Origin of the sequence: Campylobacter sp. IFREMER_LSEM_CL1890 (genome assembly GCF_025772045.1) — a bacterium.
GTDB lineage: Bacteria > Campylobacterota > Campylobacteria > Campylobacterales > Campylobacteraceae > Campylobacter_D > Campylobacter_D lari_D.
On the sequence record NZ_JAKMRK010000009.1, the window covers coordinates 1 to 57,671 of the forward strand.

Genomic DNA, 57,671 nt, shown 5'->3' on the forward strand with positions numbered 1-57,671 from the left:
AAATATTTTAAGATAAAAAATATCTTAAATACTGCAAATACAACAATATTAATACTTTTAATAAAAAAATTACTGTAAAAATTTAATCTTATTTTCTAAAACACTTTTTGGAGTAAGTCCGATGAATTTTTCATTTATCTTGCCTTTTTCATCATAAAAAACTATCACAGGCACACCATAAATTCCACCCGCAGCCTTAGACAAAAATGAGCTTGCTTTAGCTTCATATAAAAGTGGCAAATCTAACTTTTTTTCCAAAAGAATTTTTTGAGCTTCTTCTTTTGACTTAGCTCCATTTAACACTGCTAAAATAGGAAAATTTCTTTCTCTATAAAGTTCATTTAGCATCGGAATTTGTGCATTACACGCACCACAATCTTGCGTGAAAAAAAATAAAGCATAAGCTTGATTTGCATTTTGTGTTTTTAAGGTTTTTTCAAAACCATCGTATTTAAAAGTATAGTTTTGACTTGAATTTAAGGTTTGAAATTCATTATTTGAGCATGCACTAAAGAAAAAAACACTTATTAAAGCCAAGAAGCAATAGAAGCTTTTAGTTGTGACCATGGTTTTTCTCCTATAATTTTATCTTGCACAACTCCATCTTTAATGACAAAAGTTGTTGGTACTGCAAAAATGTTAAATCTTTGCCATGATATATCTAAATCATCTTGCAAAAATATAATATTTTTATAATCATATTTTGTAGCAAATTCTTCAAAATCTTTCCCCTTATCCACAGAATCAAGTGCTAAAATAGTGATTTTTTTAGGGTATTCGTTAGCTAGTTTTTCCAAGAGTGGTAAGTCTTTTAAACAAGATGCACAACCTTGCTCTACAAAGGTTAAAACAATGAGATTATCAAAATCAGCTAGTTTGATTTTCTCACCTTCTAAATTTTTAGCTGCGATTTCTGGTGCTTTTAAGCCTACTTTGCCGCCATTTTTATTGTTGTTTTCAAAACACGCACTTAAAAAAACTAAACATAAACAAGCTAAAATTATACTTTTAATTTTCACTTTTCATCACTCCATGGCTTAAAATGATAGTTCTATCAGCAAAGGTGGCTAAGTCTGGATTGTGAGTGATTAAAACTATGGTTTTGCCATCTTGTTTTAATTTACAAAAAAGTTCTAAAATGTTTTTTTCATTTGCCTCATCTAAATTTCCAGTTGGCTCATCTGCTAATAAAATTTCAGGATCATTCACTAAAGCTCTTGCTATACATAGCCTTTGTTGCTCCCCGCCACTTAATTGGCTAGGTAAATGCGTAAGTCTGTGTGAAAGCCCTACTTTTTCTAGTGCCATTATAGCGTCTTTTTGTTCTATACTTGAGTGATAAAACTGAGCTAGCATAACATTTTCCAAGGCGTTTAAATAAGGTATTAAATGAAATTGTTGAAAAATCAAACCTATTTTTTCTCTTCTAATTACGCTTTTTTCTTCTTCACTTAAATTTCCAACTTCTTTATCATCTAAAAAATACTCCCCACTACTTTGAGTATCCATTAAAGAAAGTATATTTAAAAGTGTTGATTTACCTGAACCTGATGGGCCCATAATGGCTAGCCATTCGCCTTGCTTTACTTCTAGGTTGATATTTTGCAAAGCTTTAACTTCATTAAAATTACGATTTAAATTTGAAATTTTTATAATATTTTTCATCACTCACCCTTTAAATTTTCACAAACATTGATTTTTAAAGCTTTTTTTAGCGGTAAGATACTTGCAAAAAATGCAAATACTAAAGAAACAAGCACTGCAAAAAACACCGAAAGCAATCTAAAATCTATACTTGCATTAAAAATCAAATACCCAAAAATATTTGCTAAAAAATATCCGCAAAAAGCGCCGAGCAAACTCGCACTCAAGCTTAAAATAAACACTTCAGCTCCAAAAAGTTTAATAACTTCTTTATACTTAGCTCCTAGTGCAAGGTGCAAGGCTATTTCTTTTTTTCTTGAAAAAATCACTGCACTAAGAGTGGTATTTACGCTCAAAGAACTAATGAGCAAAATAGTTAAACTAATCAAAGCCATCAAAGCCTTGATCTTTTCTAAAATCACACCTTCACTAATGGATACTGAAGCTATGACTTTGGCTTCTACATTAGCCTTGCTAAGTTCTTTTGCTTTTTGATCTAAGCTTTCATAATCACCTAGTAAAATAGCTTGAGCATAATTTATCACTTCTTTAGCTGCTAACTCTTGAGCTTTTTTTAAAGAAATGATTAAAACCCCATCTTGCTCATCATTGCTTCTTAAAATAGCTTTGATTTTTACTTTGACTATTTTAGATATACTTGGGTTATAAATTTGCAATTCTTGTCCTATTTTAAGCTCTAATTGTTTAGCTAAATCAGCCCCCACAAAGGCACTATCTTCACTAAAATCACTCAAAGAAAAGCTTCCTTTTAAAACCTCCATAAAAGGCTTGGTAAGCTTTAAATTTGCAAAATCAACCCCAACAACTACCGCACTTGAACTTTCAAGATTATAAAAACCATATAAAAATGGGGTTAAAGCTTTTGCTTTCAAGTTTTCTTTGGCTTGATTAAATTCATCCATGCTTAAAAACTCATCATCTTTTGGCGTGATGATAAAATTAGCTCCATAAGCTTTTAATTCTTTGGACAATTTTGTGTCAATATCAAAATAAATATTAAAAAACGAAGCACTTACCATAGCACCCATAAACACAGCTATAAAAATAATACAAACTCTTTTATAAGAAAAAATAAGAGATTTAAAAACCTCTTGCATAAAAAAATTATTTCCCATATAAAACCTCTGAAGTAGAAAGTTTAGAAATTCCTTTGATAGAAAACAAGCATCCTAAAAATACTATAAGCACTGCAAAAAATAAACAAATTGGTAGGATAATCCAGGAAATTTCAATGGTATGTTCAAATATACTCAAGGCGATAATCTCTGACATACCTATACCAAAAGCAAAGCCCAAAACAGCCCCAACTAAAGCTACCACAACCCCTTCTAACGCAAAAATCATATAAATTTGCAAAGTGCTAGCACCTAAAGCTTTTAAAAGCCCTATTTCACTTTTTCTTCTAAAAATATCCGCACTCATTAAAGATGATATGGCTATGGAAGCTACGATTAAGCATATAATGCTAACTACTGCCATTAAAGATTGAATTTTAGATACTATCAAACTTTCTGCATCTGAAATCGCACTCACTACTTTTGTGCTTGCACCTTTAAAATCTTCTGCAATTTGATAGGCAATAGAACTTACATAAGCAGTGCAATACCACTGATCATACTCAAGCTGATCAAGACTATCTACATCGCGTCTTGCTTTTTGCGCTAAATCATTTTCAGGTATAGTCAAAGCTGAAACTTCTGCTTTTGAGAATAAACCTTCTTTTTTAGAAAGCTTTTGTGCCAAAAGCAAAGAAGTGATGATTTTATTTGAAAAAGCTTGAGTTAAATCCATAATACCAACAATTTTTACTTTAAAAATTTGATCATTTTGCACAAGGGTGATTTCATCATCTATTTTTAAATCGTACTTTTGTGCTAAATCTATTCCTAGCATTATCTCATCTAAACTATCATCTTTTGGGTAATTTCCTTTGATTTGACTATATTTGTACAATTCTTTAATACCTGCATAAAAATCATCATCATCTTGAATCTTTATAGCCTTATCAAAATAAGTTCCCACTAAAGAGATATTTTCATAATTTGCATTTGGAGTTTGAATTTTTACCTGAGTATCTAAAAATGGCGCAAAGGCATTGATATTATTTCTCCAAAAAATTTCTTTTATAGTATGGAGCTTGTTTTCTTCTAAAAAATTTTGATTTTTCAAAGGCTCATAAATTTTATTACCCACTTCTACACTCAAACTTGCACCTTTAGGTAAAACTAAAATGTTTGATCCATAACTTCTTAATTCTTTTGTAATTTCATTACCTATACCCAAAGTAAGATTTAACATAGTAGCCATAAGTAAAGTAGCTAAAAAAATCGTTAGTAAGGCTAGAGATTTTTGGATTTTATTTTGAAAAATAGAGTTTTTTACAATCTTAACTTGCATAGTCATTTCCTAATAAATTATGAATTCTATATTTTGAAGATTTATTCATATCGATGTATTTTAAAGGATCGTTTTTAAACTCTTCATAATTTTTTTCATTAGCAAAAAAATATGTTCTTCCTTTATAAACATAAGATCTTGGTGCTTTTAAGTTAATAAGCTCGGTATGATCAATAGGATCATAAACTTTCTTTTCTACTACTTGAGTGAAAAAATTTACCCCATCTAAAATTTCTGAAAAAGGTATGATAACTTTACCATTTTCAAATTTATATTTCATAGGGATAGGATTACACCCACCTGCCTTACCTACACTTGGTAAGAAAATTCTAACATTACATGAAATACAAATTAACTCTCCACCTTTTTTAACATACCCCATATCTCCACATATACTACAAGCATCAAAAACTGCTACTGGAGAGTCTTTATCTTCTCTTTTGTTAATCAAGAAAAATCTTACCACTTTACCCTCATCGCTAATATAAGCAAAGCGATGTAAGTTATTATCTCTTAATATTGCCACATCAAAAACAAATTCATTATTTTCATTTGGCTCTACATAGGTTGGCTCGTCTATGGTGATTGGTCTTGAAGCATGCAAGTCATAAAAGAGAAAAATACAAAGACTTAAAATCATAGCACTAAAAATACTTGCACTAAAATTAGTTATAGTTGAATTTTTTGCTTGATTTTTTCTAAATTCTATATCAAAATCTTTTTTCTTGCTGTTTTCACTCACTCTTTGCTTTAGAACTAAAACTATACAAATTCCTAGCAATAAAAACCATATATATGTATAAAATTTAGCATAATATACACTTTTTGCCACATAGCTTAAATATAAACTTTCTGTTTCTATCACACCTTCTCTCATAAGGTGCAATAAAATTTGTGCTAAAGCTTCATTTAGATAAAAAATCACGATAATGAGTAAAAATAAATTTAAAAATTTAAATTTAAATTCCCTTAGCCATCTTGTAAAAAGATAAACCCCAAAACACATCACAAAAGCAAACAAAATAAGTCCAAAAGAACTAATCGCTAAAGAATCTAAAAAATTAGTGCTTAATATAGGAAAGTCGATAGAAATATGTAAATATTTTATACCAAAAGCAAAAGATAATAAAAAAAGCAATATTACTTGAATTTTTTCTTTTAAAAAATTATTTTTTATAAAAGAAAAAATGATAACACTTAAAAGCAATAAAACAAATAAAACATCATTAGAAAAATACAACAAATCATAACTTAGTGTTTTAGCGCTAATAAAAAAAGCAAAATAAGAAAAAACAAAACCCACAAAAGCAAGTTTAAACACTAAAGAATTTTTTAGATTATAAAAAAATAAAGCACTTAAAAGTGTGTAAGAAAAAAATACTCCAAAAAAATGTACAAAATAAATCGACATAGGCTCTTCTTTGATAGAATTTATTTATAAAATCAATAATTTTATAAATAAACCCTAGCAAAAAGCTAGGGAAAAAATCACTTAGGTTTTCCTGTGTATTTAAAGTTGTATTTAACTGAAAATGGCTCAAACCATTTACCAACACCCGTTTCTTTATCAACATGGCGTCCAAAACCTTGTTTTTCTGGGCTTTCTATTAAAAATACTAACTCGTAATTTCCAATACCTGTATCCATTTTTAAATTTGCACCATAGTGAGGGCCATCATCTGCTACCATAGGCATAAGAGTTCCTGTTTTTACTTTACCATTGTCAAGATTAGTTAGCTTATAAGCTATAGTTAAATAAGGAATCCAAAAACCTTCTGGAAAGCCGTTTTTATTGCCCTTTAATGCATGAATATCTGCTTCAAGGTGAATATCTGCTAAACTTGCTGCAAGATCAATCCCTCTTGGCTCCATTTCGATTGGCTGTAAATAAACTGCTGCTATTTCCATACCATTTAATTCATAAGGATCGCCAATTGGCACCTCTGCTGCAAAAACTGAACTAGCTAAAATACTAGCTGCTGCACCTAAACTTAATAAAGTTTTTTTCATATTTTTTCCCTTTTATTTGAAATTTGCTTTGTTATAAAAATACCCATAATGAGTAAGATTAAAACCATAAACTGAGGTATAATGCTCTCATAGTAAGGATAAATTCCAAGCCATAAAATTCCTTCAAAATCAAAAGGAAGTAAGCTTGGTGTAATAACCTTGGCTTCTATGAGCTCACCAATGCCTTTGCCTGTAAAGACAAAGACCATATAAAAAATAATGTATGAAGTTATATAGAAAAATTGTTTTACTGGTATTTTTAAAGCACCAGCTTTTAATAAATAATAAAGTATTATAAGTATAATTAATCCACTAGCTAATCCTATAAATATAAAACTATAATCTGTGCTTGTTTTTGCATCAAATAATAAAGCTTGATAAAAAAGAATAGTTTCAGCACCTTCTCTGTATACAGCTAAAAACACACTAAACCATAAAGTTTTTGCTGAATTATTTGAGATAGCTTCAACTGCTTGAGTTTTTACATAATTTGCCCATTTTTTATTTTGCGCATTTGATAAAAGCCAAAAACCGACATAAAATAGTAATGCAACAGCCACAAGCATAGTAATGCCCTCTAAAAATTCTCTACTTTGCCCTGCTTGTTCTTTAAAAATCCATGAAATAAAAAATGCAGTTACAAAACTTAAAAATACTCCACTCCAAAGTGCTGAATATACTATACTTAAACGCTTTTTATTGCCACTTTGAACTAAATATGAAACTATGGCTACAACAATGATTAAAGCCTCTAAACCTTCTCTTAAGATAATACCCAAAGCCCATATAAATAAAGACATAGGTGAAGATTCTTGAATTTTATCCAAAGAATTTTCAATTAATGCACCAAGCTCATCAAAATTCTGTTTTAATTCTTCTTTAGAAGCACTTGCTTTAATAAGTGCAACACCTTTTGAAAAATAACTTTCTATTTTTAATTTTAAAGCACTATCAATAGCACCAATTTTACTTTCCATACCACTTGCTTCAAAAATATCCAAATAAACATTTTGTAAAGCATCTATGCTATTTAAATTAAAACCATCATAATTTTGTAAAATATTATTAAGTGCAATTTTTATATCATCATATACTTTAGTATAGTTTTTAGTACTCATAACACTTTCATCAAAGCCTTTAACCTGAAGTAAAGCTAATTCTTCTTTAGGTAAAGCTAGGAATGCTTCATATAATAAATCTGATATGTCTGAAATTTCATCTCTTATAGCTTTTTCATCCAAAGTGTTATTGTTGATTTTTCTTATTATAGTTCTAAGTTTTGTTTGAATTTTTTTATCCATACCCGCTTTTGTGTATCTTGCTACTAAAACTTCTACCTTTGAATTTCTATAATCTTCGAATAATGCTGATTGGATTAAATCTTTAGCTTTTTGGTAATCTTTATTTACAAAAGCCAATGCTGCTTGATCAAGTTTTGAAATCATTGAATCCATTAAAAATTGCAATCTTGCATCCATAGCTGAAGCTTCTTGTAAGGCTAATAATGTTTCGTCTTTTTGGATATTTTGCTCTTGAGTAGTTGAATTTTGAGTCAAATTTGATGATGTTTGTCCTTTAACATCCTCTCCAAGTAAAGATGCAAACATAGCTTCAGCTTGCGCTTGACGCTCTTTTTCTGCTTTTAAAGATGAGCTTTCAGCTGCTTTTTTATCATAATTTATATCACTAGCCTCAGCTTTTAATTGAAATCCTTTTTCTAATATAGGAACGACTTCATCTAAATCAAAATACAAGCTACTAATTAAAGCTTCTATCTTAGAAATATCTTCTTTATCTTTATACATTTTTCTTAAATTAATAAATTTACGCTCCATCACAATGACTTTTCTACCGACATTACGACCAATAGAGCCTTCCATGGTTTCAAAATGCTGAAAATATGCATCTTCAGCTTTTTTCTTAGCTTCTAAATTTTTATTATCTTTATATAACACCATGCTTTCATTCAAAATTTGCTTAATATTTTGACTTTCTTTTTGATAATCAATATCCCTAGCAAGTGTTAAAGAACAAAATAAAAAAATCATTAATAAACTTATTTTTTTAAACACTATTTTACTCCGAAATGATATTCATTTTTAAAATCATAGTCACAAGTATAGTACTAGCTTTCTTAAATTTAGATAAACATTATCATTATTTATTTCATAATAAATCATACAAAAATACTACAAAATGCTACTTTTATCTACAAAATAAGATAAAAAATTATTATTTTTAGCTTTTATATTTATTTTTTATTTATTTTAACAATAAAAATAAGTTTTTCTTTGCTAATATGTATCGTTTTTTAAAATTACAAGGAGTTTTTTATGCTAGTTATTACTCATGAAAAACCAAGCAAGCTCAAAAAAATGTTAAAAAATTTAGGTTTTTGGGTGATTATAGGAATTATAGCTGGCATTTGCCTTGGCTTATTAGATAAGGAATTTGCATTAGCTAGTAAAATCGGTGTAGATTATTTTATACAAGCTTTAAAAATTCTCATAGGTCCTATTATATTTTTAACTATTGTTTTAGGTGTTATTAGTCTTGAAAGCTTAAAACAAGTTGGAAGCATAGGAGCTAAAGCTTTGCTTTATTTTGAAATAGTAAGTACTTTTGCTTTAGCTATTGGCATTTTTATGGCAAACATTATGGGACCTGGTAAAGGAATGAACCTTGATCCAAGCACTCTAGATCAAGAAAGTGTAGCTCAATTTGTTAATAAAAATATAGAAATAAGTGCGCAAAATGAAATTTTGCATATTTTAAAAGACGCTATACCTACTGATATCATAGCTGCTTTTAGCGAGGGAAAAACTTTGCAAATCTTAGTTATAGCCCTAGCTTGTGCTTTTATTATTTCACTTATGAGAATTGATGAGAGAAAAGCTATACAAAAAACCTTAGAAATTATGCAAAGTTTTGTTTTTAAAATCTTAGAAATCATTATGTATTTTTCTCCCATCGCTGCTTTTTCTGCAATGGCTTTTTTAGTGGCAAAATATGGACTTGATTCTTTATTAAATTTGGGTTATTTGCTTATTGTTATGTTGCTTGCTTCTTTGCTTTTTATCTTTGGAGTTTTAGGGCTTATTTGTTTTATTGCTAAAGTCAATATTTTTAAATTTATGCGTTTTATCTCAAGAGAAGTTTTAATAGTTTTTGCCACGAGTTCTAGCGAATCAGCATTAGCTCCGCTTATGAGAAAACTTGAAAAAGCAGGAATTTCAAAAGCCACTGTGGGCTTGGTATTACCAACTGGATATAGTTTTAATCTTGATTGTACTAATATTTATTTGGCTATGAGTTTAATTTTCCTTGCTCAAGCTTTTAATGTAGAACTTTCTTTAACTCATGAAATTAGCATTTTAATAGTGCTTATGATAGCCTCAAAAGGTGCTGTTGGTGTGACTGGATCAGGTTTTATTATACTAGGAAGTACACTTGCGGCTTTATCTAATATGCATATTGCAGAAGCTAACAATGGCTTAGGAGCAAGTTTGGGCGAGGTTTTACCTGTGGCTGCCATTTCTATACTTTTGGGCGTGGATAAATTTATGTCTGAAATTCGTGCTGTGGGAAATTTATGTGGTAATAGCGTAGCAGCTTTAATCGTAGCTATTTGGGATAAACAAATAGACTGGGAAAAGTTTCGCTACGCTCTAGATAATCCTAAAGAATTTACTAATGCGGGTTTTGATTAAAAAACCTCTTTTTGAATTTTTTCTACATATTTTTCTCTTAGTTTTTGGGTATAAAAGCCCACCTTACCATCATTAATTACCTTACTATCTGCTTTTATAACACCTAAAATCAAAAAAGTAGCCGCAGAAATAAACACCTCATCAGCCTCATACACTTCTTTCATACTAAAAGCTCTTTGATCTACTTTAAGATCAAGTTCTTTTGCAAATTTTAAGATATTTTTACGGCGAATTCCTGGTAAGATTTCATTAGAAAATGGCTTAGTGATTAAAGTTTTATCTTTTATAATAAAAGCTGAACTACTAGAAGCTTCCGTTACTAAAGCATTTTCTACCATAAAAGCTTCAAAAACCTTAGCTTTAACAGCTTCTTCTTTTGCAAGACATTGAGCTAATAAAGAAATTGATTTTATATCCCTTCTTTTCCACCTTAAATCAGCTGTTGAAATAACACTCACCCCATTTTTAGCAAACTCATGCTCAATCACCTTGCATTCAAAAGCAAAGGCCATAATAGTAGGTTTTAACTCCTTTAAAAGAGCAAAATTTCTACTAGCAACCCCTCTAGTAATTTGCATATAAAGCCCGCCTTCTTTGAGAGAATTTTTAATGATTAATTGTTTTAAAATATTTTCAAATTCTTCTTTTGTATAAGGAATTTGTAGATCAATTTGGGCTAAACTACGCTCAAAACGCTCCCAAAATTCTTCTTTATCAGCTATTTTTGCATTTACCACAGGAACTACTTCATAAATTCCATCTCCAAAGATAAAACCTCTATCAAAAATACTCACTTTAGCTTCGCTAGCTTTTATAAATTCATCATTTAAAAATACTATTTCCATCTCTTGCATAAACTCTCCTTTTAATCAAATAAATCAATAATATCTTTTGGTAAATCAAGCTGATTAGAATAATAAAAATACTTAGCTAAAACTAAAATTCCTATATAAAATTCTATCTTTTCATCTAAAAATTGCTCTATATAAGCATGAGCATTTTGTATGATTTCTTTTGCTCTATGTGGATTAGCTAAATAATAATCAAGCAAAGCTTCTACATTTTCATAATCATCATCAATCAAAGCAAAATGCTCATTTGGAACTAACTTTCCTTCCATAAACCAAGTTTCATAACGCATTTTTGGGGCTAAAACTAAAGAATTTGTTTTCATCGCCCACTTTAAGTTGCTTGCTACATCATTACCTTCCAATGAAAGTAAAAATTTAAACTGGGTTTGATAGGCTCTGCTAATTTTAAAATTTAAATTTTTAATCCATTTTTCGGCTTGAATTTTTCTACCGCCAACATGAGCAATATCACAACGAGGATTATCAAAATATTTTTCAAAAAATTTAATACGATGAGGTTGATAAATTGCACCTCTAAAAAAGAGTAAGTCTTTTTTATCTTCAAATTGGTTTTTATCTTGTATAAAATCAAAATGTCTGTTTTTGTCTAATTTTAAAATGATATTATTAAAGCCATTTTCAACTGGTCTTGATTTAGCTATGCTTGGATATTTAAGATTATAACTAATATCTCCAAAACCTTCAATCCATAAAAAATCATCATTAAAATATTTACTAATTGCATAAGCATCATAAGCATAGGAAGTTTTTTTAAAGGGAAATTTTCCTATTTTTTCATAATTTTGAAAATTTTTTATATCAAAAAAATCATTTTGCAAATTGTAATAATTTAAGCGAGTAATAATATTATCTATATTTTTTGATTTTAAAAGCTCTTTGAAAATATTTTGTAATTGATTTTGATAAATTTTTCTAGGTATAAAACTTTTAGCTATGCCTTTTACATTCATCATAAATCTAGAGTCTGCCATCTTTTTCTTTCTTTAATATGCAAAAATAATGTAAATTTTAACACAAGATTTCATTTACAAGACTTAAAATTTATCTTATTTAAAAACAAAAATGCTAAAATCACAAAAATCACATACTTACTAGGTAAAACAATGAAAATACAAGAATTTATTTTAAACTTTATTTTTAAAGTTTCAAATCAACCTGTTAATTTAAAAGATTTATTAGAAGCAAATGCCTTGTTAAATGAAGGTATGATGATAGATCCTGCGAAATTAAATTTTAAATTTAAGGTATTTAATTCTTATCTTATATATACCCTTTTTTGTATAGCCATTTTAGTTCCTATGCTTATCATCAGCCATTATTTTTTAACAATTATTGATTTTCATATTAGTATCTTAAGTGCTATTTTTGTTACCGCTTGTGTTTTTGTTGGCTATGATATTTTTAAAATTTATACTAGAAAAGTAATAAGCAAAAGATTATTGAAAAAAGCCTGGACTTTACATTTTCCATATTTTGCTTATGAAAAATATTCAAAAATAGCAGAAAATATTTATAATCAAGCTATTAAAGAAGAAATTCCAAAAAATCAACTTGAACAATATGTTTTAGAAAAAATCATTCAAACACAAGATTAATCTAAAAAGTCTAAAACTTGATTTTGAAAATACAATGCTTCAAGCTGTCTTTGAAGTTCTTTGTTTTCTTCATCTAAAACTAATTCTTGCGATCTTAAATCTGCTATTTCTCTACTTACATAATAAATTTGATTTCTAATATAAATTTGTGGGAAAAATATCAATAAAGCAAATGCTATCATCAAACCTGCGTATAATAAATTTTTAGGGGTTAAATTTTTATTTTCCTCACTTACTATGCTATCTAAAAGTTCGTATTTATCTTCTTGATTATATTCTTGGTTTTCTTCAAGCCTTACTTTTTCTTCTAAAATTTTTTGCTCTTGCTTAGCTAATTTTTCTTTTTCTTTTAATTCTTCTTGAGCTTTTTTTATTTTTTCTTGTTCGATTTTTTTTTGCTCTTTTAATTCTTGTTTGAGTTTGATTTTTTCTTTTCTTTTTTCTTTTAAATCTTGAAATTTTGAAGCGACAAAGACATTACTTTGAGTAAGAATTTTAGATATTTGAATAGAATCTTTTTTTTCTTGTTGTATTTTTTCTACTTTTTTTACTTCCTGCAAAGTTTTAGCATTTTTAGATGGCTTAAGATTTTTATCATTTTTTTTATCAAATTTTTCTTTTTGCTTTTTGAAAAAATTGAGTTGTAATTTAAAAGGCTTTTTTTCTTCTAATTTAACATTTATCAAATCTTCTTTTAAATAAATAGCGGATTGTTTTTTAGGTTTTTCTTTATATTCTTCATCAAAGTCTGTAAATTTAGGTCTTTTTTTACGCTGTATTCTATTTTTTAATATGCGATCGCTTTCATTGAAATTGTGCTCATACTCTTCATAAGGTCTACCTTCTTTAATAGCCCTAGAATATTTCAACATTTTTTCGCGTATATTTTGTTTTTCTTTTAAAAAATCATCTTCAATCATTATTTACCTAAAATAAAAAATTCTCATTTTTGCACAACTTGATCTACTATTATAGCTTATTTCTTCTTTGGAGGCACTTATAGCTTTTTTACTTAAAATTTTACCAAGACTATGTCCTTTACCGCATTCGCATTTTATAGCTCTTTCATCACAAATGCAGTCTTTTTCCCATCTTTTAAAAGTATTTTTTACTATTCTATCCTCTAAAGAATGAAAGCTAATAATAGCTAATTTGCAATCTTTTAATTTTGCTTTTTCTATATTTTCAAGTAAGGATTTTAACTCACCAAGTTCATTATTTACTTCTATACGCAAAGCTTGAAATACGAGCAAAGCTAAAGATACATTGCGTCCTTTTAACTTAGCATTTCCTATAATTTGACTTAATTCTTTTGCACTTGTAATCTCTTTTTGACTTCTTGCATTGATAATTTTTTGAGCAAGCATTGAAGCAACCGGCGCTAGATCTCCATAGTCTTTAAAAATTCGTTCCAAAGCTTCCTTGTTGTAAGAATTCACCACTTCTTTAGCACTTAAAGGATTATTTTGATCCATTCTCATATCTAAAAAATCAGAATTTAGCGAAAACCCCCTATCATTTTTATCAAGCTGCAAAGAAGATACACCAATATCAGCTAAAATTCCTCTTATGTTTTGCGTTGAAATTTGAGTTAAAATATCTTTAAAACCTATATGATTAAAACTTATTCTATCTTGAAAATTTTTCAAAAACTCTTTGGAAAAACTTAAAGCCTCTAAATCTTTATCGCAAGCAATTAATCTTAATTTTTCATGAGCTTGCAATAATGCTTTAGAATGCCCTCCATAACCCAAAGTACAATCTAAAAAATCTCCGCTATCAAAATCATCAAAAGTATTTAAAACTTCTTGTAATAAAACAGGAATATGTGGACTTTGCAAAATATACCTTTTAATATTTTTTAGTATAATACCTTAGCTAAGTTTAAAACAAGGTTTTTAATGAATAAAGAAAATATTATTTCCCAAATTCAAATTCTATCCTCATCAATGTTTAAAAAAAATTTTTTTGGAATTTGCCATGGTTCTGTTTCAGCAAAACTCTCCCAAGGCTCATTTATTATCAATAAAAGCAATGCTTTTTTGAATCAATTAGATGAAAAAAATTTAAGTATCTTAAAATTTGCAAAAGATTATAGCTGGGATGAAGCAAGCAGCGATAGTGAAATACATAAAAGCATATATGAAAATATACCTGAAGCTAAATTCGTATGTTTTGCTTATCCAGCTTATACCTTATCCATGAGTTTAAATCATGATTTCATAACACCTCAAGATTATTTTGGAGAAATTTTTTTAGAAGAAATTCGAGTTTACAATCCTAAAAGTTATGAGGATTGGGATGATAGATCACAAACTGAAATTTATCGTTATATGTTAGAACAAAAACAAAATTTTGTCGTTGTGAAAGGATATGGAATATTTGCTTATGGAAGAACAAGCTATGAACTTGGAAAAATAATAGATTTAATCGAGAATTCTTGTAAAATTATCCATTTAGCAGAGACAAATTTATCATAAAATCATAAAATTAATTTTTTATTAATCACAAATTACCTATAATTTATGGTTTAATTTAATTAATTATGGATTGGGGTAAAAATGCTCACTTGGATGCAGCATCATAAAAAATATTTAGTTATTACTATTTGGATTAGTGTTATTGCTTTTGTTGGAGCAGGTTTTGTTGGCTGGGGAAGTTATGATTTTAACACCGATAGATCAAATTCTGTTGCAAAAGTAGGCGATGAAAAAATAAGCTATGATGAATTCAATCTAAAATATTCTCAATTATTTAACTACTACTCACAATTAAACAATGGCAATTATACACAAGAACAAGCACAAAAAGATGGCTTAGATACTCAAGCTATCAATGAACTTATACAAGAAAAACTTCTACTTTCTTATGCTAAAACTTTAGGTTTAAATGTAAGCGAAGAAGAAATTGCTTATGATTTAGCGCATCAAAAAATTTTTCATAATGCTTCAGGTGTTTTTGATAAAGATTTATATTATAATTTACTTGCAAGAAACAACTATACACCAAAAGCTTATGAAAAAATTATCCATGATGAATTATTGCTTAAAAAAATCAATGCTATTTTAAATTTACAAATCAAACAAAATGAGCTTGATATGTTTGGTGCAAGTTTTTTAATGCAAGATAATTTAAAAATTCAAATAATAAAACTTGATAATAAAAATATTCCTATTGATGAAAAAGAACTAAAACAAACTTGGGAAAAAAACAAAAACCTATATAAAACACAAAAAAGCTATGAGCTTGCAACTTATTTTTTAGATCCTAATACAATCACAGTTGTTGATAAAGAAATTCAAGCTTACTATGAAGAAAATAAAAATGACTATAAAGATTTTGCAGGAAAAATTCTAAGCTTAGAACAAAGCAAAGATAAAGTTATAAAAGATTTAAAACTTTCCAAGCTTAAACTTAAAGCTAATGAAAGCTATGTTGCTTTGAGAAAAAACGAGCTTAGTTTTGACAAAAACATCACAATAAGCGATGCTGATATTTATTACCCTTTAGAAAACATACAAAAAGCTAAAGAAAATGATTTTATTAAGCCTTTTAAATTTGAAAATGGCTATATGATTGCAAAACTTATAAAAATAAATCCTATACAGACTATGACTTTTGAGCAAGCCAAAAATGAAGTGAGCAAACTTTACATCAGAGAAAAAACTAAAACTTTATTAGAAGAAAAAGCAAAGCTTGCTCTAAATAATTTCCAAGGCATAGATATAGGAACTTATAGTCGCGACTCAAGTAAAGGAGCAAAAGTAGGTGAAATGATAAATGATGCTGAATTTAGTGAGTTTTTAATGCATGTATTTGACTCAAATAAAGCTAAATCTTATGTTTTATTTGATGATAAAGCGATAGTTTATGAAATTACAAAGCAAACTCTAGAAAACAAAGATAAAGAAGAAATTTATAAATTTATCATAGAACAAAGTGCCAAACAAACTAAACAAGCTTTACTTAAGGAAGAATTATTAAAAAAACTTATAGAATTATATCCAATCCAACGCTATTATAAAGGAAATACAAATTGAATATTTTAGGAATTGATTTAGGCTCAATACAAACTTGTGCTATTTTGGCACAAAAAAGCGAAGAAGGACTTAAAATCATTGGTTTTGGAAAATCAAAATCAAATGGCATAAAAAAAGGAGCAATTACTAATATAGAGCTTGCTTCAAAATCTATAGAAGAGGCAGTAGCCGATGCACAAATGATGTCAGGTGTGCATTATGATAAAGTAATTGTATCTATTTCAGGTGCTTATGCAAAAAGTGTAGACAGTATAGGTGTAGTTAATATACCAAATCATGAAATAGGTATTAAAGAAATTCACAGAGCAGTGAGCACAGCAAAACATACCGCAAATATACCTAATGGATATGAAATCATTCATGTATTGCCTTATAATTTTAAAGTAAATGATCTTGAGCATGTAGAAGATCCTTTGGGAATGAGTGGAAATCGTCTTGAAGTTTCTACACATATTGTAATCTCACAAGAAGTGCATATTAAAAATCTAAAAAAAGCAGTTGAGCTCGCTGATCTTAGAGTAGATAATATCGTTCTTTCAGGATATGCTTCTTCTATCGCATGCTTTGATGATAGTGAAAAAGAATTAGGTGCTATTTTAATCGATATGGGTGGAGCAGTTTGCGATATGGTCATTCATGCGGGTAATTCTATACGATATAATGAATGCTTACAAATTGGTTCAGTAAATATCACTAATGATTTATCCATAGCTTTACATACCCCACCAAAAGAAGCAGAAAAACTAAAATTAAATTATGCATCTTTAGCACAAAATGAAAACTCAATTATACAAATTCCATATATGGGTGATGAAAAAAGAAAAAATGAAGTTTCAGTAGAAGTTATATCTAATGTTATTTATGCAAGAATTGAAGAAACTATTATTATTTTAGCTAAAATGCTAAGTGATAATGCTTGTGCAAATCAAGCAGGAGCAGGCATAGTATTAACAGGTGGAATGACAAAATTTGCAGGACTTGACAAACTTGCTTCAGCTTATTTTGATAATAAAGCTGTTAGAATAGCGACCGCAAAAAAAGATACTATGGATGGCTTTAAAGAAATTTTTGAAGATGCAGAAAATAGCTGCGCTATAGGTCTTTGTTTATATGGTGGTGGACATTTTACTCCTTATGAATTAGATTCTAATGAAAAACTAAGATACAAAGGAGAGCCTGAATTTATCAACAAACAGATAAAACAAAATCTCACCATAGAAGAACATGAAGAAGAAAATAAAAATTTTGAAGAAATTTTTCAAGAACAGAGAGATTTTAAAGATGAAAAAACAGAATTAACAAAAGTTGAAACCAAAAAAGATAAAAAATCAAGTTTTATGCATAATTTTTGGAATAAATTAATAAACCAGTTCTAATAGGAGATACAATGAGCGAATATCTAGTAGAAGAAATGCAACACGCAAAAGGTGCAAAAATAAAAGTCATAGGCTGCGGTGGTGGTGGTGGTAATATGATAGATCATATGGTAAATATGGGCTTACATGATCTTGATCTTATCTCAGCAAATACTGATGCACAAGCTATAGCAAAATCTTTAGCAAAAACTAGAATTCAACTAGGTGAGAAAAAAACTAAAGGTTTAGGTGCTGGAATGCAACCAGAAATTGGAGCAGAAAGTGCAAGAGAAAGCTTTGAAGAAGTAAAAGCAGCTTTAAGTCAAAGTGATATAGTATTCATTTCAGCAGGACTTGGTGGTGGAACTGGTACAGGTGCAGCTCCTGTTGTAGCACAAGCTGCTAAAGAAGTAGGCGCATTAACTGTTTCGGTTGTAACTATGCCTTTTGCTTTTGAAGGAAAACAAAGAAAAAAATTAGCTGAAGCTGGCTTGGCTGAATTAAAAAAAGAAAGTGATTCTATCATTGTAATCCAAAATGAAAAACTTCTTAGCATACTTCCAAAAAAAGCAGGTATAAAAGAAGCATTCAAACTAGTTGATGATATCTTAGCTAGAGCTGTTAGAGGTATGGTGTCTATTCTTTTAGAAGATGGCGATATCAATGTTGACTTTGCAGATGTTAGAACTGTTATGAGCCATAGAGGTTTAGCTTTAATGGGTGTGGGTCATGGAGAAGGTGAAAATGCTATCATGGACGCATTATCAAGCGCTATAGAATCTCCATTATTAGATGGTATGACTATGAAAGGTGTTAAAGGCGTAATCATCCATTATAAAATTGGACCTGAATGCTCATTGATAGAAATTTCACAAGCTACTCAAAGCATTAGCGATATAGCAGATGAAAATGCAAAAGTAATCTTTGGCGCAACTACCGATGAAAGTATGGGCGATCGTGTTGAAGTAACTATTATTGCTACAGGTTTTGAAGATAAAGCTGAAATAGAAAGTGCTAAAGAACAAGAAGAAAGTAAAAAAAATAGCTATATGAATTTGCGCAAAGCTAGCGGTGGGTTTGATGAGGAAGTGATTTCTCAACTTGATGTTCCTGCTTTCTTGCGTCGTCAAATGGATTAATTTGTAAGTAAAAATCCTTATATGAATTCTTCATTATTATGTGATTTTTACGAACTAAGTATGGCTTATGCTTATTTTAAACAAAATATGCATAAGCAGATTGTTTATTTTGAAGTTTTTTTTAGAAAAGCTCCTGATAGTGCTTCTTATGCTATTTTTTGTGGATTAGAACAAATCATAAATCATATTAATCATTTTTCTTTCTCTAAAGATGACATAGATTTTTTGAAAAATACTAAAAAATTTGATGATGATTTTGTAAACTACCTTTCAACTTTAAAATTTAGTGGAGATATACTAAGTGTTAAAGAAGGTGAATGTATTTTTGCTAATACACCTTTAATGATCATCAAAGCACCTATAATAGAAGCTTTATTATTAGAAACTTTCATACTTTTAACCCTAAATCATCAATGTCTAATTGCCACTAAAGCTAGCAGAATTGCTCAAATTGCAAAAGAAAAATTACTCTTAGAATTTGGCTCTCGCAGAGCCCATGGAGAAAGTGCGGCTTTAAATGGTGCTAGAGCTGCTTTTATAGGTGGTTTTCATGCAAGTGCTTGTACTTTAGCTGGAAAAAAATTCGACATTCCTATAAACGGAACTATGTCTCATGCTTGGGTACAAATGTTTGATGATGAGCTAAGTGCTTTTAGAGCATATTGTCAAATTTATAAAGATAATATAAGTCTTTTGATTGATACATATGATTATAAAAAAGGTATTGAAAATGCTATTTTAGTTTTTAATGAGTTAAATGCACAAGATTCTATGCAAAATTATTCCATCCGTATTGATTCAGGAGATTTGCTGAAAATCTCTAAATATATTAGAAAAAAACTAGATCTTGCTAGCTTAACAAAATGCAAAATCATAGCTAGTAATGCCTTAGATGAGTTCATCATAGAAAAATTACTAAAAAACAAAGCTCCAATCGATGCTTTTGGTATTGGAGAAAAGCTTATTACTTCAGCAAGCTCGCCTATTTTTGGAGCTGTTTATAAGCTTGTTGCATTAGAAAAAAACAATCAAATCATCCCTAAAATAAAAATCAGTGCAAGCTCAAGCAAAACAACCTTGCCACATTTTAAAAAACTCATAAGGTATTATAAAAACAATAAAGCAAGTTTTGATATTTTATATACGCATGATGAAAATATCAAAAATTATCAAGGTCATACATATAAAAATTTACATGAGCTTATTTTTAAAGATGGAAAATTAATCTATGGGCTTCCTAACTTGAAAAATATTCAAGAGTATCATAAAAAAAGTGTTGATAGTTTGGATTTTAAACTAAAAAAACTTCAAAATCCAAGTATTTATAAAGTAAAAATTACCAATAAAATGAAAAATATAATTTCTATTTATTTCTAAATTCTTTAACTAATTTATAAACTTTAAAAACAAACATTATCATTCCCCCTCTATATCTATTTTTATATGAATCCAAAAATAAATGTCCAATTCTATATCTCAAATGTTTTTTAATTTTTATAGCTTCAATGTAATCATCATATTTTTTTAACTCTTCATCGTTTTCAATTATTTTGTTCTCTTTTTTGCACATGTTATATTTTTTAATACATTTAATAACAATAAATGGCAACAATAATGAAAATCTATTTCTTACAAGCAAATCACCAATTTCATAGCGATATCCTTCTAAAATTATTTTTTTTGCTCCATAAATTTTAGTATTGCTTATTTGAGAAAAACTATTCAACGAAAATCTATTTTTGTTTCTATTGAGATGTATTTTATTATATACAAAAAATAACTTATCTTTAGAATTTGACAACTTCTTTATATTTGTATCAATAGTGTATAAATTCACAAAATCTTTTTTACTAAAAATAAACTTAAAATTATCATTGTTACTATAAGTATATTTTGAAGTTTGCTCCGTAGTCCAAGCATGGACACACTCTCTTGACCAATAAATATTTTCTTTGATTTCTTTACAAGGATTTCCTGCATTAATAGTGTTTGACCTTAATATTTTTCCAGCCAACATGCTTTTAGCTCCAACAACAGATCCACTCGCTACAAAAACCCCTTTAGCAAAACCAACTTCTTGTCCACACCAAACATGATCGCCAATAAATATACTTTTACTAAAATTAACTCTCATATTTGTCTTACAATCAAAAATCAAATGTGGATCTGCGGTTCTAAACCATATGTCAAAAGAAAATAAACAACTATTTCCTATGATTATATTTTGTTCTTCAGATGCAAGTAAACTACACCCCCCCCCAGCGGGATTAAAATAATTATTATTCCCAATATATACAACACTATTATTAAATACATTTATATTAGCTTTATTTACCAATGAATTACCTAAAAAAATTAAAGAATTATCACCAGAAAAAGTTATATTAGTATTTTGTATTTTAGCATTCTTATCCAAAAATAAAATATTATTTTTTCCTTTAAAATTTACTTTAGAGTTGGTATTGTATTCACTATCATAATAAATATAATTATTCCGGTTATCACAATATATACTTTTATTTGTTAACATTACTTTTCACCATTTCTAAGTTTTACCTCATCTTCCACTTCAAGTAAAAATCTATCAACAAGCTCATCTTCTTTTAATTTTGCCACCACTTCACCATGTCTTATAACTAAACCTTGATTTTTTCCAAAAGCAATAGCCACATCAGCACCCTTAGCCTCACCCAAGGCATTTACAACACAACCCATAACACTTATATTTAATGGTTCTTTTATATGTTTAGTTTTTTCTTCTACTATCTTAATCGCTTTAATCAAATCACTTTGAATTCTTCCACAAGTTGGGCATGAGATGATATTTACTCCACTCTTTTGCACTCCACTATCTTGTAAAATAGCCCTTGCTACCTTAATCTCTTCTTCAAGTTCCCCTGTCATAGAAACTCTCATTGTATCGCCTATACCTTTTAAAAGCAAATTTCCTAAGGCAATCGAACTTTTAACCGTACTATGAAATTTAGTTCCTGCTTCAGTAACCCCTAAATGAAACGGATAATCACAAAGTGGTCTTAGAGCTTCATAAGCTTTTATGGTATTTTGCACATCTGAAGTTTTCATAGAAATTTTAATGTCAAAAAAGTCTAAATCTTCTAGTAATTTTATATTATATAAAGCGCTCTCAAGCATAGCCTCTATATTATAACCATATTTATCGCTAAATTGCTTTTCTATAGAGCCATGATTTACCCCTATTCTAATAGGAATTTTTCTTTGTTTACAAGCTTGCACCACTTCTTTTATATTTTCTTTTGAGCCTATATTTCCCGGATTAATTCTCACCCCATCGATAAATTCAGCACAAAAAACTGCTAGCTTATGATTAAAATGTATATCCACTATTAAAGGCAAGGGACTTTTTGCTTTGATTTCTTTTAAAGCTCTTGCATCTGCCATGTCCAAACAAGCTAAACGCACTATATTTGCACCGGCAAAATAAAGCCTATTAAGTTGCTCTAAACAACCTTCAATATCTCTTGTTTTAGTAAAAAGCATGGATTGCACAGAAATAGGTGCATCACCACCTATTAAAACATCGCCTACTTTTATTTGTCTTGTTTTATATCTTGTCATTAAAATCACTCTAAAAATATTTTTAGAGTATTATAGCCCAAAAATGGGCTATATCATTAATCTTTTTTATTTTTATTAAGAGATTTATATTTTACATCTGTATCTCTTGTTAAAAGGGTAAAAATTTGATTTGTTAAATCTTGGGTAAGTTTTTTAGCTTCCTTTTGATTTTGTAATGAAAAATCAACTAAAATTTGCTTTGCTTTATTCTTATCTTTTTGATAAAGACTTAAATATTCTTTTTCCATAGCTTCTTGTTTTAAAGATGTGTCTTTTTCAAATTTAGCATAAGCATTTTTTACAATAGGTGCATACTTATTATAATCACTCATTACAAGAGTTTGTAACTTGCGATAAATCCAATAAATTGATTCATCATCAGCTTCATTTGTTCCTTGTTGATAACCTGCAATAAATTCATCATTACCAAAATAATAAGGCAAATACACACTCAAATCGGCCATTCCTATTGCGACATAATTTAACCTGCCTATCTCTTTAGGAAGCCACGGTCTAACTTGCATGATATGAGATTCATAAGTTCTAAACACACTCACAACACGATAAATATTTTCATCTTCATTGAAATTTGAGTATGGATCATATTTTGTTCTATCATAGTGCGATCTTAAAGCTTTTTTTAAATCATCCACACTAAGTTTTTGTTCAGGTTCTAAAAACACATTAAAATTAGCACCATTTTTTACATCTTGATTTAAAGATGGATTAAACATTTTTTGTATCCACCAAACTCTAGGATAATTATAAGTTAAATCTCTATCATCATTTCTTGTGTAAACTTTAAAAAAATCAAAATCCTTATCTACTTTAGGATTATACGCTTTATGAATGACGGCAAAATTTATTAAATTTTTAGAATGCAAGGTATTTTCATCGTTAAATTTTAATTGCTTCAACCTACCCTGGTTTGCGCTAACAAAATACGAATTATTAGGAATTTTTACAGCCATCCACTGATGTGCTGTAGCACTTTCTAAATACCAAATTTCTTTAGAATCCACAAAAGCTACTCCAAAACCCTCAGCAGCACCTTGTTTTTCTATAATATCGCCTAATAATAGAACACCTTCTTTTGCACTTTTAATTCTTGGAAGCAAAACATCTAAAATATCATCTTCACTAATACCATTTTTCTCATTATAAGGATCAAATTTTAAAAGCTCATCTTTTGCATAAATTGATTCAGTAGCACTTATCCCAACACCCTTTTCATTAAAACCAGTAGCACCATGTAATTTACTTTGCCAATTAGCTATAGTGCTATATTGAAAAGATTTAGCAGGTAAAGGGTAAGTAAAATCATTCATTCCTTGATGTGCTTTAGTACTATAAATACCTTTTTGGTTTTCAACTCTTGGATGGATTAAAAAAATCTGTGCTTTATCTGCTTTACTATCAGCACTTCTTGCAACCAACATAGAGCCATCTTTGCTTGCTTCATTTGGTACTAAAATAGTAGTACAAGCTAAAGCATTATTAAGCAAAGCACCAAAAAGTACACAGTTTGTAAGAAAACTAAACTTTTTCATTTTCTCTCCTTTAAATTTAAGAAATTAAAAAAGTATATTCTTATCAAAATAAATTTAAAATTAAAAATAAAATATTGTTTTTATTATAAAATAATAATTATTTATAAATAAATATATTTTTTAAGAAAAATCAACTGGATCTATATCGCAAGTAATATTTTTAAAATTTAAGGCAAAATGCTCAAATTTTACAAGTTCTTGATGAGTATTAGCACGCAATAATACATAAAAACGCCATTTCTTATTTAGCATTTCAATGCCACAAGCACCATGTCCTACTAATTGCACTTGTTTTAATTCTTGAACTTTATTAGCTATAAATTCACATAAATTTAAAGCTTTGTTTTTATCCTCATCTTCAACAATTAGCCTTAAAAGTCTTTTAAATGGAGGGTAAAGCTCACTTCTAGAATTTAATTCATCTTTTAAAAAGCTATCATAATCTTGTATATATTTTTCAAAAAAAGATCTATTCTTAGTTTGTAAAAACACCCTACCCTCGCCTTTACGACCTGCACGACCTGCTACTTGCATAGCAAGAGCCAAAGTCTCTTCCAAAGCTTTAAAATTAGGTCTGAATAAATACTCATCAAGACCTAAAATCACACTCAAATCCACATTGTGATAATCATGTCCTTTAGCAAGCATAGAAGTGCCTACTAAAATATCAATTTTTTCTTGGTTAAAATCTTTTAAAATCATATCAAGCTTTTTTACACTGCTAATCTCATCACTATCAAATCTTTTTATGATAGGATTAAACTCAGCTAATTCTCTTTCTAAAAGCTCACAAAGCTCTGCTGTGCCCATTTTTTTAGCTTCAAGCATAACTCCATTGCAAGTTGGGCAGGTTTGATCGATTTCTTTAGTAAAATTGCAATAATGACATTTTAATGCATTTTTATTTTTGTGCAAACTCAAAGCAATAGAACAAAAAGGGCATTTAATGGTATTAGCACATTCTTTACATAAAATTTGTCTAAAATTTGCCCTTGTAGGTAAAAATACCACAGCTTGCTTTTTATTTCTTAAGCTAATTTTTAATTCTAAAAGTAATTTTGACGAGACACTAAGCTCGCTCTCATCATATAAAAACTGCTTTTTGCTTTCAAAAAAGGTTCCTTTAAGTCTAAAACAAGGATGTTTATAATAACTTACAACACTTGGAGTAGCCGAACCTAAAAGAACTTTTATATGCATTTTTTTTGCTACAAATAAAGCCAAATCTCTTGCATTGATTTTTGGATTATTAGAAGCTTTATAAGAATTATCATGCTCTTCATCAATAATAATCAAACCCAAATTCTTAAAAGGTAAAAACAAAGCCGATCTAGCTCCCACCACCAAAAGAGCTTTTGAATTTGTTAAATCTTGCAAGTATTCTTGCTTTTTTTTCTTAGTAATTTTAGAATGCCACAAGAAAAAATGCTCACCAAAATACACTTTTAATCTTTTTTGCATTTGCGGAGTTAGAGCGATTTCTGGCATTAAAAGCAAAACTTGCTTTCCTTGCTCTAGATATTCTTTTATCAAACTAATATAAATTTCAGTTTTACCACTTCCTGTATCGCCAAATAATAAACTAGTTTGTTTAGTTTTTATAAATTCCAAAGCCTCTTGCTGGTTTTTACTTAAACTAGGTGCTTTTTCTATATGAATTTTTTCATTTTTATACTCTTTAATGCTTTCAAACATACCCAAAACAAAAGCTATTTTACTAGCATAATAATAAGCAATAAATTGAGCAAGTTCGTATTGGTATTGCGTTAGTTTAAAACCTGTTTTTTCTTTTATAGCTTGGGTTTTAAAATCAGGCTTTGAACATTTTTGTAAAATTATAGCTTTGAGATTTTTTTTCCTTGCAAGATCAACTATCACTTCATCTAAAATTTCAATTTCTTCTTCACTTTCATAAATTAAGGTATCTAAATAATATCCTTTTATAGCAAGTTGATAAAAATTCAAAACCCATAATCCTTACAATTTAAACTCACACATTCTAAAAAAACTTTTTCACCATTATAAGAAAAATCTATGTAATTTTTAGCATTTATAAAAAATCTATATTGAGTATTTGCTATTTTCATCCATGATTTTTTACTTGAAACAATTGGCTTATCTAATACACTATATGTACAATGATTTGTTTTTTTGTAATTTTGCAAACTATCACAAAAAAATAATTTTTGATTTTCACTATTTATCAAAGCTTCATCTAAAATGGCTGGAAAATCCTTACTTTCTTTAAATAAAAACTGATTTTTGAGTAAGGCCAAAGAAGCATTGATGAGCTCTACCTCACTTTTTGCTTGGATAAGTTTAGCATCATTTTTTCCAAAAGAAAAATACGGATAAGCAATTGTGCTAAGAATAGCAATAATCATCATACAAAAAATAAGCTCTACTAAAGTAAAAGCTTTTTTTACTTGCATTTATTGTATTTCTTCATCGATAGTGTTTATAAGTTTGTTGAGTTCTTTTTTTAAGATATAGTTTTCGTAGCTAAGTTTTACAAAAGCATTAATGAAATTTGCAAGTTCTATCTTACCTGTGCCTCCAGAAATTAAAGCAATCTCATCTTCAAGATGATTTGCAAATTCATTACTGCATGTTACGACAAAGTCTTTTGCATAGACATTGATTGTAACTTTTCTTTGATTATTGTTTGCCAAGAACTGCCTCTATTTTTTTGATCACATCTTCACTTTCAATATTTTTATTTTTAAGCTCTTCTTCCAAACGTGCAATTTGATTGTTTTTGGCTTCATTTTGTGCTTTTACGCTCACTAATTCATTTCTTAAATTTTCATTTATTTCACATACTTCATTATATTTAGCCAAAAGCTCATTTACTTTATCTGTCATTGTGTTGATTATTCTTTCATCATACATAATTTTTTGCCTTTATTGATTTTATATTTTAGAGTATTTTAAACACATATTGTAACAAAAAAAAATTTAATTTTGCATAGCTTTTTGTTTTAAAATTTAAATTTTTAGAAAAAATTTTGTGTAAAATTAGTAAAAATACAAGTTAGGAAAAATTATGTTTGAACTTACTAGCGAATTTAAGCCAAGTCCTGATCAAAAGCAAGCTATTGATGGTATAGTAAAAAGCATTAAAGCAGGCAATAAATACCAAACCTTGCTAGGTGTTACAGGTAGTGGAAAAACTTTCACTATGGCAAATATCATTAAAAACTTAAACATGCCTACTCTTATCATGAGCCACAATAAAAGCTTATGCGCGCAACTTTATAGTGAATTTAAAGGCTTTTTTGCAAATAATCATGTGGAGTATTTTATAAGCTATTATGATTATTATCAACCCGAGGCTTATATACCAAGAACCGATGTTTTTATAGAAAAAGACAGCTCTACTAATGAAGACTTAGAAAGATTAAGACTAAGCGCAAGTGCTTCGCTTTTAAGTTATGATGATGTTATTTGCATAGCTAGTGTTTCAGCAAATTATGGTTTGGGAAATCCAAGTGAGTATGTGGGTATGGTTTTGATTTTAGAGCTTAATATGCAAATAAATCAAAAAGAACTTTTAAAAAAACTTGTAGATATGGGTTATAAACGCAATGATAATTTCTTTGACAGAGCTGATTTTAGAGTCAATGGAGATATAGTAGATATATATCCAGCTTATTATGAGGATGAAGCTATTAGACTTGAATTTTTTGGCGATGAACTTGAGGCGATGTATCATTATAATGTCTTAGAAAATAAAAAAGGTAAAGACTTAAAAAAATTTATACTTTATCCAACTAGTCAATTTAGCGTAGGTGAAGCTAGACTTAAAGAGGCTATAAAAGGTATAAAAGCTGAATTAAATAAACGCCTTGCTTATTTTGAAAATGAAAATAAACTCGTAGAAGCACAAAGACTAAAACAAAGGGTAGAATTTGACCTTGAAATGCTTCAAAGTACTGGCATGTGCAAAGGAGTTGAAAATTATGCCTTGCATTTAACAGGGCTTAAGAGCGGCGATACACCTTATACGCTTTTTGATTATTTTGCCATTAAAAATCAAGATTTTTTAGTCATTGTAGATGAATCTCATGTATCTTTACCACAATTTCGCGGAATGTTTGCAGGGGATAGAAGCAGAAAGCAAACTTTGGTTGATTATGGTTTTCGCTTGCCAAGTGCCTTAGATAATAGACCTTTGATGTTTGATGAATTTATTAATAAAAATTGTAAATTTTTATTTGTTTCAGCCACACCTGCACCTTTAGAACTAGAATTAAGCAAAGAAAATATTTTTTATCAAATCATGCGTCCAACAGGGCTTTTAGATCCTAAAATAGAAATCAAAGATAGTGAAAATCAAGTAGAAATTTTATACGATGAAGCTAAAAAAGTTATAGAGCGTAATGAAAGAGTTTTAATAACCGTTTTAACTAAAAAAATGGCTGAAGAGCTTAGTAAATACTACTTGGAACTTGGCTTAAAAGTAAAATACATGCACTCAGAAATTGATGCAATTGAGCGCAATGAAATCATCCGTGGCTTAAGAAGTGGCGCTTTTGATATTTTAATCGGGATTAATCTTTTAAGAGAAGGACTTGATTTACCTGAAGTTTCCCTTATAGCGATTATGGATGCGGACAAGGAAGGCTTTTTAAGAAGCACCACTGCACTCATTCAAACGATGGGACGCGCGGCTAGAAATGTCAATGGAAAAGTATTACTTTTTGCTAAAAAAATCACAAAATCTATGCAAGAAGCTATCAATACTACCAATGAAAGAAGAACCCTACAAGAAGCTTATAATAAAAAGCACAACATCACACCAACCTCAGTAAAAAGAAATATAGAAGAAAGTTTAAAACATGAGCTTGAACAAGGAGAAATTTATCGTAAAGGCAAAGAACTTGAAAAAATGCCTGCGAAAGAACGCGCTAAAATAGTAAAAGAATTAAGAAAACAAATGCTAGAAGCAGCTAAAAATCTTGAGTTTGAGAAAGCGGCAATGCTTAGAGATGAAATTAATAAATTAAGAACTTTATAATCCCTTAAATAAGGGATTATTTATTTGCTCTTTCTATATACTCTCCACGCACAGTATCAACGCGGATTACTTCCCCTTCTAATACATGGAAAGGAATTTGCACTACTGCGCCTGTTTCTAAAGTAGCTGGTTTTTTGTTTGAGCCTTGAGTATCACCTTTAAAATTTGGTGCCGTTTCAATAATTTTAAGTTCCATTACTTGAGGCACTTCCACACCAATTGCTTTTCCATTGTGAAATAAAACATCTACCATGGTTCCATCAAGCATCCATTTTTTAGCTTCACCCACATCTTCATCGCTAATTGCAACTTGCTCATAAGTTTGAGTATCCATAAATTGACAATTTTCACCATCATCGTATAGATATTGCATTTGCTTTTCTTCTAAATTTGGAGATTCACATTTATCCCCTGCATGGAAAGTTTTTTCCAAAACCTTACCATCGATAAAAGATTTAATTTTAATACGAACAAAAGCAGGACCTTTTCCTGGTTTTACATGTTGATATTCTACGATTTTAAAAGGAATACCATCAATTTCTATTTTTAAACCTTTTTTTAAATCTCCCATTCCATAAGAAGCCATATATTTTCCTTAATTTTAAAATTAAAAAATAATTGTAACAATTAAGGCTTATAAAAAGCCTTAAATTTCTGCATATTCTGCAAAAATACAAGCATCAATAGCTCTTAATTCCTCAAGCAAAGCTTTTGAAATTTTCGTATCAAGCAAAATTACAGCCAAAGCTTTTCCAAAGCCATTTCTACCAAGTCTAAAATCAGCTATATTGACATTATTTTTGGCTAAAATTCCGCTAACATTAGCAATAACTCCTGGTATGTCATTATTGTTTAAAATTATCATTTTCCCTTTTGGTTTAAAGTCTACATCAAAACCATTCAATTCTACTATTCTTTGTTCATTTTCACCAAAAATAGTTCCTGAGATAGAAAGGTTAGAATTATCTGTAATTACTTTTATAGTGATTTTATTACTATAACCACTACTTGGTAGAATACAAGAAGAAAGTTCTACGCCCTTATCTTTAGCTACAAAATGTGCGTTAATATAATTAATATTTTCACCTAAAATACCTCTTAAAACACTCACTGTTGCAAAAGTTAATAAAGACTCATTATACTCGCTAATTTGTCCTTCACTTTCAAGTTTAATAGCCTTAATAGGAGTTTTATCAAGCTGAGCAGCCAAAAAGCCCATTTTGGAAATAAGCTCAATATAAGGTGCTACAAAACTTGGTAAATCTTCAGTTTTAATCGGTAAATTTAAAGCATTAGGATAAGAAATTCCTCTTGCAGCATTTAAAGCTTGCTCGCATGCTTGGATAGCGATATTTTCTTGACTTTCTAAAGTGTTTGCACCAAGATGAGAAGTAACAGAAACATTTTCAAAGTCTAAAAATGGATGATTAGTTGCTGGTTCTTTATTAAACACATCGATACCAAGCCAAGCTATTTTACCACTTTTTAAACCTTCGCACAATGCATCTTCATTATAAAGACCACCTCTGGCACAATTTATTAATCTTACCCCATCTTTCATTTTAGAAATTTCTTCAAAAGAAATCATATCTGTTGTTTCTTTTGTTTTTGGCGTATGTATGGTAATAAAATCACTTTGAGTTAAGATTACATCTAAAGAATTCACACACTCTATACCCAAATCAGTCATTTTAGAAGCTACCACATAAGGATCATAAGCTATAACTTTCATACCAAAAGCTTTTGCACGTACAGCCACTCTTGAACCTATATTACCAAAACCTATAACTCCTAAAGTTTTATTCATAAGTTCAACACCATACCACTTTTCTCTTTCCCATTTTCTTTGTATTTTTAAAAAATTATGAGCATTTACAAAAGATCTTGCAGAGCATAATAAATGATTCATAGTAAGCTCAACTGCTGCTATGGTATTAGCCGTTGGTACATTCATTACTATAATGCCTTTTTTAGAGCATTCATCTATATCAACATTATCAACCCCAACGCCTGCTCTAACTAAAGCTTTTAAATTAGAACATGCATTGATAAATTTCAAATCCACATCCGTTGAACTTCTAGTAATAGCAACATCTACATCATTTAATTTTGTTAAAAGTTCATCTTTAGGTAAATGTGCTGCTTCGATAAGCTCAACATCATCAGCTTTTCTTAAAAGTTCTACGCCTTTGTCTAATATCGCATCACATACAATAATTTTTTTCATAACCAAACCTCCTTTAATTTTGCATTTATGTTGTAAATTTTTAATTTGTCGATCAGTGTATTTAATACTTTTTCATTATTTGTATCTAAATAAATTGCCACTTCATCTTTACTCTGTGTTAAAGTGTATTTGATAAAAAAAGAATGCAGAGTTTGCTTTAAACAAAACATAGAATAAACATCATTTTTGTTTACATCGAGCATATAAAATTTTTGTTTTGGCTTTACTACAGAATCATCCATATTAAAACTCATATAAAATTCGTTTGCTGCTGGAGAAAAATCATTGATTTTAATATTTGAAAGTTTATCTTGCCAAGTTTGTGGTAACTCTTTTTTTATTTCATCAAAAGAATATTTAACATTTTGTGAGATAGGTAAATTCCCAATATCTACATATCTCACCATAAAAATAAAAGCAATAAATAAAATTAGGCTTAAAAAACCTAAAATACCATAAAGGGTATATTTTTTCATTTTTTATTATAAAAGTTGATCTTTGATAATATCACCTAAAGTTACTTTGTCATTATCATTGATTTCATTTAACGCTTCTCTTTCTTTCATTCTTGCAAGGCTTTTTACGCTTAAACGAATTCTATTTTTCTTTTCATCAATGAAAACAATCAAAGCTTCTATTGTATCACCTACTTTTAAACTTGAAAAATCAATATTACCTAAATCCTCTTTATGAATAAGCGCATCAACGCCTTCTTCAAGCTCTACAAAAACTCCAAAATCTTTAATATCTCTAATTTTACCAGATATAACATCATTTACTTGGTGTTTTTGAGCATAAACTTGAACAGGACTTTTTTGTAATTCTTTAGTACTTAAAGAAATTTTTTGATTTTCTTTATCTAGTCTAATGATTTTAACTTCTACAACATCACCAACTTTATACATATCTTTACATTTATCACTTCTATTCCAAGAAGCATCTTCATTATGCAACAAACCTTCTAAATTAGCAATTTTTATAAAGGCACCAAAATTAGTCACGGAAGTAACACTGCCTTTTAGCACATCACCTACTTTATACGATTTTAAAAACTCATCAAAAGGTTTTGCTAATAAATTTTTTAAAGAAACTCTAAGTCTTCTTTCTTTAGCATTAATTTCAATCACTTCCACATCAAGCTCTTGACCTTCGTTAATATAATCTTTTGGATTTTTAGCATTTTTATCCCAAGAAATTTCACTTATATGTAAAAATCCTTCTATATCATTTCCTAAATCTACAAAAGCACCATATGGTTCTATATTTGAAACCGTAACTTTAATAGTATCGCCAACTTCTAAACCATCTTTGATTTCATCCCAAGGATCAGGCATGGCAAGTTTTATAGATAAAGAAAGATGTTTTTTATCTTTATCATATTTAATCACTTTTACAGGAACTTTATCACCTTCATTATACAATGAACTAGGATTTACTGGTCCTTTATAAGAAATTTCACTATAATGAACTAAACCATCAACACCACCTACATCAACAAACATACCGTAAGTAGTGATTTTTTTAACAACACCTTTTATAATTTCTTCTTGATTTAATACATTTGAAATAATTTCTTTGCGTTTTTTTCTTTCCTCATCTACTATTTTTTTTCTAGAAACTACTATACTCTGAGCTTCTTTATCTATTTTTATAATTTTAACTTTAAAAGTTTTATTGATAATATTGTTTGAATCTTTAAAACTGCTTTGTGATTTTGGTAGGAAAAACTCCACTCCATTTTCATCCACAGCTACAAAACCACCTCTATTTTTACCAATGATTTTTACATCAAATATACTTTCATCATCTTTATAATTGTTAATAAATTCTTTAACTTTTTGTTTTCTTAAAGCTTTTTTATGAGAAAGTAAAGATCTGCCACCGCGAGAACCTACTATAGCAACTTCTAATGTATCACCTTCTTTGAAGATAAATTCGCCTTTTTCGTTTTGAATTTCTTCTGCTACTAAAATACCTTCTGATTTTTGTCCTACATTTACAAATACCTCATCGCCTTTAATCGCGACAATTATACCTTGTGTAGTTGCCTCCTCATCAGACTTAAAAGATTCTTCAAGCATTTGCTCAAAATCTTCTTCTATGATAATATCCTCTAGTCTGTTTTGAACTTTTTTGTTCACCTCGCTCATTGTGGTCCTTTGTTTTAAATTTTAATTGTTGATTATAGTATTGTTTTCTTTAAACTTAGTTAATTTTGGCGTATTCTTTGATTTTTTCCAAAACCAAATCAATCACCCAATCAGGTGTAGAAGCACCCGCACTAATGCCACATTTTTCTTTACCGCTAAACCATTCTTTCTGAATTTCTTTTTCATTTTCGATTAAATAACTATCTTCACAATAGTTTTTTGCTATCAAAAAAAGCTGTTTAGTATTGGCTGAGTTCTTCCCTCCAACTATTATCATTACATCACTTTTTTTAGCAAGTTCATTGATTGCTTCTTGATTTTTAAAAGTCGCATCACATATTGTATTAAAAATACGCACTTCCTTAACCCTAAGCATTAAAAAATTTACAATTTCCATAAATTTTTCTATCTTTTTTGTAGTTTGTGATACTACTGCAATTTTAGAAGGCAATTTAATATCAAGCAATTCTTTTTCATCAAGCACTACATAAGCTTTAGTACTTACATAACTTCTAACCCCTTTTACTTCAGGATGATTTTCATCCCCAAAAATAACAACTTCATAACCTTCATTGCTCATTTGCTCACAAATTTTTTGAGGTTTAGTCACAAAAGGACAAGTTGCATCAAAAATTTCTATATCTTTTTGCTTTAATTTTTCTAAATCTTGCTTTGTAATACCATGAGTTCTAATGATGGCTTTTTTTTCTGTGCTTAATTCATTGATATCATTTAATGTTTTAACATTATAATTTTTCCAAAGTCTTGTGATTTCTTCATTATTATGAATTAAAGGGCCTATGGTAGCTGCATCTTTAATCTGCTCGGCTTTTTTAATAGCTCTTTTTACTCCAAAACAAAATCCATAACTTTTTGCTAATTCAATCTCCAATCTTAGCTCCTATTTGCTTTAAAATCTCAATAAAATTTGGAAAAGAAGTTTTGATGCATTCACTATCATCTACTTCCATTCCACATCTTAAACCTAAAATTAAAAAACTCATCGCAATTCTATGATCTCCAAAGCTTTCTATTTTAGCATTTTTAACTTCGCCACCTTCTACTTCAAAGCCATCTTCAAATTCTTTTACTTTTATGCCGCATTTTTGCAAATTTAATACAATTGATTTGATTCTATCACTTTCTTTTACGCGCAATTCTTTAGCATTTTTTATAATGCTTTTTCCTTTTGCACAAGCAAAAGCTATAGCCAAAGCTGGAATTTCATCAATCAACCATGCGATATTTTCACTCACATTTACCGCCTTTAAAGGCGTACTTTCAACACAAATTTCTCCAATACTTTCAAAATCTTTATTAGTAATATTATAAGTGATCTTTGCACCCATTTTTTCTAAAATTTTAAAGGCTTCAATGCGTGTTTTATTTAACAAAACATTTTTTAAAACTACTTTTGAATAAGGTAAAATACAAGCAGCTAAGGCAAAATAAAAGGCTGATGATGGATCATTTGGTACACATACTTCAAATGCTTTTAATTTTTCTTTTAAAGGATTGATTTTGATAAAAGTTTTATCCTCATTTAAATACTCAATGCAAGCTCCCATTTTATTAAGCATAATCTCACTATGATCCCTTGAAAGCTCAATTTCTTTAAAATAACTTTCTTTTTTGGCAAATAAAGCTGCTAAAATTAAAGCTGATTTTACTTGAGCTGAAGCAATATTACTACTAAAGTCAAAACCATCTAACTTAGCCCCTTGTATGCAAATAGGCGCTAAATTTGCATTAGCTCTTCCAAAAATCTTAGCTCCTAAACTCATCAAAGGCCCACTCACTCGCTTCATTGGCCTAGCATTTAAATAACAATCTCCACTAAGAACAAAAAATTCATCTTCAATAGCACTTAAAAAACCTATTAAAAGTCTCATAGCTGTACCTGAATTTCCACAATCTAAAACGCAATTTGGAGATTTTATATATTTTGGAGCTTTAATATAAATTAATCCATCAATTTCTTCAACTTCAGCTCCTAAAGCTTGAATGATTGCTAAAGTATGTAAAGTGTCTTGTGCTTTTAGATAATTTTTAATCTTACAAGTTCCTTGAGTAAGCAAAGAAAAAATAGCAAAGCGATGAGATATAGACTTATCAGAAGCTATATCTTCAAGCTCTACTTTAAAAGAATCAATAGGACTTATCTTCATCGAAGTTTTAAACCATGCTCATCATCTAAAGCTTTGATGATTTTATCAATATATTCAAGGATAATATTATCTTCTAAAGTTTTTTCAAAATCTCTAAATACCAAATTAATAGTCAAGCTATAAAAATCGCCTAAATTTTCATCTGTATATAAATCTACCACTCTAAAGCTTTCTAATCTTTCGATATTTAATTTAGCAATAGTGTGTTTGATTTTTTCATATTCAAAACCCTTAGGTATTACTATACTTAAATCCCTGCTCATAGATGGAAATTTAGAATATGCTTTAGCGGTTTTAAAGTCTTGTTTTAAGCCTTCCAAATCAAGCTCACAAATATAAGTTTTAACCAAATCCCTTTCATTTTCTATACTTAAATGTACTCTACCTACAAAACCTATACGCTTGCCATTTTTATATACATTTGCTTGTTCATATGGGCTTAAAAATGCATATTCTGATTTTTGTAAACTAAACTCACCTATAATGCTTTTTAATTCTGCTAAAAAGGTATAAAAATCCACTAAAACAGGCTTGGCCTTATTTGTGATTTTAGCTTCTTCTTTATAGCCACTAAAGATCATCGCAAATTTAGCATGCTCGTTTGAAAACTCATCAAAAACACTACCACACTCAAAAAGTTTGATTTTCTTTTTTGAATTTCTTAGATTAAAGCTTACTGCATTTAAAAGATGATTTATCAAAGTACTTCTTAAAGTATTAAGTTCGTTAGTAATAGGATTAATGAGTTTGTTTTTAATACATTTAAATCCTAGCCGACTTAATTCTTCTTCATTATCCAAAACATAATGCACACTTTCAAAATATCCATTGTTGCTTGCTTTTAATCTTAAATTTTTAAGCTCTTGATAATCAAAATATACTTGATTTAAACGATTTTTTTCTCTAAATTCTAAAGCTTTTGATGGGATATTATCAATACCGATAATTCTTACTATTTCTTCACTAATATCAGCTATATTTACTATATCACTACGGTGAAGTGGAATTTTAATATTAAATTGTTCATCATTTACCACACTTATTTCAAAGCCTAGTTTTCTAAGAATTTTGACTAAATTATTTTTATCTATAGGCATACCAATGATTTTATCAACCTCTGCACCAAAAATCCCAATAATATTTGCTTCATTTTCTTTAAAAACTTGTTGACTTCCTGAAAAAACACTCATTGCGCTAATTTTTAAGCACTCATTAAATAAATATTCCATTCCCAAAGAAAGCTTAGGCTCACTGCCTCTTAAAGAACGATATATAGTGTCATTTTTCTTTTTATAAAAGGCTATTGCATTTGCTATAGTTTGAGGATGAGTATAGCTTGCTTCTATAATGATGATTTTACTCTCATCATTGATTTTAAATTTATCTTCTTGCTCTATACCCGCTAAAGCAATCAACTCATCTTTATAATAAACCCCATATTCTCCATGTTCTTGAGTTTTAATCTCTAAAACAATCTTTTCATCAATTTGACAATCTTGACAAAGCTTATGAAAATCATAAGCACAAAAAATCACTCCACTTGCATGAGTTGCATAAGTTAAAAGATTTTCTATGTTGTTATTTTTATATGCTTCAATCAAAGCAAGACGAATTTGTATCGTGATATTTAACTTAAATTCTTCTTTAATCTCTAGTGCCTTATAAGCAAAAAATCCTTCAACATCACTTTGATTTTTAACACTTAGTATTCTTCCTATACCTACGCTATTTTCACCTTCTTTTAAAGGATTTAATTCTTTTAAATTTAAATCAAGTGCTGCACTTAAATCTCTAGCAACACCATATAAACTCAAGCAATCCCCGCGATTTGGAGTAAGTTCTATTTCAATTAATTCATCATTAAACAAATCATATTCATTAAGAGCTTTTCCTAAAACTAACTCTCCCATACTTTCATCTAAAACCATAATACCTTCATTACTTTTTCCAAAACCAAGCTCACTAGAAGAGCAAATCATACCCATAGATTCAACCCCTCTAAGTTTGGCAGGTTTTATCTCAAGTCCGCTAGGAAGCACTGTACCTACTAAAGATACGGCTACAAATTGATCTTTATCAACATTTTTTGCACCACAAACAATTTGTAAGATTTCATTCCCAATATCTACTTTACAAATATTCAATTTATCTGAATTTTCATGTTTAACTTTTTCTAAAACCTTACCTATTACAACTTTTTGGGGAGCTTTAACACTTTTGAAACTATCAACCTCTAATCCTATGGAATTTAAAGTATTTACTATAGTTTGTGTTGATATTTCACTTAAATCAATCCATTCATTTAACCAATTTCTACTAATAATCATCTAAATTGCTCCAATAATCTTAAATCACCTTCAAACATAGAACGCAAATCAGGAATTTTATGTAAAAGCATAGCAAAACGCTCCACACCCAAACCAAAAGCATAACCACTTACATTTTTATAACCAACAAATTTATAAACATTAGGGTCAACAACGCCACATCCTAAAACTTCAAGCCATCCTGTTTGCTTACAAACCCTACATCCACAACCTTTACAAAACACACAAGAAATATCTACTTCAGCAGATGGCTCTGTAAAAGGAAAAAAGCTTGGTCTAAAACGCACTTTTACATCGCCAAACATATGTTTTAAAAAATGCTCTAGCATATCTTTTAAATTTGCAAAATTTACCTTATCGCCTTCTTCTACCACAAGTCCTTCTACTTGATGAAACATAGGGGTATGAGTAATATCAAAATCTCTTCTAAAAACTGCACCTGGTGCTATCATTCTAATAGGTGGTATTTGAGATAGCATAGTTCTAATTTGAACTGGAGAAGTTTGAGATCTAAGCAAGGTTTTATCTTCAAAATAAAAAGTATCTTGCATATCTCTTGCAGGATGATTTTGTGGTAAATTCAATGCTTCAAAATTATGAAAATCATCCTCGATCAAAGGCCCTTTTTCTATACTGAAATTTAAAGCTGTAAAATATTCTATGATTTTATCCATAGTTTGCATGATTGGGTGCAAAGCACCTGCATTTGAAGTTTCATCAAAAAAGCTAAAATCTTGCACATCTTGTTTCATTTTTTCATTTAAAGCTTTTTCTTCTAATTCTTTTAATTTTATTTGATAAGCCTCATTAAATTCATCTCTTGTTTTATTTAAACCATTGGCAAATTCTTTTTTTTCTTCACCTTGCAAATCTTTTAACTTTGCAAATTCTAAAGTCAAAATACCTTTTTTTCCTAAAACACTTACTTTTATATTTTCAAGCTCTGCTAAAGTATTTACAGAAGCAATTTTTTCTATCATATCTTGCAATTTTAGCTCCAACTAAATTTTTTTTAAACATTCTAATGTAAAATTATTTAAAATTAGCAAAAATAATAAAAAAAGGACTACTAAATGAGAGAAAAAACCGTATTTGAACTAATCGTAGAAGGAAAAATCCCTGCTAATAAAGTTTTAGAAAGTGAAAAATTTTTAGCTTTTCATGATATCAATCCTAAAGCACCTATTCATATTTTAATCATTCCAAAAGAACATTTTGAAAACTTTCAAGAATTAAGACCTGAATTAATGAGCGAAATGACACAATTTATCCAAGAACTAGCTACTCTTTTAGGACTTGATAAAAGTGGGTATAGATTAATCACAAATTGTGGAAAAAATAGCGGACAAGAAGTTTTTCATTTACATTTTCATATGTTAGGTGGATTTGAGCTTCCAAAAAATAAAGAAACCCAAATCAATCCTCAATCTTTATTCTAAAAAGAGCTAACTCTTTTTAGATAGCAGGACCAGCTAGTTTAAATTCTGCTCCTTCTTTTACATCTTCATAGCGTTTGAAATTTTCTATAAACATTTTTGCAAGCTTTAATTTAGTTTCTTCATAAGCTTTTTTATCCTCCCAAGTATTAACAGGGTTTAACAACTTACTTTCTACACCCGCTAATTCTTTTGGAACTGTAAGATTAAATAAATCATAGTTTTCAAACTCACAATTTTGTATGCTACCATCTAAAATCGCATTAATGCAAGCTCTAGTAGCTTTAATACTCATTCTTTTGCCTACACCATAAGCTCCACCGCTCCAACCGGTATTTACCAGATAAACATTTACATTATGCTTGCTGATTTTTTCGCCCAAAAGTTTTGCATAAACAGTTGGGTGTAATGGCAAAAACACTTCTCCAAAACAAGCTGAAAAAGTCGCAACAGGTTCGGTAATGCCTCTTTCAGTACCTGCTACTTTAGCAGTATAACCACTTAGAAAATAATACATTGCTTGTTCTTTACTAAGCTTACTAACCGGAGGTAAAACACCAAAAGCATCCGCTGAAAGGAAAATGATATTACTAGGATGACCTGCACTAAGGCTTGGTTCGTGATTTAAAATATGCTCTATCGGATAAGAAACTCTAGTATTTTCAGTTTTAGAACCATCATTGAAATCAACGCTTAAATCATCTTTTAAAACTACATTTTCTAAAAGTGCATTTTGCTTTATAGCTCCATAAATTTCTGGTTCACTTTGAGGATCAAGGTTAATGCATTTTGCATAACAACCTCCTTCAAAATTAAACACACCCTCATCATCCCAACCATGCTCATCATCGCCTATTAATTTTCTTTTTGGATCAGTTGAAAGAGTAGTTTTACCTGTACCACTAAGCCCAAAGAAAAGCGCTACATCACCTTTTTCTCCAACATTAGCACTACAATGCATAGAAAGTTTATTTTCTAGTGGAAGCCAATAATTCATCATAGAAAAAATTCCTTTTTTCATCTCTCCACCATACCAAGTTCCACCAATTACTGCTATATTTTTTTCTATGTTAAAAATGACAAAAACCTCTGAATTTAAACCATCTTTTTTATAATCTTCATTAATACATTTGCAAGCATTATACACCACAAAATCAGGTTTAAACTCACTAAGTTCTTCTTCTTTTGGACGAATAAACATATTTTTTACAAAATGTGCTTGCCATGCAATTTGAGTTACAAAACGCACAGCTTTACGACTTTTTAACGAAGCTCCACAATATGCATCTTGGATATAAATATCACTATTACTAAGCTGTTTTTTAGCTTTTGCTAAAAGCTTTTCAAATAATTTCTCACTAATAGGCTGATTAATCTTACCCCAAGCAATGTATTTTTGCGAAGGATCTTGTTTTACAAAATATTTATCTTTAGGACTTCTTCCAGTAAAAATCCCTGTATCTACACTAAAGGTGCCATTTTTAGTACATACACCTTCATTATTGTTTTTTTCGTGCTTTAAAAGCTCATCATAGCTAAGATTGTGAAAAACTTGTCCGATATTTTCTAAGCCTAAATTTTCTAAACCTTTCATCTTTACCTCCTTATTTATAAGTCATTAAAGCTTGACCTTCACTTACGCTCTCACCAGCATTTACTAAAAGTTCTGCAATTTCTCCATCTTTACTTGCACTAATCTCAATTTCCATTTTCATAGCTTCAAGTACAGCTACAACTTGACCTGCCTTTACACTATCATTTTCTTTAACTAAAATTTTAAATACATTTGCATTCATACTTGCAACAATAGCATTATCACTTAATTGAGTTTTTGCAACTTTTGCATTATCTGCACTTACTTTTACAGCACTTTTAACATTAACATCTCTATCAAAACCTGCACTTACTTCTACATGGTATTTGTTACCATTAACTGAAACGGTAAATTGATTTTCATCGATAAGACTTGATTTTAATTTGCTATTTTTTCTAACATTAACCTTAGCTTCGCCTTTTAAGAAAGCTATGCCTTTTTCTTTACAAGCTGCAACGATAAAAATATTTTCTTCACTTGTTTCTAAATTTTCTTTTTCTAATAAGTTTTTAATATAAGCTATACTTTTGCTCTCATCAGCATCAGCAATATCTGTGGCTAATTTTGTAGTTGGTTCTAGTTTTAATTGCTCACTTGCAAGCTTAATTACTTCAAGATCTGGAGCAACGGGAGTTTTTCCAAAATATCCTAAAACCATTTTTCCATATCCATCTGCAATTTTTTTCCAAGGACCAAACATTACATTATTAAAAGCTTGCTGGAAATAAAACTGCGATACAGGAGTGACAGAAGTACCATAACCACCTTTTTCTACTACTTCTTGCATAGCTTTTATAACTTGAGGAAATTTATCTAAAATATTATTATCTCTCATCATTTGCGTATTAGCAGTTAATGCTCCACCTGGCATAGGTGAAAAAGGTATTAAAGGATTTACCGCCGTTGCTTCAGGTGGTAGAAAATAATCTTTTAAACAATCTTTTAATACTTCTTCGTATTTTAAAATTTTTTCTTCATCTAAACCAAGATCAAAATTGCTTCCTTTTAGAGCATGAAGCATTGTTAAAATATCAGGTTGAGAAGTACCACCACTAACAGGAGCTGCAGCTAAATCTATACCATCAACACCTGCTTCTAAAGCCGCTAAATAGCATGCTATGCTTACCCCTGCGGTTTCATGCGTATGTAATCTTATATGCATATTTTCAGGCAGGTTTTTTCTAGCCATTTTAATAACTTCATAAATTTTATTTGGATTTGAAGTTCCGCTTGCATCTTTAAAACAAATACTATCAAAAGGAATTTGAGCTTGTAGAATTTCTTTTAAAATTCTTTCATAAAATGGCACATCATGCGCACCTTTACATTTTGGAGGTAAATCCATTAAAGTAATGGTAATTTCATGTTTTAAACCATGTTTAACTATACATTCTCCACTAAATTTTAAATTATTTACATCATTTAATGCATCAAAATTTCTTATTGTAGTTGTGCCGTGTTTTGCAAACATTTTTGCATGCAAATTGATAATTTCTTTACTACCTGTATCAAGTGCTACGGTATTAACCCCTCTTGCAAGAGTTTGTAAATTTGCATCTTTTCCAACGATGGCTCTAAATTTGTCCATCATTTCAAAAGCATTTTCATTCAAATAAAAAAATAGACTTTGGAATCTAGCTCCACCACCAAATTCAAAATGCTTAATATCTGCTTCTTTAGCTGCTTCTAGGGCAGGAAAAAAATCATTCATTAAAACTCTAGCACCATAAACAGATTGAAAACCATCCCTAAATGTGGTATCCATCACATCAATTAACTTTTTAGCCATAATTTTTCCTTATTTTTACATCTTTGCAATTATAACTCTACTTTCTTAAAAAATAAATTTATAAAATTTGATTTAACATAATGATAATAATCGCAATAGGTGCAACAAATCTAAGTAAAAAATACCATACTTCAAAAATACTTCTACTCATAAACTTAGAAAATAAATTGTAAATTTTTATTTTTTCCACAAAAAATCCTACGAAAATAGCACTTGCAATAGCTCCAAGTGGGAGCATAAAATTAGAAGTTAATTTATCTAAAATATCAAAAAAACTTAAACCAAAAAAACTAAAGCTAGCCCCATAATTAGCACTAAAAGATAAAATACAACTCATTCCCAAAAGAAAGACTACAAAGCCTATAAAAACCAAAGCTTTTTTTCTTGAAATTTTATATTCATTTACAAGATAAAAAGTAAAAGGTTCTATCATAGAAACTGCTGAAGTAATCCCTGCAAAAAATAAAGCTAAGAAAAAATAAAAAGCTAAAAAATGTCCAAAGATAGCACCTAAATTAGAAAATAAAGTTGTTAAAGATATAAATACAAGCCCAGCTCCTTCTGCAGGATTAGCATTAAATTTAAATATAAAAGTAAATACAATAAGTCCCATCATCAAACCTATACTGATATTTAAAAGCACAATTATGGCCGAACTTGTAATTAAATTTGTATCGTCTTTTAAAGAGGCTGCATAAGTGGTAATACAACCTATACCTAAACATAAAGTAAAAAAAGCAAGACCTAAAGCTGTTAAAACAGAGTTTAAACTAAGCTTGGTAAAATCAGGATAAAACAAATAAACAAAAGCTTCCTTAAAACCATCTTGAAAAAAACAATATACTAGCATTAAAACAAGCATAATAAACAAACTTGGCATAATCCAAACATTAAGTTTTTCTATACCGCTTTTAACCCCTCTTGAAACAACAAACAAGGTAAGAAAAAAAGCAATTAAAAAATACAAACTACTTTCTAAAATACTATTTTGTATTAAATTTCCAAATAAAGCTCCTGCTTCTTGAGTATTGCTAGGTAGATAATAAATCGAAGTTATCATGTATTTTAAAACCCAACCCATAATAACAAGATAAAAAGATAATACAAAAATTCCACCGAGCATAAAAAATCCAGCAAATTTCCATTTTTGAGCATATTTAGTTGCTAAGCTTTTATAAGCATTTACAGGATCACTCTGACTTAATCTTCCCATAGCAATTTCAGCCAAAAATACACAAAATCCTATACTAATAGTCAAAAGCAAATACAAAAGCACAAAAGCAAAACCACCATTTTGGCCTACTAAGGTTGGAAATTTCCAAGCATTTCCAAGCCCTATAGCTCCACCTGCTACTGCTAATACAAAACCTATTTTAGAAAATTTATCATTCATTTTAACACCTTAGAAAAAAAGCTGTCTGGCCATGATTAAAATAACCGCTAATGGAGAAATGTATCTTAAAAAGATATACCAAATTTCAAAATATATCCCACGCATAAATGGGTAAAATAAAGTTTGTAAAGCTTCTTTTTTAAGCACAAAACCCACAAAAAATGCTGTAATTAAAGCAGAAATTGGCATTAATAAATTTTGTATGAAAAAGTCTAAAATATCAAAAAAACTTTTCCCAAAGAAATTTAAACTTGATGCACTTACATGATAAAAAGAAAGTATAGATAAACTTCCAAGAAAATAAACAATCATACCCACAAAAACCAAAGCTTTTTTTCTTGAAATTTGATAACGATTTATAAGATAAAAAGTAAAAGGTTCTATCATAGAAATAGCCGAAGTAATCCCTGCAAAAAATAAAGCTATAAAAAAGGCTATGGCTAAAACATTTCCCAAAAATCCTAACTTTGCAAAAAGCGTTGTTAATGATATAAATATAAGTCCTGGACCTTGTTGAGTAGGATCGGCTCCGAATTCAAATATAAAAGTAAATACAATAAGTCCCATCATCAAACCAATGATAGTATTAATAATGATAATATTTAAAGCACTGCTTATAAAATTTGTTTTATCGGGCAAACTTGCTGCATAAGTTAAAATCACACATACACCCAAAGACATACTAAAAAATGCAAGCCCTAGTGCATCTAATATAGAATTAACACTTAATTTTGAAAAATCAGGTACAAATAAAAACTCACTTGCTTTAGAAAAACCATCCATACTAAAAGAATATCCAAGCATTAAAATAAGCAGTATAAATAAGCTTGGCATCATCCAAACATTGAGTTTTTCTATACCACTTTTAACACCTTTTGATACTACATAAAAAATTACTATAAACACAAAAGTAAAACATATAAATTGAGATAAAACATCATTAGAAAGTAAATTTCCAAAAATAGCGCCTGCTTCTTTTGTATCTTTAGGTAATTCAAAAAACCCAAAATAAGCATATTTTGCTATCCAGCCTATAACAACACTATAAAAAGACACTAGAATAATAGCACCAAGCATAAAAAATCCTGCGAGCGACCATGCTCTTTTATTTTTTGGCGCTAAAGTATGATAAGCATTTACAGGATCTTTTTCACTAAGTTTTCCTATGCTAAGTTCGGCTAAAAATATCACAAAAGCCACACCCAAGGTTAAAAGTAAATATACCACCACAAAAGCTGAACCGCCATTGTTACCCACTAAAGTTGGAAATTTCCAAGCATTTCCAAGTCCAACAGCTGAACCTGCTACCGCTAATACAAAGCCTATTTTAGAAAATTTTTCATTCATCTTTTAACCTTAAAAAAATAATTGTTTTGCCATGATTAAAATCACAGCTAAAGGCGAGATATATCTTACAAAAAAATACCAACACTCAAAGTATTTACCCCTCATATAAGGATAAAATAAAGTTTGTAAAGCTTCTTTTTTAAGCACAAAACCTACAAAGATTGCACCAAATAATCCACCTAAAGGCATCATTAAATTTGAAGCAATAAAATCTAATATATCAAAAAAACTTTTTCCAAAAAATTCTAAAGAATCTTTACTCCACTCAATTCCTGATAAAATACATAAACTTCCCAAAAAATACACAATGAAAGCTATAAAAATCAAAGCTTTTTTTCTTGTAAAATTATAAGAATTGATTAAATAAAAGGTTAAAGGTTCTATCATGGAAACTGCTGAAGTAATCCCTGCAAAAAACAAAGCTATAAAAAAAGCCACAGCTAAAATATTTCCCAAAGGTAAAAAGCCAATTGGGTCAATATTTGAAAACAAACTCATCAAAGATACAAAAATTAAACCTGGACCTTGTTGAGCTGGATCTCCATTAAATTCAAATATGAAAGTAAATACAATAAGTCCCATCATAATACCAATAATAATATTAATAATGATAATGTTAATAGTGCTTGTAATAAAATTTGTTTTATCAGATAAACTTGCAGAATAAGTTATAATCGAACCAACTCCAATAGATAAAGAGAAGCAAGCAAGCCCCAATGCACTTAAAAATGCTCCTACACTAAGCTTAGAAAAGTCCGGAGAAAATAAAAACTCACTTGCTTTAGAAAAACCATCCATACTAAAAGAATATCCAAGCATTAAAATAAGTAGTATAAATAAGCTTGGCATCATCCAAACATTGAGTTTTTCTATACCACTTTTAACACCTTTTGATACTACATAAAAAATTACTATAAACACAAAAGTAAAACATATAAATTGAGATAAAACATCATTAGAAAGTAAATTTCCAAAAATAGCGCCACTTTCTTCTATACTTTTTGGTAAAGGAAAAAACCCAAAATAAGCATACTTAACAATCCATCCTATTATCACGCTATAAAAAGAAACAATCAAAATAGCACCTATTAAAGAAAAACCAACTATAGACCAAGCTCTTTTATGTTTTGGAGCTAAAGTATAATAGGCATTTACAGGATCTTTTTCACTAAGTTTTCCTATGCTAAGTTCAGCCAAAAATATCACAAAACCTACTCCCAAAGTCAAAAGCAAATATAAAAGTACAAAGGCTGAGCCTCCATTTTGTCCTACCAAAGTTGGAAATTTCCAAGCATTTCCAAGTCCAACAGCTGAACCTGCTACCGCTAATACAAAGCCTATTTTAGAAAATTTTTCATTCATAAAGATAACCTTAAATTTATAAAACTATAAAAATTTTTAATGTAGCTAAAAAAAACTTTAATTTATTTTAAAATATATAATATTAATTTAAATTTCAATAATTTTAAAGTTATATTTGTATATAATTTCGCTTTTATAAATCACGAGTAGGGATACGCAAGCCGAAAGGATTTAAATTTTTACAAGGAAAAACTATGAAAAAAATCGTATTTTTAATGCTAGCTTTAAGCGGTTTTGCATTTGCGGCTGAAGGTTCTATGAATCAATGGTTAGCTTCTTTTTCTATCTTAGCAGCAGGTTTAGGACTTGGTGTTGCAGCTTTAGGTGGAGCTATCGGTATGGGTAATACTGCAGCAGCAACTATAGCAGGTACTGCTAGAAACCCTGGTCTTGGTGGTAAATTAATGACTACTATGTTTATTGCTTTAGCGATGATTGAAGCTCAAGTTATTTATGCGCTTGTTATTGCTCTTATCGCTCTTTATGCTAATCCATTCCAAGCATTAGTAGCAGCTTAAAATTTTCAAAGCCCTCTTATGGGGCTTATGCGGTTATGGTGGAATTGGTAGACACGCCATCTTGAGGGGGTGGTGCGCTCAGCGTGTGCGAGTTCAAATCTCGCTAACCGCACCATTTTTATTTTTTAAGGATTATCAAAACAAAATGACTTTCTATATTTTAGTCAGTGCAATAGCTTTTTTAATTCTTTTTTTTGCCGTAAAAAAATATACTCTAAAACTAGATGAACAAGCCTTACTTGAACCTATTAAAAATGATATTTATCCTGAATTTTGTGATCTAATTAACGAAGAGATAAGAAATATAAAAAATAATCTTTTACAAAATACCTTTACACTCCAAGATGAAAATTATAAAGATGAATTTTTAGAGAATTTAAGCAATATGAGTAGAAAACTTAATCATATCCAAACAATGAATTTAAGTAAAAGAAATAATGCTTTATGGGAAGAAACACTTTTTGGATTTTTAAAAGAGCTTGAAGAACTTAACAAACAATATCTAAATGACAATGAGAAAATTAACGATGAAATAAGAAATTCTCTCCAAGAAAAATTTTATAATTTAACAAAAAGCTAATATAAACAAATTATTTATTTTAAAAAGCACTATATAATTCCGAATTATTTTATAAAGGGGTTTTATGTTTATCAACAAGAAAAAAATTAATGAACAAATTACTCAATTAGAGCAATCTAATCAAACTTTTCAAGATATACTTAATGCTATTAGCAAAACTATGGCCATGATAGAATTTCAAACAGATGGAACTATTATTAATGCTAATGAAAATTTTCTAAAAACTATGAATTACTCTTTAAATGAAATCAAAGGTAAACATCATAGTATGTTTTGTTTACCAGAGGTTGTAAAGTCACAACGCTATGTTGATTTTTGGAGAGATTTAAAAAATGGTATATCAAGAAATGGACTTTTTAGACGCATTGCAAAAGGCGGGAAAGATATTTATCTTGAAGCCAATTATCTTCCTATTTTAAACCAAAACAATGAAGTGTATAAGGTTATTAAATTTGCAAATGACATTACTCAAAGAAACTATGAAATGCTTGATCTAAAAAACACCATAGATGCTGCTAATCGTTCTATGGCTATTATTGAATTTAATCCTTATGGAGAGATTTTAAATGCTAATGAAAACTTCACTCAAACCATGGGTTATTCACTAAGTGAAATCAAAGGAAAACACCATAGTATGTTCTGCGAGGAAAAATTTAGAAATTCCAAAGAATATACAATTTTTTGGGAAGAGCTAAGAAGTGGTAAATTTCAATCAGGAAAATTCATACGCTTTGGTAAAAACAGCAAACTAATCCATTTAGAAGCAAGCTATAATCCTATCAAAAATGATGATGGAGAAATTTACAAAGTTATTAAATTTGCAACAGATATTACCGAACAAGTTGTAAGAGATGAGGAAAAATTAAAGCTCATTAGTGAATTAGCTGAACAAAATGATAATCTCACTCAAGAGGGCGATAGTGTTATAGAAAATACGGTTCAAAATATTCAAGGCATTGCTGATATGATGAACAATAGTAGTAATCTCGTATCATCATTAAATGAGCAATCAGAAGAAATTAAAAATATTATTCAAACCATTAGCGATATAGCTGATCAAACCAATCTTTTAGCTCTAAATGCGGCTATTGAGGCAGCGCGTGCGGGTGAGCATGGTAGAGGTTTTGCTGTTGTTGCTGATGAAGTTAGAAATCTAGCTGAAAGAACTGGACATTCAGTAAATGAAATCACTACTACCATTAATTCTATCAGAAATGTAACAGCTGAAGTTGTACAAAGCATTAAAGATGGCTTAAGTGGCGTAAATCAAAGCGTGGATTTAGCCAAAGAAGCTAGAGAATGTATGGAAAAAATTAGAAATAGTTCAGCTCAAGTAGCTCAAGCTATGCAAGATAAATAAAAGTTTTTAGCTTAAAGGCTAAAAACTTTTCCTGCTATAAAACTTTTTTCTACCTTACCTTGCAAGATATCATTTGCATATAAACCTTCTCCATTAAAAGAAAGTTTTTCATCAAATACAACTAAATCAGCATCAAAACCAAGTCCTATTTTACCTTTATTTAATCCTAAAAATTGCGCTTGATTATAGCTTGTAAAATCACATAATTCTTTCCAAGTTAAGATACCTTCTTTTACTAAATATGTAAAACATAAACTCATATATATAGCTATGGCATTAACTCCAAAACCTGCTTCATCAAAAGCCAAATCTTTTTTAGTGTTAGGAGCATGTAAAGAACTTAAGAAAGTAATTTTCTTATCTTGAAGCAACTTTTTAAGATTTGTTACTTCATCTTTTGTTCTTAATGGAGGTAAAATTTTTGCTTGAGTGTTAAAATTTTCACAAGTACTTTCATCTTTGATTAAATGATGAATTGAAATTTCACTATATTGATCATGCAATAATTCAAACGATCTTGCAATTGCTAAAGAGCTAAAACAAGCTTTGTTTTTATAAAATTTCACTAGTTCTTTCATTTTTGCCACTTCACTAGTTTCAGCTATATTACTAATTCCTATAAGTCCTAATTCAAAACTTATTTGTCCATCGTTCATCACTCCATGATCATCAAAACTCTCATCAAAACACTTTAAAAATACAGGGGTTGATTTCATATTGGCATATTGCATACATTGTCTTAAATAATTTGCACCCAAAGTACTTGAAAGCTCTAAGCCTTTTGCACCCATATCAATTAAGGTAGCAATATTTTTTAATTTTTCTGTTTTATCTAATACATTAATAGTAGGTAAAACATTAATATCTAAAGATTTTAATTTATCAAAATAAAGCGCATAGCCTTGAGTGTTAGCTTCTAAACTATCTTTTAAAACAATAGTCCCTACCCCACCTTTTAAGCATGCTTTTTCAAGATCATATAATTTATCTATACTAAATTCATTATCAAGCAAACTAACATTTAAATCAATAAACGAAGGAAGTAAAGTTTTACCTTCTATATCAACAATATACTCATCATCATTTAAATCATTAGTAATTTGAGTAATTTTCCCATCTTCTATTTTAAGATCAAGCTTTTGTTCGCCATAAATTTTTGCATTTTTGATGATCATGATATTTCCTCCTTTGATGACATCAAATCTTTCAAAGATTCCCAAGCATTCTTACCCTCTAGCATTAAGACTACTTCGTTAACAATCGGGGTATAAATTTGAAATTGTTTTGATAAAGAATGTATAGCATAAGCAGTTTGCACTCCTTCAGCTACCTCGCCAAGTTCCATTAAAATATCTTTTATATTTTTGTCACTAGCCAAACTCAAACCTACTCTATAATTTCTTGATAAGTTACTTGAAGCTGTTAAAAATAAATCTCCAGCCCCACTAAGCCCTAAAAATGTTTCTTCTTTAGCATTAAAAAATTGCCCAAAGCGGTGCATTTCTACTAAACCTCTTGAAACTAAAGAAGCTCTTGCATTATTGCCTAAATTTAAACCATCGCAAACTCCACTTGCAATTGCTAAAACATTCTTATATGCACCACAAATTTCAGCGCCTTTAACATCAGAACTTGTATAGGTTTTAATATAATTTGGAAAAAAACTTGCAAATTGATTACAAAGCTCTTGATTTTTACCACTAACAACCAAAGCACAAGGTTTTTTTTCTAAAACTTCACTTGCAAAAGAAGGACCACTTAAAAAACAAAGTCTATCACTACTTATGAACTCACTAAAAACCTCATCCATAAATTTTAAACTTTTACAATCAATACCCTTAGAAGCTACAAGAATTTTTTGATTTAAATCTTTAAAATTATTTGCAAGCCATTCATGCATTCCTTGAGCATATAAAGCAAAAACTAAATATTCATATTCTAAAGCTTCTTTGGTACTAACAAAATAAGAAAGATCTTTTTCGTGAAAAGAAGTTATTACACATTCATTTTTAACGCTCAATGCATCATATAAAGCACTTCCCCATTTTCCTGCACCAACAACTGCTATTTTCATATTTAACCAAGTTTTGCTTTTAAAATTTCATTTACCTTAGCAGGATTAAATGCACCCTTACCTGCTTTCATTGCCTGACCGACAAAGAAACCAAAAAGTTTATCTTTACCACTTTTATATTCAGCTACTTTATCTTCATTGTTTGCTAAAATTTCATCAATAATCTTTTCAATAGCACCATCATCACTTACTTGTTTTAAACCAAGTTTTTCAATAGCATCATCAATTTCAACTTCTGTATTTTCAAATACATAAGCTAAAATATCCTTACCTGCTTTAGCACTAATAACACCTTCTTCTATACGTTTGATCAAAACAGCTAATTTTTCTTGTTTTATAGGTGAATTTTCTATAGTCAATTCGCCTTTTAGAAGCCCCATTAACTCTGTCGTAAGCCAAGTAACACAAAGTTTTGGATTTAATTTTTGATTAATTAGATACTCAAAATATCTACAAAGCTCTAATGAAGAAACAATCACTTCACTATCACTTTCTTTAATACCCAATTCACTCACAAATCTAGCTTTTTTCTCATCAGGAAGTTCAGGTATATCTTGATTTAGCATTTCATCATCTAAAATTACAGGTAAAAGATCAGGATCAGGGAAATATCTATATTCAGCAGAATCTTCCTTACCTCTCATACTTCTAGTAACTAAATTAACCGTATCAAATAATCTTGTTTCTTGCACAACTTCTTGATCGTATTTTCCATCTTCCCAAGCTTCACTTTGGCGTTTTACTTCATACTCAATCGCCTTTTGGATAAAACGGAATGAATTTAAATTTTTAATCTCCACTCTAGTATAAAGCTTATCATCACCCTTTGGACGAATACTAACATTAGCATCACATCTAAAACTACCTTCTTGCATATTTGCATCTGAAATGTCTAAAAATCTTATAATAGAATGTAATTTTTTCAAATAAGCCACTGCTTCATCGGAACTTCTAAGTTCAGGTTCACTGACAATTTCAAGCAAAGGCGTGCCTGCTCTATTTAAATCTACTTTTGAAAAATTACTCTCATGTATATTTTTTCCTGCATCTTCTTCTAAATGAGCCCTAGTGATACCTATGCGTTTATTTTCTCCATTTACATTGATAAATAACTCACCATTTTCCACTATAGGAATATCAAATTGCGAAATTTGATAAGCTTTTGGTAAATCAGGATAAAAATAATTTTTTCTATTAAAAATACTTTTTTTATTTATAGTTGCATTAACTGCTTTTCCAAATGCTATGGCTTTTTTCACTGCTTCTTGATTTAATACAGGTAAAGCACCTGGTAAAGCTAAACATGTTGGGCATACATTAGTATTTGATTTTTCTCCAAAAGAAGTTGCACATGAACAAAAGATTTTTGTTTTTGTATTTAATTGTGCATGAACTTCGAGTCCTATAACAACTTCAAACATTAAAATTTTCCTTAGAATTTTTTGTTTATTCTAGCGTTTTTTATTTCAAAAAGAGTTTAAAAAAGAATAAAAGAAGAAGATTAAAAAAGAAAAAAGCAAAAAATATTTTTTGCTTTTTAAAAATTAATGATGCTCATCAACTACAGTTGCACCTGCTAAATAAACATAAGTTAAAATCATAAAAATAAAAGATTGTAAAAATGCCATAAAAGTTAAAAGCATATAAGCAGGCAATGGCGCAACCCAAGGCACAAGAGCTAAAATAACTGCTAAGAATAAATCATCTCCCTTGATATTACCAAATAAACGGAAAGATAAAGAAATAACTCTTGAAAAATGAGAAACCACTTCTATAGGAAACATCAAAGGTGCTAGAATTTTCACAGGTCCCATGAAATGTGCAAAATACTTAAAAAATCCTTGAGTTCTAATACCTTCAAAATGATAATACACAAATACTATAATAGCCAAAGAAGCACTAAAATTTAAACTTGCTGTTGGAGCTTCAAAACCAGGGATGATTCCTATAATATTACTAAAAAATACCATAAAACCTATAGTTGCAACTAAAGGTAAATATTTTCTAGCAGCTTCATCACTACCCATAGTATCCCTACCCATGCTTAAAATGCCTTCCATATAAGCTTCAGCCAAATTCTGACTACCTCTTGGGACAATTTGCATAGATCTTGTAGCAAGTTTTGCTAAAATCAAAGAAATCACAACCACTATACCCAAATGAAAAAAGTATGCAAAAGTGTGGCTAGAATCTATAAAAGAACTAAATAAAAATAAATCTTTCATTAAAAATCCTTAGCAGAATAAATATTTCAAAGCTAATATTATAAAAAAAAATTGCTTATATTTTAATGAAAATTCATTTTATTAGCGCAAAAATATCCACCCAAAATCGCACCTGTAAAACCACCTCCAGGAAATATAAAAGCATTAGCAAAATATAAATTTTCTATACTTTTACTTTTATAATGCAATCTATATTTAACCCCTTCTTGATCTTGAGAAAATCCATAAATTGTACCCTCGTAAGCTTTAGTATATCTTTGTATAGTTTTTGGCGTGGCTAATTCTTGATGGATTAAGTGTGAACTTAAATTTGGAAAAATCTCATCAAGCCTTTGCACTATGGCTTTTAATACTTCTTCTTTTTTAGCTTTATAATCTTGCTTATTTAAATCCCACTCTTGATAATTTGAACTAAAAGCTACAACACCTATGTATTTATCACTAGCTAAGCCACTATCAACCTTAGAATAATTCACAAAAGCCATAGGCCTTTGTTTAATATCTAGTTTTAAAATATTAGTGTTTTCATACGAACTATTTAAAAAATCATCTTCGAATATAAAATTGCAATAATCCATATTTTCATAAATTTTAGAAATATCTTTATCATAAATAAAATAAGCGCTCACTAAAGAACAAGCACGCTTTTTAGATTCTATTGCTTTGATTTCTTGGGTTAAATTTAACTCTTTAAGCAAGTCTTTATATACGATTAAAGGATCGCAATTTGCGATGATATTTTGCGCATGGATGGTATATTTTTGATTATTTTGAATGTATTCTACTCCATAAGCTTTTTGTTCTTTTGTGAGTATTTTAACAACTTCAGCCTTAGCTAAAACCTGCCCTTGATTTTCTTTGATAACCTCAGCCAAAGCATCACTTAAAGCTTGCGAGCCACCTTTAATATACACCCCACCATCATAATAATGCTTTTGAGCAATGCCATGAAAACTGAAAATAAATTCTTTACTATCATGATGATAATAACTCATATTTGCATTTAAAATCTTTTTTAGCTTATCATTTTTAATATAAGCATTTAAAACATCATAAACTTTTTTATTAAACAATCTATTTTTAATAAATATCCAAGCAGTGTCAAAAGGAAACAACAATAACTCACTTAATTTTAAATCCCAAGGAAATCTTCGAATAGCATAAGCTTGCGTTTTTATAGCTTTAAAATATTTATCTATACCTTTGCACTCTTGCGGAAATTCTTTTTTCAAAACTTCTTTTACTTTTTCTATACCATGAGGTAAAGTTAGATTATAATTTTTACTTTTAATACTCCATGCACTTGGTAAAGGTAAAATTTCAATTTTATCCTTTATACCAAGTTTTTCAAAAACCAAATGCTTCATATCAGTTTTTGCTTCACCTAGGTCCATCTCATGAAGTCCCGCATCAATTAAAGCGCCTTTTCTTTTAAAACAAGTAGCACAACCACCAATTAAAGAATGCTGTTCTAAAACTAAAACTTTTTTTCCATTTTTAGCTAAAAAAGCGCCTGCACTTAAGCCTCCAAGTCCCGAACCTATAATGATTACATCAAATTTTACATCCATTCTAAAACCTCACGCAATTCTTTAGCTACAAAACATTTTAAGCCAAGTTCCTCCATAGGTTTTACAGGTACTATGGCATTTTTAAATTTTTGCATTTTAGCTTCTTTTAAACGCACATCAAGTGAAAATACTTCTTTGATTTCACCATTTAAACTAAGCTCACCCACAAAAACACTATCTTTACTCAAAGGGCGGTTTTTAAAACTTGAAATAATTGCTGCAACCACCGCTAAATCCGCTGCAGTTTCACTAATTTTTACCCCACCACTTACATTAATAAAAACATCATAATGCCCCAAGGGAATTTCAAGCTTTCTCTCTAGTAAAGCTATAAGCATATCTAAACGATTTTTTTCATAGCCTGTTGCACTACGCTTTGGATAAGCACTCTCACAAACTAAGGCTTGAATTTCTAGCACTAAAGCTCTGCTTCCTTCCATCACCACACTCAAAGCGCTACCACTTACTGCCTTACCACGCGTAAAAAATCTATTAGCTATATCTTTAGCACTAATCAAGCCCTTGGAAGTCATTTCAAAAATACCAACTTCGGAAATATTTCCAAAACGATTTTTAAAGCCTCTTAAAATTCTTATTTCTTTATTGGCATCGCCTTCAAAATAAAGCACTACATCTACCATATGTTCTAAAATTCTAGGTCCAGCTATAGCCCCATCTTTAGTGATATGTCCTATGATAAAAGTGCTAATATTATTGGCCTTAGAATAGCGCATCAACTCAAAAGTAATTTCTCTAACTTGAGTGATACTACCTGCTGCTGAAGTAATTTTATTAGAATATAAAGTTTGAATAGAATCAATAATTAAAATTTCATAATCTTTTTTAGAAAGCTCGCTTAAAATATCTTCTAAGCAAAGCTCAGTAAGTAAAAATAAATTCTCACAATTTGCATTTAAACGATCTGCACGCAGTTTGATTTGAGATTTACTCTCCTCGCCACTTACATAAAGCACTTTTTTACCACTTTTAGCCAAATTCGAAGCAATTTTTAATAAAAGTGTGGATTTTCCAACCCCGGGTGAACCCCCAATTAACACTAAAGAACCCACAACAAGCCCACCACCTAAAACTAAATCAAGCTCATTATCATCCGTGCTAATGCGTGTGAAATTTTCTGCTATAACATCATTTATACATACTGCAGAACTTGGAGTATTTGAGAATGAATTTAACTCTTTTAAAACCTTAACTTGTTCTTGCTTTAGCTCAACAAAACTATCCCAAGAACCACATTCAGGACATTTGCCTAGCCATTTACTTTGTTGATTTCCACAAGCTTGACATTCAAATAAAATGTGTTTTTTAGCCATAAATTAAGCAAAAATCTCTTCAACTAAAGTTTTAACATATTCACTAGGGTTAAACTCATGAATTTGTCCTAATTGTTCCCCTACTCCTACATATAAAATAGGAAGTTCAAGCTCTCTTGCTATGCTAAATAAAGCTCCACCTTTGGCAGTTCCATCAAGTTTTGTAATAATCACTCCATCAAGTTTTACTAAATCATTAAAAGCTTTTGCTTGCAAAATTCCTGCTACACCTTGAGTGCCATCAAGCACAAGGATTTTTCTATGAGGAGCTCCTTGCATAGCTTTATCACTTATGCGGACAATTTTTTCAAGCTCATTTGCAAGATTTTTTTTATTTTGCAAGCGTCCTGCTGTATCTAAAATAACCCTATCATAGTTTTTTGCCAAAGCTTTAGAAATAGCATCATAAGCAACTGCCGAAGGATCATGTCCTTGTGAAGTAGCTATGATATCTATATTTAATTTTTGTGCCCATAATTTTAACTGCTCTATAGCTCCTGCTCTAAAAGTATCACAAGCTCCAAGTATAACTTTTTCACCATTTTCTTTATGCAAATGTGCCATTTTAGCAATGCTTGTAGTCTTACCTACCCCATTTACACCTAAAATCAAATCCACAAAAGGCTTAACATTAGCAAGTTCAGGCTTATCATAAATAAAATAAGTCCCCATAACACGCTCTAAATCAGTCTTTTTAACATCATCACTTGGAGGAAGATAATAAATAATCTCTTCAACTATCTCATACGCCACATCAGCTTCTAAAAGCATTTCTTCAAGCAAATCTTTAGTAATGATTTTATTTGAAGCCTTAACTAAATGAATACTTTCTAAGGTTTTTTTCAAACCATTTTTTAAAAATCCAAACATTACATTATCGCTTTTTGTATATCTATATCTAACATTTCTTCAGGAATTAAACCTAAATACTCTTTAACTTTTTCGCCCTTTGCATTAAATAAAACCATTGTTGGAATAGAGCTGATATTTAAAACTTTAGAAAAAATAAAACTATTCTCTCCTAAAACCGAAGAAAAATTCATCTTTTCTTTTTGTATAAACTCCAATAACTCTTGTTTTTTATCTTCTTCTAAAAAAAGCGCTATGACTTCAAATCTATCTTGATATTTTTTATTTAAATTATTTAAATGTGGAATTTCAGCTTTGCATGGCTCACACCAACTTGTAAAAAATACAAACAACTTAGCTTTTGCTGTATCATCAAAATTAAATTCTTGTTCATGGTATTTCACATACATTTTTCTACCA

The 57,671-nt window shown here is 29.5% G+C and carries 52 protein-coding genes and 1 tRNA gene (1 of these 53 running past the window's edge); 13 read left to right on the forward strand and 40 right to left on the reverse strand.

The features are described 5' to 3' along the window. Positions 1-69: 69 nt before the first annotated feature. The 8 genes from L8W57_RS05560 to L8W57_RS05595 all read right to left on the reverse strand — a co-directional run bounded on the left by L8W57_RS05560 (position 70) and on the right by L8W57_RS05595 (position 8,120). Positions 70-567: a TlpA family protein disulfide reductase gene (locus L8W57_RS05560; RefSeq protein WP_263662181.1), complete on the reverse strand. Its 498-nt coding sequence runs from the start codon at positions 565-567 to the stop codon at positions 70-72. Further along, positions 528-1,019: a TlpA family protein disulfide reductase gene (locus L8W57_RS05565; protein ID WP_220566705.1), complete on the reverse strand. Its 492-nt coding sequence runs from the start codon at positions 1,017-1,019 to the stop codon at positions 528-530. Before L8W57_RS05565 ends, L8W57_RS05560 begins: the two co-directional genes overlap by 40 nt. Continuing rightward, positions 1,009-1,665, reverse strand: coding sequence for an ABC transporter ATP-binding protein (locus tag L8W57_RS05570; protein WP_012661870.1), 657 nt, complete (start codon positions 1,663-1,665; stop codon positions 1,009-1,011). Before L8W57_RS05570 ends, L8W57_RS05565 begins: the two co-directional genes overlap by 11 nt. Beyond that, on the reverse strand, positions 1,665-2,780 hold the full coding sequence (locus tag L8W57_RS05575) for an ABC transporter permease (protein WP_133319911.1): 1,116 nt from the start codon (positions 2,778-2,780) through the stop codon (positions 1,665-1,667). Before L8W57_RS05575 ends, L8W57_RS05570 begins: the two co-directional genes overlap by 1 nt. After that, positions 2,770-4,062, reverse strand: a complete 1,293-nt coding sequence (locus L8W57_RS05580; protein WP_133319910.1) for an ABC transporter permease — start codon at positions 4,060-4,062, stop codon at positions 2,770-2,772. Before L8W57_RS05580 ends, L8W57_RS05575 begins: the two co-directional genes overlap by 11 nt. Beyond that, the gene (locus L8W57_RS05585) at positions 4,052-5,473 is read right to left on the reverse strand and encodes a Fe-S-containing protein (protein ID WP_263662182.1); all 1,422 of its coding nucleotides are present in this window, start codon (positions 5,471-5,473) and stop codon (positions 4,052-4,054) included. The genes L8W57_RS05580 and L8W57_RS05585 overlap by 11 nt, the downstream gene beginning before the upstream one ends. Before the next feature lie 77 nt (positions 5,474-5,550). Beyond that, positions 5,551-6,072: a ferrirhodotorulic acid transporter, periplasmic binding protein gene (locus L8W57_RS05590; RefSeq protein ID WP_012661874.1), complete on the reverse strand. Its 522-nt coding sequence runs from the start codon at positions 6,070-6,072 to the stop codon at positions 5,551-5,553. Further along, positions 6,069-8,120, reverse strand: a complete 2,052-nt coding sequence (locus L8W57_RS05595; protein WP_263661193.1) for an FTR1 family iron permease — start codon at positions 8,118-8,120, stop codon at positions 6,069-6,071. The genes L8W57_RS05590 and L8W57_RS05595 overlap by 4 nt, the downstream gene beginning before the upstream one ends. Positions 8,121-8,405: 285 nt before the next feature. Between L8W57_RS05595 and L8W57_RS05600 the strand changes: the two genes are divergently transcribed. Beyond that, positions 8,406-9,782: a cation:dicarboxylate symporter family transporter gene (locus tag L8W57_RS05600; RefSeq protein WP_263662183.1), complete on the forward strand. Its 1,377-nt coding sequence runs from the start codon at positions 8,406-8,408 to the stop codon at positions 9,780-9,782. Here L8W57_RS05600 and L8W57_RS05605 read toward each other — a convergent pair. Continuing rightward, a complete protein-coding gene (locus tag L8W57_RS05605) occupies positions 9,779-10,636 on the reverse strand; it encodes a D-amino acid aminotransferase (RefSeq protein WP_263662184.1) in 858 nt (285 codons plus the stop codon). The two genes, L8W57_RS05600 and L8W57_RS05605, sit on opposite strands and share 4 nt — an antisense overlap. 11 nt (positions 10,637-10,647) lie before the next feature. After that, the gene (locus tag L8W57_RS05610; protein ID WP_263660231.1) at positions 10,648-11,625 is read right to left on the reverse strand and encodes a glycosyl transferase family 90; all 978 of its coding nucleotides are present in this window, start codon (positions 11,623-11,625) and stop codon (positions 10,648-10,650) included. A 132-nt stretch (positions 11,626-11,757) separates the two neighbouring features. Here L8W57_RS05610 and L8W57_RS05615 point away from each other — a divergent pair, with 132 nt between their 5' ends. After that, positions 11,758-12,249: a hypothetical protein gene (locus L8W57_RS05615; protein ID WP_133319905.1), complete on the forward strand. Its 492-nt coding sequence runs from the start codon at positions 11,758-11,760 to the stop codon at positions 12,247-12,249. Here the strand turns inward: L8W57_RS05615 and L8W57_RS05620 are convergent. Both L8W57_RS05620 and rsmH read right to left on the reverse strand, forming a co-directional pair. Then, a complete protein-coding gene (locus L8W57_RS05620; RefSeq protein WP_263662185.1) occupies positions 12,246-13,169 on the reverse strand; it encodes a hypothetical protein in 924 nt (307 codons plus the stop codon). The two genes, L8W57_RS05615 and L8W57_RS05620, sit on opposite strands and share 4 nt — an antisense overlap. A 3-nt stretch (positions 13,170-13,172) precedes the next feature. Further along, positions 13,173-14,090 carry a 16S rRNA (cytosine(1402)-N(4))-methyltransferase RsmH gene (gene rsmH / locus L8W57_RS05625; RefSeq protein WP_133319904.1) on the reverse strand — a complete coding sequence of 306 codons (918 nt, stop codon included), beginning with the start codon at positions 14,088-14,090 and terminating at the stop codon, positions 13,173-13,175. A gap of 60 nt (positions 14,091-14,150) precedes the next feature. On the opposite strand from rsmH, the gene L8W57_RS05630 reads away from it, so the two are divergent. From L8W57_RS05630 to L8W57_RS05650, 5 genes are all read left to right on the forward strand, one after another. Beyond that, positions 14,151-14,729: a class II aldolase and adducin N-terminal domain-containing protein gene (locus tag L8W57_RS05630; protein WP_263659740.1), complete on the forward strand. Its 579-nt coding sequence runs from the start codon at positions 14,151-14,153 to the stop codon at positions 14,727-14,729. A gap of 81 nt (positions 14,730-14,810) precedes the next feature. Beyond that, complete coding sequence (locus L8W57_RS05635) at positions 14,811-16,289, forward strand: peptidylprolyl isomerase (protein ID WP_263660229.1); 1,479 nt, start codon at positions 14,811-14,813, stop codon at positions 16,287-16,289. Further along, positions 16,286-17,665, forward strand: coding sequence for a cell division protein FtsA (gene ftsA / locus L8W57_RS05640; RefSeq protein WP_263662186.1), 1,380 nt, complete (start codon positions 16,286-16,288; stop codon positions 17,663-17,665). Before L8W57_RS05635 ends, ftsA begins: the two co-directional genes overlap by 4 nt. Positions 17,666-17,676: 11 nt before the next feature. Further along, positions 17,677-18,783, forward strand: coding sequence for a cell division protein FtsZ (gene ftsZ, locus L8W57_RS05645; protein ID WP_039626779.1), 1,107 nt, complete (start codon positions 17,677-17,679; stop codon positions 18,781-18,783). A 21-nt stretch (positions 18,784-18,804) separates the two neighbouring features. Then, on the forward strand, positions 18,805-20,160 hold the full coding sequence (locus tag L8W57_RS05650; protein ID WP_263662187.1) for a nicotinate phosphoribosyltransferase: 1,356 nt from the start codon (positions 18,805-18,807) through the stop codon (positions 20,158-20,160). Here the strand turns inward: L8W57_RS05650 and L8W57_RS05655 are convergent. From L8W57_RS05655 to L8W57_RS05685, 7 genes are all read right to left on the reverse strand, one after another. Then, positions 20,147-21,313: an acyltransferase gene (locus L8W57_RS05655; protein ID WP_263662188.1), complete on the reverse strand. Its 1,167-nt coding sequence runs from the start codon at positions 21,311-21,313 to the stop codon at positions 20,147-20,149. The two genes, L8W57_RS05650 and L8W57_RS05655, sit on opposite strands and share 14 nt — an antisense overlap. Further along, positions 21,313-22,380: a flavodoxin-dependent (E)-4-hydroxy-3-methylbut-2-enyl-diphosphate synthase gene (ispG, locus tag L8W57_RS05660; RefSeq protein ID WP_412175281.1), complete on the reverse strand. Its 1,068-nt coding sequence runs from the start codon at positions 22,378-22,380 to the stop codon at positions 21,313-21,315. Before ispG ends, L8W57_RS05655 begins: the two co-directional genes overlap by 1 nt. A gap of 56 nt (positions 22,381-22,436) precedes the next feature. Then, positions 22,437-23,930 carry a C69 family dipeptidase gene (locus L8W57_RS05665; RefSeq protein ID WP_133319899.1) on the reverse strand — a complete coding sequence of 498 codons (1,494 nt, stop codon included), beginning with the start codon at positions 23,928-23,930 and terminating at the stop codon, positions 22,437-22,439. A gap of 120 nt (positions 23,931-24,050) precedes the next feature. Beyond that, complete coding sequence (locus tag L8W57_RS05670; protein WP_133319898.1) at positions 24,051-25,895, reverse strand: primosomal protein N'; 1,845 nt, start codon at positions 25,893-25,895, stop codon at positions 24,051-24,053. Further along, positions 25,892-26,362 carry a type II secretion system protein gene (locus L8W57_RS05675; RefSeq protein WP_133319897.1) on the reverse strand — a complete coding sequence of 157 codons (471 nt, stop codon included), beginning with the start codon at positions 26,360-26,362 and terminating at the stop codon, positions 25,892-25,894. Before L8W57_RS05675 ends, L8W57_RS05670 begins: the two co-directional genes overlap by 4 nt. Beyond that, complete coding sequence (locus tag L8W57_RS05680) at positions 26,363-26,602, reverse strand: hypothetical protein (protein ID WP_133319896.1); 240 nt, start codon at positions 26,600-26,602, stop codon at positions 26,363-26,365. Continuing rightward, entirely contained in the window at positions 26,589-26,822 is a 234-nt protein-coding gene (locus tag L8W57_RS05685) for a hypothetical protein (protein WP_012661890.1), read from the reverse strand. The genes L8W57_RS05680 and L8W57_RS05685 overlap by 14 nt, the downstream gene beginning before the upstream one ends. Positions 26,823-26,976: 154 nt before the next feature. On the opposite strand from L8W57_RS05685, the gene uvrB reads away from it, so the two are divergent. Further along, on the forward strand, positions 26,977-28,950 hold the full coding sequence (uvrB, locus tag L8W57_RS05690) for an excinuclease ABC subunit UvrB (RefSeq protein ID WP_263662189.1): 1,974 nt from the start codon (positions 26,977-26,979) through the stop codon (positions 28,948-28,950). Between the two features lie 16 nt (positions 28,951-28,966). Here uvrB and efp read toward each other — a convergent pair whose 3' ends face one another. Genes efp through pheS form a run of 8 tightly spaced genes read right to left on the reverse strand, consistent with a single transcriptional unit; the run spans position 28,967 to position 38,811 of the window. Then, on the reverse strand, positions 28,967-29,536 hold the full coding sequence (gene efp / locus L8W57_RS05695) for an elongation factor P (RefSeq protein WP_039618934.1): 570 nt from the start codon (positions 29,534-29,536) through the stop codon (positions 28,967-28,969). Positions 29,537-29,596: 60 nt separating this feature from the next. Further along, positions 29,597-31,177 carry a phosphoglycerate dehydrogenase gene (serA, locus tag L8W57_RS05700; RefSeq protein WP_263659747.1) on the reverse strand — a complete coding sequence of 527 codons (1,581 nt, stop codon included), beginning with the start codon at positions 31,175-31,177 and terminating at the stop codon, positions 29,597-29,599. Further along, the gene (locus tag L8W57_RS05705; RefSeq protein WP_133319893.1) at positions 31,174-31,653 is read right to left on the reverse strand and encodes a hypothetical protein; all 480 of its coding nucleotides are present in this window, start codon (positions 31,651-31,653) and stop codon (positions 31,174-31,176) included. The genes serA and L8W57_RS05705 overlap by 4 nt, the downstream gene beginning before the upstream one ends. Positions 31,654-31,659: 6 nt before the next feature. Then, positions 31,660-33,327, reverse strand: coding sequence for a 30S ribosomal protein S1 (locus L8W57_RS05710; protein ID WP_263662190.1), 1,668 nt, complete (start codon positions 33,325-33,327; stop codon positions 31,660-31,662). 55 nt (positions 33,328-33,382) lie between these two features. Continuing rightward, positions 33,383-34,219, reverse strand: coding sequence for a 4-hydroxy-3-methylbut-2-enyl diphosphate reductase (locus L8W57_RS05715; RefSeq protein WP_263662191.1), 837 nt, complete (start codon positions 34,217-34,219; stop codon positions 33,383-33,385). Beyond that, positions 34,209-35,495 carry a 3-phosphoshikimate 1-carboxyvinyltransferase gene (aroA, locus tag L8W57_RS05720; protein WP_263662192.1) on the reverse strand — a complete coding sequence of 429 codons (1,287 nt, stop codon included), beginning with the start codon at positions 35,493-35,495 and terminating at the stop codon, positions 34,209-34,211. The genes L8W57_RS05715 and aroA overlap by 11 nt, the downstream gene beginning before the upstream one ends. Then, a complete protein-coding gene (pheT, locus tag L8W57_RS05725; RefSeq protein ID WP_263662193.1) occupies positions 35,492-37,822 on the reverse strand; it encodes a phenylalanine--tRNA ligase subunit beta in 2,331 nt (776 codons plus the stop codon). Before pheT ends, aroA begins: the two co-directional genes overlap by 4 nt. After that, positions 37,819-38,811 carry a phenylalanine--tRNA ligase subunit alpha gene (gene pheS, locus L8W57_RS05730; RefSeq protein ID WP_263662194.1) on the reverse strand — a complete coding sequence of 331 codons (993 nt, stop codon included), beginning with the start codon at positions 38,809-38,811 and terminating at the stop codon, positions 37,819-37,821. Before pheS ends, pheT begins: the two co-directional genes overlap by 4 nt. 84 nt (positions 38,812-38,895) lie before the next feature. On the opposite strand from pheS, the gene L8W57_RS05735 reads away from it, so the two are divergent. Next, positions 38,896-39,261 (forward strand): histidine triad nucleotide-binding protein, encoded by a 366-nt coding sequence (locus tag L8W57_RS05735; protein ID WP_220566684.1) that lies wholly within the window; start codon positions 38,896-38,898, stop codon positions 39,259-39,261. Between the two features lie 16 nt (positions 39,262-39,277). On the opposite strand, the gene pckA is transcribed toward L8W57_RS05735, so the two are convergent. From pckA to L8W57_RS05760, 5 genes are read right to left on the reverse strand one after another with little or no spacing between them, the layout of a single operon-like run. Beyond that, positions 39,278-40,852, reverse strand: a complete 1,575-nt coding sequence (gene pckA, locus L8W57_RS05740) for a phosphoenolpyruvate carboxykinase (ATP) (RefSeq protein ID WP_263662195.1) — start codon at positions 40,850-40,852, stop codon at positions 39,278-39,280. 10 nt (positions 40,853-40,862) lie between these two features. After that, entirely contained in the window at positions 40,863-42,641 is a 1,779-nt protein-coding gene (locus tag L8W57_RS05745) for a biotin/lipoyl-containing protein (RefSeq protein WP_133319886.1), read from the reverse strand. Positions 42,642-42,699: 58 nt separating this feature from the next. After that, positions 42,700-44,034, reverse strand: coding sequence for a sodium-dependent transporter (locus L8W57_RS05750; protein WP_133319885.1), 1,335 nt, complete (start codon positions 44,032-44,034; stop codon positions 42,700-42,702). A 9-nt stretch (positions 44,035-44,043) separates the two neighbouring features. Further along, positions 44,044-45,381 carry a sodium-dependent transporter gene (locus tag L8W57_RS05755; protein WP_263662196.1) on the reverse strand — a complete coding sequence of 446 codons (1,338 nt, stop codon included), beginning with the start codon at positions 45,379-45,381 and terminating at the stop codon, positions 44,044-44,046. Positions 45,382-45,390: 9 nt separating this feature from the next. Next, positions 45,391-46,743, reverse strand: coding sequence for a sodium-dependent transporter (locus L8W57_RS05760; RefSeq protein WP_258108779.1), 1,353 nt, complete (start codon positions 46,741-46,743; stop codon positions 45,391-45,393). 194 nt (positions 46,744-46,937) lie between these two features. On the opposite strand from L8W57_RS05760, the gene L8W57_RS05765 reads away from it, so the two are divergent. From L8W57_RS05765 to L8W57_RS05780, 4 genes are all read left to right on the forward strand, one after another. Continuing rightward, positions 46,938-47,261, forward strand: a complete 324-nt coding sequence (locus L8W57_RS05765; protein ID WP_012661906.1) for a F0F1 ATP synthase subunit C — start codon at positions 46,938-46,940, stop codon at positions 47,259-47,261. Between the two features lie 29 nt (positions 47,262-47,290). Beyond that, a tRNA-Leu gene (locus L8W57_RS05770) sits at positions 47,291-47,376 on the forward strand. Between the two features lie 30 nt (positions 47,377-47,406). After that, positions 47,407-47,841 carry a hypothetical protein gene (locus L8W57_RS05775; protein ID WP_133319691.1) on the forward strand — a complete coding sequence of 145 codons (435 nt, stop codon included), beginning with the start codon at positions 47,407-47,409 and terminating at the stop codon, positions 47,839-47,841. Between the two features lie 64 nt (positions 47,842-47,905). Then, on the forward strand, positions 47,906-49,201 hold the full coding sequence (locus tag L8W57_RS05780) for a methyl-accepting chemotaxis protein (protein WP_133319692.1): 1,296 nt from the start codon (positions 47,906-47,908) through the stop codon (positions 49,199-49,201). Between the two features lie 11 nt (positions 49,202-49,212). Here the strand turns inward: L8W57_RS05780 and L8W57_RS05785 are convergent, their stop codons facing one another. The 8 genes from L8W57_RS05785 to L8W57_RS05820 form a co-directional block, all read right to left on the reverse strand. After that, positions 49,213-50,376: a metal-dependent hydrolase gene (locus tag L8W57_RS05785; protein WP_133319693.1), complete on the reverse strand. Its 1,164-nt coding sequence runs from the start codon at positions 50,374-50,376 to the stop codon at positions 49,213-49,215. Beyond that, positions 50,373-51,275 carry an NAD(P)H-dependent glycerol-3-phosphate dehydrogenase gene (locus L8W57_RS05790; RefSeq protein ID WP_133319694.1) on the reverse strand — a complete coding sequence of 301 codons (903 nt, stop codon included), beginning with the start codon at positions 51,273-51,275 and terminating at the stop codon, positions 50,373-50,375. Before L8W57_RS05790 ends, L8W57_RS05785 begins: the two co-directional genes overlap by 4 nt. A 2-nt stretch (positions 51,276-51,277) precedes the next feature. After that, positions 51,278-52,696 carry an Asp-tRNA(Asn)/Glu-tRNA(Gln) amidotransferase subunit GatB gene (gene gatB / locus L8W57_RS05795; RefSeq protein ID WP_133319695.1) on the reverse strand — a complete coding sequence of 473 codons (1,419 nt, stop codon included), beginning with the start codon at positions 52,694-52,696 and terminating at the stop codon, positions 51,278-51,280. Positions 52,697-52,819: 123 nt separating this feature from the next. Continuing rightward, the gene (locus tag L8W57_RS05800; RefSeq protein ID WP_133319696.1) at positions 52,820-53,500 is read right to left on the reverse strand and encodes a F0F1 ATP synthase subunit A; all 681 of its coding nucleotides are present in this window, start codon (positions 53,498-53,500) and stop codon (positions 52,820-52,822) included. 62 nt (positions 53,501-53,562) lie between these two features. Continuing rightward, positions 53,563-55,071, reverse strand: coding sequence for a phytoene desaturase family protein (locus L8W57_RS05805; protein ID WP_133319697.1), 1,509 nt, complete (start codon positions 55,069-55,071; stop codon positions 53,563-53,565). Continuing rightward, positions 55,062-56,402 (reverse strand): DNA repair protein RadA, encoded by a 1,341-nt coding sequence (gene radA / locus L8W57_RS05810; RefSeq protein ID WP_133319698.1) that lies wholly within the window; start codon positions 56,400-56,402, stop codon positions 55,062-55,064. The genes L8W57_RS05805 and radA overlap by 10 nt, the downstream gene beginning before the upstream one ends. 3 nt (positions 56,403-56,405) lie before the next feature. Next, on the reverse strand, positions 56,406-57,272 hold the full coding sequence (ftsY, locus tag L8W57_RS05815) for a signal recognition particle-docking protein FtsY (RefSeq protein WP_263662197.1): 867 nt from the start codon (positions 57,270-57,272) through the stop codon (positions 56,406-56,408). After that, positions 57,272-57,671, reverse strand: partial view of a TlpA family protein disulfide reductase gene (locus L8W57_RS05820; RefSeq protein ID WP_263662198.1) — the 3' portion only. 146 nt of this gene lie beyond the right edge of the window; only the last 400 of its 546 coding nucleotides appear in the window; the start codon falls outside the window, past its right edge; its stop codon occupies positions 57,272-57,274. Before L8W57_RS05820 ends, ftsY begins: the two co-directional genes overlap by 1 nt.

What these genes read in the sequence shown, in the direction of transcription:
- L8W57_RS05775 (WP_133319691.1), top strand. Translation starts at nt 47,407, where the DNA reads ATGACTTTCTATATTTTAGTCAGTGCAATAGCTTTTTTAATTCTTTTT.
- L8W57_RS05560 (WP_263662181.1), bottom strand. Translation starts at nt 567, where the DNA reads ATGGTCACAACTAAAAGCTTCTATTGCTTCTTGGCTTTAATAAGTGTT.
- L8W57_RS05685 (WP_012661890.1), bottom strand. Translation starts at nt 26,822, where the DNA reads ATGTATGATGAAAGAATAATCAACACAATGACAGATAAAGTAAATGAG.
- L8W57_RS05585 (WP_263662182.1), bottom strand. Translation starts at nt 5,473, where the DNA reads ATGTCGATTTATTTTGTACATTTTTTTGGAGTATTTTTTTCTTACACA.
- L8W57_RS05595 (WP_263661193.1), bottom strand. Translation starts at nt 8,120, where the DNA reads ATGATTTTTTTATTTTGTTCTTTAACACTTGCTAGGGATATTGATTAT.
- uvrB (WP_263662189.1), top strand. Translation starts at nt 26,977, where the DNA reads ATGTTTGAACTTACTAGCGAATTTAAGCCAAGTCCTGATCAAAAGCAA.
- efp (WP_039618934.1), bottom strand. Translation starts at nt 29,536, where the DNA reads ATGGCTTCTTATGGAATGGGAGATTTAAAAAAAGGTTTAAAAATAGAA.
- L8W57_RS05745 (WP_133319886.1), bottom strand. Translation starts at nt 42,641, where the DNA reads ATGGCTAAAAAGTTAATTGATGTGATGGATACCACATTTAGGGATGGT.
- L8W57_RS05615 (WP_133319905.1), top strand. Translation starts at nt 11,758, where the DNA reads ATGAAAATACAAGAATTTATTTTAAACTTTATTTTTAAAGTTTCAAAT.
- L8W57_RS05800 (WP_133319696.1), bottom strand. Translation starts at nt 53,500, where the DNA reads ATGAAAGATTTATTTTTATTTAGTTCTTTTATAGATTCTAGCCACACT.
- aroA (WP_263662192.1), bottom strand. Translation starts at nt 35,495, where the DNA reads ATGAAGATAAGTCCTATTGATTCTTTTAAAGTAGAGCTTGAAGATATA.
- L8W57_RS05600 (WP_263662183.1), top strand. Translation starts at nt 8,406, where the DNA reads ATGCTAGTTATTACTCATGAAAAACCAAGCAAGCTCAAAAAAATGTTA.
- L8W57_RS05675 (WP_133319897.1), bottom strand. Translation starts at nt 26,362, where the DNA reads ATGCAAGTAAAAAAAGCTTTTACTTTAGTAGAGCTTATTTTTTGTATG.
- L8W57_RS05605 (WP_263662184.1), bottom strand. Translation starts at nt 10,636, where the DNA reads ATGCAAGAGATGGAAATAGTATTTTTAAATGATGAATTTATAAAAGCT.
- L8W57_RS05780 (WP_133319692.1), top strand. Translation starts at nt 47,906, where the DNA reads ATGTTTATCAACAAGAAAAAAATTAATGAACAAATTACTCAATTAGAG.
- L8W57_RS05765 (WP_012661906.1), top strand. Translation starts at nt 46,938, where the DNA reads ATGAAAAAAATCGTATTTTTAATGCTAGCTTTAAGCGGTTTTGCATTT.
- L8W57_RS05655 (WP_263662188.1), bottom strand. Translation starts at nt 21,313, where the DNA reads ATGTTAACAAATAAAAGTATATATTGTGATAACCGGAATAATTATATT.
- radA (WP_133319698.1), bottom strand. Translation starts at nt 56,402, where the DNA reads ATGGCTAAAAAACACATTTTATTTGAATGTCAAGCTTGTGGAAATCAA.
- L8W57_RS05710 (WP_263662190.1), bottom strand. Translation starts at nt 33,327, where the DNA reads ATGAGCGAGGTGAACAAAAAAGTTCAAAACAGACTAGAGGATATTATC.
- pheT (WP_263662193.1), bottom strand. Translation starts at nt 37,822, where the DNA reads ATGATTATTAGTAGAAATTGGTTAAATGAATGGATTGATTTAAGTGAA.
- L8W57_RS05620 (WP_263662185.1), bottom strand. Translation starts at nt 13,169, where the DNA reads ATGATTGAAGATGATTTTTTAAAAGAAAAACAAAATATACGCGAAAAA.
- L8W57_RS05735 (WP_220566684.1), top strand. Translation starts at nt 38,896, where the DNA reads ATGAGAGAAAAAACCGTATTTGAACTAATCGTAGAAGGAAAAATCCCT.
- L8W57_RS05790 (WP_133319694.1), bottom strand. Translation starts at nt 51,275, where the DNA reads ATGAAAATAGCAGTTGTTGGTGCAGGAAAATGGGGAAGTGCTTTATAT.
- L8W57_RS05570 (WP_012661870.1), bottom strand. Translation starts at nt 1,665, where the DNA reads ATGAAAAATATTATAAAAATTTCAAATTTAAATCGTAATTTTAATGAA.
- L8W57_RS05785 (WP_133319693.1), bottom strand. Translation starts at nt 50,376, where the DNA reads ATGATCATCAAAAATGCAAAAATTTATGGCGAACAAAAGCTTGATCTT.
- ftsZ (WP_039626779.1), top strand. Translation starts at nt 17,677, where the DNA reads ATGAGCGAATATCTAGTAGAAGAAATGCAACACGCAAAAGGTGCAAAA.
- gatB (WP_133319695.1), bottom strand. Translation starts at nt 52,696, where the DNA reads ATGTTTGAAGTTGTTATAGGACTCGAAGTTCATGCACAATTAAATACA.
- L8W57_RS05610 (WP_263660231.1), bottom strand. Translation starts at nt 11,625, where the DNA reads ATGGCAGACTCTAGATTTATGATGAATGTAAAAGGCATAGCTAAAAGT.
- ftsY (WP_263662197.1), bottom strand. Translation starts at nt 57,272, where the DNA reads ATGTTTGGATTTTTAAAAAATGGTTTGAAAAAAACCTTAGAAAGTATT.
- L8W57_RS05755 (WP_263662196.1), bottom strand. Translation starts at nt 45,381, where the DNA reads ATGAATGAAAAATTTTCTAAAATAGGCTTTGTATTAGCGGTAGCAGGT.
- L8W57_RS05705 (WP_133319893.1), bottom strand. Translation starts at nt 31,653, where the DNA reads ATGAAAAAATATACCCTTTATGGTATTTTAGGTTTTTTAAGCCTAATT.
- L8W57_RS05805 (WP_133319697.1), bottom strand. Translation starts at nt 55,071, where the DNA reads ATGGATGTAAAATTTGATGTAATCATTATAGGTTCGGGACTTGGAGGC.
- L8W57_RS05575 (WP_133319911.1), bottom strand. Translation starts at nt 2,780, where the DNA reads ATGGGAAATAATTTTTTTATGCAAGAGGTTTTTAAATCTCTTATTTTT.
- ispG (WP_412175281.1), bottom strand. Translation starts at nt 22,380, where the DNA reads ATGACAAGATATAAAACAAGACAAATAAAAGTAGGCGATGTTTTAATA.
- L8W57_RS05635 (WP_263660229.1), top strand. Translation starts at nt 14,811, where the DNA reads ATGCTCACTTGGATGCAGCATCATAAAAAATATTTAGTTATTACTATT.
- L8W57_RS05590 (WP_012661874.1), bottom strand. Translation starts at nt 6,072, where the DNA reads ATGAAAAAAACTTTATTAAGTTTAGGTGCAGCAGCTAGTATTTTAGCT.
- L8W57_RS05630 (WP_263659740.1), top strand. Translation starts at nt 14,151, where the DNA reads ATGAATAAAGAAAATATTATTTCCCAAATTCAAATTCTATCCTCATCA.
- L8W57_RS05580 (WP_133319910.1), bottom strand. Translation starts at nt 4,062, where the DNA reads ATGCAAGTTAAGATTGTAAAAAACTCTATTTTTCAAAATAAAATCCAA.
- serA (WP_263659747.1), bottom strand. Translation starts at nt 31,177, where the DNA reads ATGAAAAAAATTATTGTATGTGATGCGATATTAGACAAAGGCGTAGAA.
- L8W57_RS05650 (WP_263662187.1), top strand. Translation starts at nt 18,805, where the DNA reads ATGAATTCTTCATTATTATGTGATTTTTACGAACTAAGTATGGCTTAT.
- pckA (WP_263662195.1), bottom strand. Translation starts at nt 40,852, where the DNA reads ATGAAAGGTTTAGAAAATTTAGGCTTAGAAAATATCGGACAAGTTTTT.
- L8W57_RS05760 (WP_258108779.1), bottom strand. Translation starts at nt 46,743, where the DNA reads ATGAATGAAAAATTTTCTAAAATAGGCTTTGTATTAGCGGTAGCAGGT.
- L8W57_RS05665 (WP_133319899.1), bottom strand. Translation starts at nt 23,930, where the DNA reads ATGAAAAAGTTTAGTTTTCTTACAAACTGTGTACTTTTTGGTGCTTTG.
- L8W57_RS05750 (WP_133319885.1), bottom strand. Translation starts at nt 44,034, where the DNA reads ATGAATGATAAATTTTCTAAAATAGGTTTTGTATTAGCAGTAGCAGGT.